At 61.7% G+C, this 57671-nt stretch carries 54 protein-coding genes (1 of these 54 running past the window's edge); 23 read left to right on the top strand and 31 right to left on the bottom strand.

The genetic code is table 11. The features are described from left to right. Together CH275_RS09540 and CH275_RS30260 are read right to left on the bottom strand one after the other, a co-directional pair. A protein-coding gene (locus CH275_RS09540) for a hypothetical protein (protein ID WP_218828764.1) crosses the window boundary here: on the bottom strand, window positions 1-615 show its start. The gene continues 1161 nt to the left of window position 1, outside the view; the window shows 615 of its 1776 coding nt (coding positions 1-615); its start codon is at window positions 613-615; the stop codon falls past the left edge of the window. An 11-nt stretch (window positions 616-626) separates the two neighbouring features. After that, window positions 627-851: an ammosamide/lymphostin RiPP family protein gene (locus CH275_RS30260; RefSeq protein WP_143546730.1), complete on the bottom strand. Its 225-nt coding sequence runs from the start codon at window positions 849-851 to the stop codon at window positions 627-629. Window positions 852-1760: 909 nt separating this feature from the next. Here CH275_RS30260 and CH275_RS09530 point away from each other — a divergent pair. The 5 genes from CH275_RS09530 to CH275_RS09510 all read left to right on the top strand — a co-directional run bounded on the left by CH275_RS09530 (window position 1761) and on the right by CH275_RS09510 (window position 7484). Next, window positions 1761-2096 (top strand): helix-turn-helix domain-containing protein, encoded by a 336-nt coding sequence (locus CH275_RS09530; protein WP_094677785.1) that lies wholly within the window; start codon window positions 1761-1763, stop codon window positions 2094-2096. A 170-nt stretch (window positions 2097-2266) separates the two neighbouring features. Then, a complete protein-coding gene (locus CH275_RS09525) occupies window positions 2267-2941 on the top strand; it encodes an ImmA/IrrE family metallo-endopeptidase (protein WP_306436945.1) in 675 nt (224 codons plus the stop codon). A 14-nt stretch (window positions 2942-2955) separates the two neighbouring features. Continuing rightward, on the top strand, window positions 2956-3552 hold the full coding sequence (locus CH275_RS09520) for a hypothetical protein (protein ID WP_256990940.1): 597 nt from the start codon (window positions 2956-2958) through the stop codon (window positions 3550-3552). 448 nt (window positions 3553-4000) lie between these two features. Continuing rightward, window positions 4001-6580, top strand: coding sequence for a DEAD/DEAH box helicase family protein (locus CH275_RS09515; protein ID WP_179276070.1), 2580 nt, complete (start codon window positions 4001-4003; stop codon window positions 6578-6580). Between the two features lie 532 nt (window positions 6581-7112). Then, a complete protein-coding gene (locus CH275_RS09510; protein ID WP_094677486.1) occupies window positions 7113-7484 on the top strand; it encodes a histone-like nucleoid-structuring protein Lsr2 in 372 nt (123 codons plus the stop codon). Window positions 7485-7841: 357 nt separating this feature from the next. Here the strand turns inward: CH275_RS09510 and CH275_RS09505 are convergent, their stop codons facing one another. After that, window positions 7842-8378: a TetR/AcrR family transcriptional regulator gene (locus CH275_RS09505; protein ID WP_094677484.1), complete on the bottom strand. Its 537-nt coding sequence runs from the start codon at window positions 8376-8378 to the stop codon at window positions 7842-7844. A gap of 460 nt (window positions 8379-8838) precedes the next feature. Here CH275_RS09505 and CH275_RS09500 point away from each other — a divergent pair, with 460 nt between their 5' ends. After that, window positions 8839-9360: a hypothetical protein gene (locus CH275_RS09500; protein WP_094677482.1), complete on the top strand. Its 522-nt coding sequence runs from the start codon at window positions 8839-8841 to the stop codon at window positions 9358-9360. An 80-nt stretch (window positions 9361-9440) separates the two neighbouring features. Here the strand turns inward: CH275_RS09500 and CH275_RS09495 are convergent, their stop codons facing one another. From CH275_RS09495 to CH275_RS09475, 5 genes are all read right to left on the bottom strand, one after another. Then, the gene (locus CH275_RS09495) at window positions 9441-10460 is read right to left on the bottom strand and encodes an ATP-binding protein (protein WP_094677480.1); all 1020 of its coding nucleotides are present in this window, start codon (window positions 10458-10460) and stop codon (window positions 9441-9443) included. Further along, window positions 10457-11527, bottom strand: coding sequence for a hypothetical protein (locus CH275_RS09490; protein ID WP_094677478.1), 1071 nt, complete (start codon window positions 11525-11527; stop codon window positions 10457-10459). The genes CH275_RS09495 and CH275_RS09490 overlap by 4 nt, the downstream gene beginning before the upstream one ends. Window positions 11528-11590: 63 nt before the next feature. Next, window positions 11591-12220, bottom strand: a complete 630-nt coding sequence (locus CH275_RS09485) for an RES family NAD+ phosphorylase (protein WP_094677476.1) — start codon at window positions 12218-12220, stop codon at window positions 11591-11593. Continuing rightward, entirely contained in the window at window positions 12217-12720 is a 504-nt protein-coding gene (locus tag CH275_RS09480; protein ID WP_094677781.1) for a hypothetical protein, read from the bottom strand. Before CH275_RS09480 ends, CH275_RS09485 begins: the two co-directional genes overlap by 4 nt. A gap of 197 nt (window positions 12721-12917) precedes the next feature. Further along, complete coding sequence (locus CH275_RS09475) at window positions 12918-13955, bottom strand: hypothetical protein (RefSeq protein ID WP_143546729.1); 1038 nt, start codon at window positions 13953-13955, stop codon at window positions 12918-12920. Window positions 13956-14257: 302 nt separating this feature from the next. Here CH275_RS09475 and CH275_RS09470 point away from each other — a divergent pair, with 302 nt between their 5' ends. After that, on the top strand, window positions 14258-15037 hold the full coding sequence (locus CH275_RS09470) for a DUF2510 domain-containing protein (protein ID WP_179276069.1): 780 nt from the start codon (window positions 14258-14260) through the stop codon (window positions 15035-15037). A 76-nt stretch (window positions 15038-15113) separates the two neighbouring features. On the opposite strand, the gene CH275_RS30340 is transcribed toward CH275_RS09470, so the two are convergent. From CH275_RS30340 to CH275_RS09445, 6 genes are all read right to left on the bottom strand, one after another. Continuing rightward, a complete protein-coding gene (locus tag CH275_RS30340; protein WP_094677470.1) occupies window positions 15114-15995 on the bottom strand; it encodes a DUF2510 domain-containing protein in 882 nt (293 codons plus the stop codon). A 129-nt stretch (window positions 15996-16124) separates the two neighbouring features. After that, on the bottom strand, window positions 16125-17129 hold the full coding sequence (locus tag CH275_RS09460) for an EcsC family protein (protein ID WP_143546727.1): 1005 nt from the start codon (window positions 17127-17129) through the stop codon (window positions 16125-16127). A 191-nt stretch (window positions 17130-17320) separates the two neighbouring features. Continuing rightward, window positions 17321-17863: a hypothetical protein gene (locus CH275_RS09455; RefSeq protein WP_094677466.1), complete on the bottom strand. Its 543-nt coding sequence runs from the start codon at window positions 17861-17863 to the stop codon at window positions 17321-17323. 179 nt (window positions 17864-18042) lie between these two features. Continuing rightward, the gene (locus tag CH275_RS09450; protein WP_179276099.1) at window positions 18043-19041 is read right to left on the bottom strand and encodes an NYN domain-containing protein; all 999 of its coding nucleotides are present in this window, start codon (window positions 19039-19041) and stop codon (window positions 18043-18045) included. A gap of 2 nt (window positions 19042-19043) precedes the next feature. Further along, entirely contained in the window at window positions 19044-19838 is a 795-nt protein-coding gene (locus CH275_RS29160) for a response regulator (protein ID WP_143546726.1), read from the bottom strand. Window positions 19839-19869: 31 nt separating this feature from the next. Beyond that, window positions 19870-21126 carry a hypothetical protein gene (locus tag CH275_RS09445; RefSeq protein WP_094677464.1) on the bottom strand — a complete coding sequence of 419 codons (1257 nt, stop codon included), beginning with the start codon at window positions 21124-21126 and terminating at the stop codon, window positions 19870-19872. Between the two features lie 250 nt (window positions 21127-21376). Here CH275_RS09445 and CH275_RS29155 point away from each other — a divergent pair, with 250 nt between their 5' ends. Next, the gene (locus CH275_RS29155) at window positions 21377-21826 is read left to right on the top strand and encodes a hypothetical protein (protein WP_143546725.1); all 450 of its coding nucleotides are present in this window, start codon (window positions 21377-21379) and stop codon (window positions 21824-21826) included. Here the strand turns inward: CH275_RS29155 and CH275_RS09440 are convergent. After that, complete coding sequence (locus tag CH275_RS09440; RefSeq protein ID WP_256990939.1) at window positions 21735-22481, bottom strand: FAD-dependent oxidoreductase; 747 nt, start codon at window positions 22479-22481, stop codon at window positions 21735-21737. The genes CH275_RS29155 and CH275_RS09440 overlap by 92 nt on opposite strands. A 48-nt stretch (window positions 22482-22529) precedes the next feature. Between CH275_RS09440 and CH275_RS29150 the strand changes: the two genes are divergently transcribed. Together CH275_RS29150 and CH275_RS09430 are read left to right on the top strand one after the other, a co-directional pair. Then, complete coding sequence (locus CH275_RS29150) at window positions 22530-23720, top strand: hypothetical protein (RefSeq protein ID WP_143546724.1); 1191 nt, start codon at window positions 22530-22532, stop codon at window positions 23718-23720. A 263-nt stretch (window positions 23721-23983) separates the two neighbouring features. After that, the gene (locus CH275_RS09430) at window positions 23984-24283 is read left to right on the top strand and encodes a hypothetical protein (RefSeq protein WP_094677460.1); all 300 of its coding nucleotides are present in this window, start codon (window positions 23984-23986) and stop codon (window positions 24281-24283) included. Between the two features lie 628 nt (window positions 24284-24911). Here the strand turns inward: CH275_RS09430 and CH275_RS09425 are convergent. The 14 genes from CH275_RS09425 to CH275_RS09365 form a co-directional block, all read right to left on the bottom strand. Beyond that, window positions 24912-25541, bottom strand: a complete 630-nt coding sequence (locus tag CH275_RS09425) for a hypothetical protein (RefSeq protein ID WP_143546723.1) — start codon at window positions 25539-25541, stop codon at window positions 24912-24914. 63 nt (window positions 25542-25604) lie between these two features. Next, complete coding sequence (locus CH275_RS09420; protein ID WP_094677456.1) at window positions 25605-27119, bottom strand: hypothetical protein; 1515 nt, start codon at window positions 27117-27119, stop codon at window positions 25605-25607. Window positions 27120-28181: 1062 nt separating this feature from the next. After that, the gene (locus CH275_RS09415) at window positions 28182-28760 is read right to left on the bottom strand and encodes a hypothetical protein (protein ID WP_094677454.1); all 579 of its coding nucleotides are present in this window, start codon (window positions 28758-28760) and stop codon (window positions 28182-28184) included. Between the two features lie 160 nt (window positions 28761-28920). Next, on the bottom strand, window positions 28921-32526 hold the full coding sequence (locus tag CH275_RS30255; RefSeq protein WP_094677452.1) for a LysM peptidoglycan-binding domain-containing protein: 3606 nt from the start codon (window positions 32524-32526) through the stop codon (window positions 28921-28923). Window positions 32527-32650: 124 nt separating this feature from the next. Further along, on the bottom strand, window positions 32651-33118 hold the full coding sequence (locus CH275_RS09405) for a pilus assembly protein TadG-related protein (RefSeq protein WP_094677450.1): 468 nt from the start codon (window positions 33116-33118) through the stop codon (window positions 32651-32653). Then, window positions 33115-33576: a TadE family protein gene (locus tag CH275_RS09400; protein WP_094677448.1), complete on the bottom strand. Its 462-nt coding sequence runs from the start codon at window positions 33574-33576 to the stop codon at window positions 33115-33117. Before CH275_RS09400 ends, CH275_RS09405 begins: the two co-directional genes overlap by 4 nt. Next, window positions 33573-33998, bottom strand: coding sequence for a type II secretion system protein (locus CH275_RS09395; protein ID WP_015586078.1), 426 nt, complete (start codon window positions 33996-33998; stop codon window positions 33573-33575). Before CH275_RS09395 ends, CH275_RS09400 begins: the two co-directional genes overlap by 4 nt. Window positions 33999-34036: 38 nt before the next feature. Continuing rightward, window positions 34037-34267 (bottom strand): hypothetical protein, encoded by a 231-nt coding sequence (locus CH275_RS09390; protein WP_015586077.1) that lies wholly within the window; start codon window positions 34265-34267, stop codon window positions 34037-34039. Between the two features lie 169 nt (window positions 34268-34436). Then, a complete protein-coding gene (locus tag CH275_RS09385) occupies window positions 34437-35360 on the bottom strand; it encodes a type II secretion system F family protein (RefSeq protein WP_094677446.1) in 924 nt (307 codons plus the stop codon). Further along, a complete protein-coding gene (locus tag CH275_RS09380; RefSeq protein ID WP_094677444.1) occupies window positions 35357-36235 on the bottom strand; it encodes a type II secretion system F family protein in 879 nt (292 codons plus the stop codon). The genes CH275_RS09385 and CH275_RS09380 overlap by 4 nt, the downstream gene beginning before the upstream one ends. Further along, the gene (locus CH275_RS09375; RefSeq protein WP_179276067.1) at window positions 36235-37863 is read right to left on the bottom strand and encodes a CpaF family protein; all 1629 of its coding nucleotides are present in this window, start codon (window positions 37861-37863) and stop codon (window positions 36235-36237) included. Before CH275_RS09375 ends, CH275_RS09380 begins: the two co-directional genes overlap by 1 nt. Window positions 37864-37895: 32 nt before the next feature. Next, window positions 37896-38720 carry a hypothetical protein gene (locus CH275_RS29435; RefSeq protein ID WP_179276066.1) on the bottom strand — a complete coding sequence of 275 codons (825 nt, stop codon included), beginning with the start codon at window positions 38718-38720 and terminating at the stop codon, window positions 37896-37898. A 3-nt stretch (window positions 38721-38723) separates the two neighbouring features. After that, the gene (locus CH275_RS09370; protein WP_094677440.1) at window positions 38724-39437 is read right to left on the bottom strand and encodes an SAF domain-containing protein; all 714 of its coding nucleotides are present in this window, start codon (window positions 39435-39437) and stop codon (window positions 38724-38726) included. 3 nt (window positions 39438-39440) lie between these two features. Further along, window positions 39441-39926 (bottom strand): hypothetical protein, encoded by a 486-nt coding sequence (locus CH275_RS09365; protein ID WP_143546722.1) that lies wholly within the window; start codon window positions 39924-39926, stop codon window positions 39441-39443. A 774-nt stretch (window positions 39927-40700) separates the two neighbouring features. Here CH275_RS09365 and CH275_RS09360 point away from each other — a divergent pair. From CH275_RS09360 to CH275_RS09320, 10 genes are all read left to right on the top strand, one after another. Beyond that, window positions 40701-41399, top strand: a complete 699-nt coding sequence (locus CH275_RS09360) for a hypothetical protein (protein WP_094677436.1) — start codon at window positions 40701-40703, stop codon at window positions 41397-41399. Window positions 41400-42278: 879 nt separating this feature from the next. Beyond that, on the top strand, window positions 42279-43193 hold the full coding sequence (locus tag CH275_RS09355; RefSeq protein WP_094677777.1) for a ParA family protein: 915 nt from the start codon (window positions 42279-42281) through the stop codon (window positions 43191-43193). Window positions 43194-43525: 332 nt separating this feature from the next. Then, the gene (locus tag CH275_RS29145; RefSeq protein WP_143546721.1) at window positions 43526-43921 is read left to right on the top strand and encodes a hypothetical protein; all 396 of its coding nucleotides are present in this window, start codon (window positions 43526-43528) and stop codon (window positions 43919-43921) included. A gap of 459 nt (window positions 43922-44380) precedes the next feature. Continuing rightward, window positions 44381-44551: a hypothetical protein gene (locus CH275_RS29430; protein WP_015586065.1), complete on the top strand. Its 171-nt coding sequence runs from the start codon at window positions 44381-44383 to the stop codon at window positions 44549-44551. A gap of 223 nt (window positions 44552-44774) precedes the next feature. Continuing rightward, complete coding sequence (locus tag CH275_RS09345) at window positions 44775-50135, top strand: telomere-binding protein (RefSeq protein ID WP_256990938.1); 5361 nt, start codon at window positions 44775-44777, stop codon at window positions 50133-50135. Window positions 50136-50138: 3 nt separating this feature from the next. Then, on the top strand, window positions 50139-50789 hold the full coding sequence (locus CH275_RS09340; protein ID WP_094677432.1) for a helix-turn-helix domain-containing protein: 651 nt from the start codon (window positions 50139-50141) through the stop codon (window positions 50787-50789). Window positions 50790-50820: 31 nt separating this feature from the next. Next, entirely contained in the window at window positions 50821-51018 is a 198-nt protein-coding gene (locus tag CH275_RS09335; RefSeq protein WP_143546720.1) for a hypothetical protein, read from the top strand. 6 nt (window positions 51019-51024) lie between these two features. After that, the gene (locus CH275_RS09330) at window positions 51025-51663 is read left to right on the top strand and encodes a hypothetical protein (RefSeq protein ID WP_094677428.1); all 639 of its coding nucleotides are present in this window, start codon (window positions 51025-51027) and stop codon (window positions 51661-51663) included. A 96-nt stretch (window positions 51664-51759) separates the two neighbouring features. Next, window positions 51760-52647 (top strand): CPBP family intramembrane glutamic endopeptidase, encoded by an 888-nt coding sequence (locus tag CH275_RS09325; protein WP_143546719.1) that lies wholly within the window; start codon window positions 51760-51762, stop codon window positions 52645-52647. After that, window positions 52644-53261, top strand: coding sequence for a DUF2637 domain-containing protein (locus tag CH275_RS09320; protein ID WP_094677424.1), 618 nt, complete (start codon window positions 52644-52646; stop codon window positions 53259-53261). Before CH275_RS09325 ends, CH275_RS09320 begins: the two co-directional genes overlap by 4 nt. Before the next feature lie 9 nt (window positions 53262-53270). Here the strand turns inward: CH275_RS09320 and CH275_RS09315 are convergent, their stop codons facing one another. Both CH275_RS09315 and CH275_RS09310 read right to left on the bottom strand, forming a co-directional pair. Then, window positions 53271-54272: a hypothetical protein gene (locus tag CH275_RS09315; protein ID WP_094677422.1), complete on the bottom strand. Its 1002-nt coding sequence runs from the start codon at window positions 54270-54272 to the stop codon at window positions 53271-53273. Window positions 54273-54312: 40 nt separating this feature from the next. Continuing rightward, on the bottom strand, window positions 54313-54840 hold the full coding sequence (locus CH275_RS09310; protein WP_094677420.1) for a hypothetical protein: 528 nt from the start codon (window positions 54838-54840) through the stop codon (window positions 54313-54315). A gap of 281 nt (window positions 54841-55121) precedes the next feature. Here CH275_RS09310 and CH275_RS09305 point away from each other — a divergent pair, with 281 nt between their 5' ends. The 3 genes from CH275_RS09305 (at window position 55122) to CH275_RS29425 (ending at window position 57608) form a co-directional block, all read left to right on the top strand. Beyond that, window positions 55122-56045 carry a DNA-processing protein DprA gene (locus CH275_RS09305; protein WP_143546717.1) on the top strand — a complete coding sequence of 308 codons (924 nt, stop codon included), beginning with the start codon at window positions 55122-55124 and terminating at the stop codon, window positions 56043-56045. A 218-nt stretch (window positions 56046-56263) separates the two neighbouring features. Then, window positions 56264-57259 carry a DUF4192 family protein gene (locus CH275_RS09300; RefSeq protein ID WP_094677416.1) on the top strand — a complete coding sequence of 332 codons (996 nt, stop codon included), beginning with the start codon at window positions 56264-56266 and terminating at the stop codon, window positions 57257-57259. A gap of 178 nt (window positions 57260-57437) precedes the next feature. Further along, the gene (locus tag CH275_RS29425; RefSeq protein ID WP_179276065.1) at window positions 57438-57608 is read left to right on the top strand and encodes a hypothetical protein; all 171 of its coding nucleotides are present in this window, start codon (window positions 57438-57440) and stop codon (window positions 57606-57608) included. Window positions 57609-57671 lie beyond the last annotated feature (63 nt).

The following is a 57671-nucleotide window of genomic DNA, read 5'->3' as shown; positions in this document are numbered from 1 at the left end:
AAGCCGATCGGTTAAGTTGCTCTGATTGCTGATCGCCGCCTCGAAAAGGCTGGCCTCTTGCCCGACGCCTGTCGTGGGCAACGTAGGGCTTGAGTCGATCACCCACTCCGATTCGGCCACCGATGCGTTCATTCGTGCGAGGCAACGGCGACGTTCCGCTCGAAAATCCGCCTCGATCCCCTCTGGCACACGTACCGAGCCGATGTCGTCGACGACGATCCGCGCCGAGGACTCCATCCGGGCGAACTCGAATGCCCTCATGAATCCCCGCAAGGAGCTGAGGTCGGTCTGGCCGAGCCCCCGGAGCACCAGCGGGCGATCGAGCTCGATCATCCCGGCGCACAGTGCTGCGGCCGCGACCGCGACTGTCCTGTACACCTGCTCGCTTTCTCGGTGCAGACGACGTTCGGAGGCGGCCAACGCAATGTCTTGCAGGGGACGCGCGGGTGTGACCTCGCCAGGGAAGAGGGTCGCCCATTCGGCGGCATAATCCGTCGGCAGAGAGCCGAACGATGCACCACTCGAACGCATATCGGAGATCGCTTGCCTAAGTCCTGCATAGGACGCGGCGGGTCCGGTCGCGACATCGGAGATGACCGCGCGATCGGCGGTCACAGATCCGACTGTCACGGATGCACCACCGATTCGGCCTCAGCGAGCGCGAGTGGTGCAATCTTGTTCTCGACTTCGTCTAGATCGAAGTCGACATCGTCCAGATCGTCTAGGTCCTCGAGCGTGTCATCGACAACGACTTTCGCGTCTACGCCTTCGTGGTCCGCCAGTGACCCAACAGCTTGGCCGTCTTCGTCATGGTCAACGGCTGTGACCTTCTTCTGCACTTCACTGCCCATCGTAAACTTCTCCACTCTTGTCGGAATTTCAGCAATCGAATGAATTGCGCACAGATCGGCAAGACGTGCCGATCTTGTCCCCTCCGAGCTTCCCAGCTTGCGTCATCAACGAAAGTTGTTACTGCTCTTCTTTATACCTGCCGTGTACACCGAATAGCATTGCTCTGCAGTACTTCTCAGAGAATTTGAGTCCGACTCAAGAAACCGAACCCCGATCAGTCCACATCGAACGAGGTCGAGCCTAAGAGCAACGTGGCATTAGTTCGCGTCTGACATGCTGAATGCAGTTGTCCCAGTGCGCAATTCCGATTGAAGTTGAACGGTCCACGTGAGCGGCGGTCGACTGAGAATTGAGTGTGCGCCTGAAAGCCGAGCCCCCTCGTGCGTAACTGAATTACAGAACACGCCAACATCCCGGTCGGATGGGCGCATATTCTGCTGCCAAACACAAACTATCGACACCCGCCCTCGCTGTCAATAACAGATACGTATTTGTAATACCGTACGGTGATACCGAACCGACTACCGTATGCTGAGCGTGTGTCGATACGGCTCTAACCGCAGGTAGAGCATGTCCCACGCGAAAAGCCTGCGGTATCTGCTCAGACCCGGCACCAATCTCAGCAGTGGTACCGACTTTGGGCTCAACGCAAGATCGCATGGCAGCACCAGCGCAAACCAACACAGCAGTTCGGAGAGCAAGCTGCTCGACGAGACCCGGTTCTGGAGCTGCTGACATCTCCGAATCACACGAGGCGGTGGCGCGTCTGCTGATGACAGGGTCATCACAGCTACACGCACCAAAGCTCTACCCGTCGATTCCGAGAGCGCGCATGAGGTGGCCCCCGCGGGCGACACCAGCTACACTGAATCAAGTTAGTAGAAGTGATTCAAAGGGAGGTGATTCGTATGCCAACGACGCATATGGGTGCGGCGATCGAGAGTGCTCGCGAGGCAGCTCAGCTGTCCCAGAGAGCACTCGAAGATCGAACCGGCATCTCGCAGTCGACGCTCAGTCGCATCCTGTCCGGCAAACGCGCAGCGAAGATGACCGAGATCATTCAGATCGCGGACGCCACCGGGTGCACCGTGGCCCAGCTGACCGGAACAGCGGCCGCAAGCCGAGTGTTGTGTGCCGCGCGAGCAACGAACGGCTCAGCCATGGATAAGATGCGCCAGCGACTGCTGCACTTCGTCGAGTTGGACGCCTATTTGGACGACCAAGCCATCGCCGCTCCCCGGTGACGATACGTAACACGACTCCGGAACAGCAGGGCAAGGAAGCAGCGAGCGCGTTCCGTCGTGAGCATGGCCTGGGAGTGCTCCCCCTCGGTGACCTCGCAGCGCTGATCGAACAGATTACCGGGCATGACGTTGCTGTTCTTGACGTCGGCCCCGACGAACACGGTCTTACAATGCGTGACCCCGTGCGCGATGTCGCGTTCATCGGGGTTGCGCGCACCCGCAACCCCATGCGGCAGCGCAGCACGCTCGCTCACGAACTCGCCCACGTCATTTTCGGTGATTGGACCGATGACGAAGATCTGGGCAGTGTTCGATCCCCCCTGGAGATAAGAGCGGACGCGTTTGCTCGACACCTCCTTGTACCCCTCGACGGTCTGACCGCCTTCCTCGGGCACCGTGAGAGCATCACGGCAGCTGAGCTATCCGCTGTGGTGCAATGGTTCCTTGCTTCCCCTGCCATCTCCTGCATTGCGCTCCATGACTGTGGATACATCGACACCGCGACCAAAGCTCAGTGGATGGCCCTTGGCACGCCCCGGCTCGCAACCCGCTTCGGCTGGAGCGATCAGTATCAGTCCCTTCAGAACGACTCTGACCGCACACGATCCCCACAACGATTACTCGCACGCGCAGTATCCGGCTACAGCGAAGGCGTCGTGACTGCACAAACCGTCGCCACTCTGAGAGGACTCACTGTCGACATAGTGGTCGAGGAACTCACCCAAGCCGGAATCATCCCGAGGGAACACCAACCGCAGTGGACCGCTGCGACGGATCTGCCCCCTGTCACCGTGGACCTCAGCGACCTACTAGACGACGAGACACCTGAGGGTTCATACGAATGAACCAACGTCCAATCATGGATGCAGGACCCGGACTGAACTTTCTCTCTGTCAACAAGCAACGCCTGCTTTTCAGCACCTTGGGCGCGCTGAGTGTGCCAGAAGCGGTAAAAGCAGAGATTCTTCGCAAATCCGGTCATGACAAGCGGTTTGAAGTTGCAGGCCGCGTCTGGGCGAAGTTGCCGGAGCGACTCATGGAGATACTGTCAGACGATGTAACCGATGAACTGTCGGCAGCTGTTCACCGCATCAGCGGTGTCCCTATAAACCAGCGGACGCGTTCCGGAAAAGACCTCGGTGAGACCATGGTCATTGCTCACGCCACTGTGGCCGCCGAAGCCGGGGAACATGTCATCGTCCTCATCGACGATGGCGGAGGGTGCAAGGCCGCAGCAACCGAGGCCCGCCGGCTGCAACGGCTCAACACACTCGGTGCCGAAGTCGGCAGCATTCGCCTCATCAATACCGTGACTGTGCTCGAACGCGCAGCAGGTGGCGAACACATTCCTGACAAGAACGCCATGCGAGACCTTTACAGCCGACTCCGAGGTCTGGATGACGGATCCCCACCGCTGGATACCACCAACCTCATGAACCTGCACTGCTGGCTGTAGGCGACTCGCTCCAAATTGGCAGCGGATTCCTGGTACCGAAATGGCTTACGATGCCCTTCCGATTCGGCGAGATCTGTGCTCCGCAACACTGCCACGGGTCGGCCCCATCGCACGCTCACACCAACGCATTCCGCTTTGCAATCGAAACCGAACAATGATCGGGCGTCCGGTTGCTCGCACTGGTCAAGGCTTGTCCGCTGCCAGACCTCAGTCACGGTGATAGCAAGCTGACCGCCATCAAGCACCACCGCATCGTCGTCGGAATGACCCGCAGCACACTTGGCAGAACCAGCATCGACCTGCGATAGCGCCCGTAGCGATCGACCTGCGATAGCGCCCGTAGCGTCGGCAGCTACCGCTCCAACCCAGCGACTCAGAAACCCTGAAACAACATAGGAGTTCGCAGGTACAGTCGAAAGCCGCTGGCCTCGACGAAGGGTATGTGACGTTGACGATCGATGGCACCGTGCCGGACTTCGCAAACCGCCTGACTGCGTTGAGATCTGCACGTTTCACCGAGTTGCGCCCCGGCCAGAGCCAAGTGCTCAGCGCATACGCCGCAGAGCACCTGGCCACACCGGATCTGGCAATCGAAATGGCCACCGGCGAGGGTAAGACCCTACTTGCGCTGCTCATTGCCGACTACGCGCTTGATCAAGGCCGGACGGTCGCCTATCTGGCCGGAACACGGCAACTCGCGGAACGTGTGAAAGCAGAGGCGGAGGAGCTCGGGTTAGAGGTGGCTCTTTTCTCGAGCAAATCCTACGGCGCGACCACGCTCGACGACTACCACCAAGGCCAGGTCGTCGGAGTGATGAACTACTGGGTCTACTTCAACTCCAGCCCTGTTCCAAAACCCGCCGACCTCGTCATCTTCGACGACGCCCACCTCGCCGAGCAACCGCTGAGCTCTATGCGCACGTTCCGGATACCAGACAAGGCCGGTGAAGCCAGGACGCTCTATCGAACGATTTGCGGCTTCGTGATCGCACACACGGCGTCGTACCCCGGTCTTCACGCAATGCAGGACGGGACAGCTCGACCTGGTACGCCACCGGAACTACTGTCCTTCAAGGACTGGAAAACCCTTGAAGAACGCATACGCAACGCCATCGAAGCATCGCCCTACGTCACGGATAAAGAAGCCAAATATGTGTGGCCCATCATCCGGGACCACCTCGGGTATTGCGGGGTACTGATTGGCCCGTCCGGTATCGAGATCCGCCCCTATCATCCGCCGACAACCCTCGACAAATGGTACGCAAGCGCCAAGCAGCGAATCTACTTGTCAGCAACCCTCGGCACCATGGACGACCTGCAGCGACGAGTGGGTGGCCGTCAGATTGTGGCCCTGTCGACCGCCGACCCGTTGAATGCAGCATCAACAGGCGAGCGTCTGTTCATACTAAACCCCAGCCCAGAAGAAGCTCTCGGCCCCAACACACTTGCGTGGGCGCTCGACCAGTCGACGAAAGCAGGCGGCAGAACCGCCTGGCTGTGCTCGAGCCACGCCGAAGCCGACGCCCTACAGGCCAAATTAGTGGCGAAAAGCCTCACGGTATTCAGACTCAAGCCCAGTGACGACTCCATGTTCGACAGTTGGACTCATGCTGCCGCTGGCCATCTCATCGCGGCAGGACGCTACGACGGGCTCGATCTCGCTGGTGACCTCTGCAAGCTCGTCATCATCACATCCGTACCTCAAGCAAGCAGCGAATTCGAGCGATTCGTAGTCGCCTATCTCGGCGACGCCAGTTTCATGCGCCACCGCGTCGGCCAACGCGTGACACAGGCTCTCGGACGCGCGAACCGCGAACCCTCGGACCGGTCGATGTATCTGGGCTTGGACCCGCTGTTTGCTCGGGTCCTGGCCGATCCGGTTGTCCGACAATCAATCCCCACAGGCACTCAAGCCACCGTCCAAGGGGCACTGCAAATTCACGATACCGACTGGGCCGGGACGCGGGACACCTGCGATTCATTCTGGGCCGCAGGGTCACCAACTGCATCACCGCCCGTGGCCACGTACACGCCGCCTCGCCGGCGACGACCCGGGAAAAAGACGGGCGGCAGCAGCACCGTGTCGAGCGCGGATCTCGAGGTAACCGCTGTCGCCGACATGTGGATCAGCGACCACACTGCGGCAGCACAACACGCACGGGAGGCATCGGACATGCTCGCCGCCGCAGGCGAAACCGAGCACGCCGCGTTCTGGCGGTACGTCGAAGCCCACGCGCACTTCACCGGAGGGACATCCAAAGACATCACAGCGGCTCGCAACGCGTTGGAGGATGCCACCCGTGATGGACCGCGGACCACCTGGTTCAAACGACTCCGTCGCACGATTTCGGACCTCGACGGCTACGCGGATCCCGCCGATGACACGGACCAACTGTTCCTCCTGTGGGATGAGTGGCGTCGGGAGGCCGGCTCCCGGCTGGCGAAGGAGCTATCGGCCGGACGAGTCTTGCTTGCAGGGAGCCACGACGAGCAATGTGCGGGCCTGCTCGTGCTGGCGCGTCTTGCTGGTGCCAGCGGTGAACGACCACCGGACAAGGAACAAAGCGCCACAGACTGTCGATGGACCTGGTCGACCACCAAACGGTCCGAACGCCGTGCCTGGGAGGTCAAGACAGTGCCGGACGGTGACCCACCCCCCTTGATTCGCGGAGACGTCAATCAATTGCTCGGGCAGATACAGGTCGAGAAGACACGCGCACCCAACACCCGTGTCTACGGCTGTCTGCTCACTCCCGCTACGGAGGTGAAGAGGGATGCGCAGGAAGCGTCACACGACATCATCGCGCTGATCAACCACACGGCCGCGCTGCATCTGTACGACCTTCTTGCCGAACGAATTCAGCAGTATGACGCGCTCTGTGGAGACGACAGCGCGTCGTCTCGCGGGAAAGCCCGCACCAAGGTGGAGGATCGACTACCGGGCGGGCGCTGGCTCGGCGCACTCCTGAGCCCGACGCATGGAAAACTGCTCACGAAGGCCGATCTAAACGATCTCTTCCCGAACTAGAGGTCCATGAGGTGCCGAAGGACACGAGTCAAAGTCTGGATCACACGTCTTCAGGATGCGCTTGCTGCATAAAACGCGGCCAACCGGATCGAACCAAGAAGTGTGGGCCAAACTGCTTCCCTACATCGAGCGCAACATATAACGGCGTCGAGAGCGAAATGACCAGAAACGCCAGCACTCTTGCGAACAAGTTGGCTAAATGGGGTGGCTGGAAGCCTTCTTAGTGGATCCAAAATATTGACGCGACACGCCTTTGGGGAATGGCCCAAAAAATCGCCAGAACGAAGACTCGACAGCCGCCGAGACCACTCGAATCATGCACTAGATGCGAGTAGATCTCATGCGCGAGATACGAAGAATGGCCCCTATCAATCAAGCCGCACGCGAAAGTACGGAACCATCTCATTTCTCATACCCTCACAATTGCCGAATGCGCAGCTGACTTCATCCACAGGGTTGTCGTGAGTAGGTCGGCCTGTTATATACTGACCTTCCAATCTTTCAAACTTTTCTACGAGAGGTTTTCTTCGCTGTGGCTAAACAGGTATCCATCCAGCTGGTCGACGATATCGATGGATCTGTCATCGACGAGAATGCGGGCGAGACAATCGAATTCTCGGTCAGCGGTGTCGAGTACGTAATTGATTTGAAAACGAAGAACGCCAACGAGTTTCACCGGAAATTGAACTACTACATCGATCATGGCACCCGCGTAGGTGGGCGCAAACGCAAGCCCTCCCCCGCAGCCACTCCAACTCCGGCTGCCTCTATAGGCTCACCGGCCAAGCGTGATGCTGCGCAAACCCGAGCAATCCGCAAGTGGGCGATCGACAAGGGGTATCAGGTCAGTCAGCGCGGACGTATACCCGCCGATGTCGAAGAGGCGTACAACGCCGCGCACTGACAGCCCAGGGCATGTTGTCAGGCTCGAGCCAGACCGCCGACACGCTCCGAACGAGCTCGGTCGAAGGCTCGATCACCCGGGGAGGGCGATTCGGAACTGTGCGCGATCGGCTCCGCGATCACCGGGTACACAGAGACAACCAGTCTGCCGCCGACTGACGAGACGAGCCCAACCCGAAGACAGCGTCCGGCGTCCGAGCAACCCACACCGTGACCAGCCTTGAAGGGCTCACACATATTCTGTCGCACACCGACACCGACGCCCCACGAAAGCGTGAGCTGGCCTGGTTCGTCGACGACAGCAGGCCGCGGATAGCCGGCAGAGATCAGGCCTCCCGAAGTTTTGCACCGCCGCTGTTCATTCCGCGGCTGCACCAACGGTGGCCGCGAGCACAGGCCTTGTCAACCGCAGAACGGTGTCGAGATCGCCTCCGTCATCGAAGCCGCCCGGACCGGCGGTGGTTGTCACACCGCAAAGGATTGCCATGACGGCATCGGTAGCGTCGACCGATTCCGGCCGGATCCCGTTACCGGTGATAATCGCCAAGACTGCGGCCCTGAGAGGGTCGTACGTCGCAGATCGTGCCGCGGCTTCGTAGTGGAGATCGGTCCACAAAACTGCTGTAGCCCGCAAGGACCAATACCGCCTCGCATGGGTGAAGTAGCCGCCGAGCAAACCCTGAACATCGGCCACTGCGTCTCCCGTCGACGAGCGGGGAGCTCGGAGGAAATCGCATCGTCGGGCGGCCTCGTCGATCACGGCATGAACAACAGCGTCCTTCGATGGAATGTGGAAATACATGCCCCCCTTGGTTACCCCTGCAGCCTGGACCACGTCGTTGACTGTGACACCGCTTCCCTCGCAAGCGATGATGCGAGCCGCACCCGCAATCACAGCGCCGCGCGGGTCCGTTGCGCACGCTTCTGCGGAGGGCGCGCGCGCTGCTCGACATCCGCATGCTCCGAAACCTGTCGGTCGACAACCGTCATGTCACACACTCCATCGCTCCATCGCTCCATCGCTCCATCGCTCCATCGCTCCATCGCTCCATCGCTGCATCGCTGCATCGCTGCATGGACTGCTTCTGCACTCCGGTCGCACCTGCACGGATCCGGGTATTCCGTCGACGACCGATTGATCACGGTGCCGGGCTAGGAAGTTCGCCATTGCACAAAGTTGCTCGGCTCCATCAGGCCATGATTATGGCTTCGGAGGTGGACACTTCGAGCACCGGCAAAATACACGAAGTCAGGAACGTCCGCTCCCGCAATAGGTACGGGAGGCGAAATTACCATTTCCACCGCTCACGTTGCGTCGAGCGACGCTCTGTTCTGGACCCGAATAGCCTTACCAAATGGATATCAGTGGTGTTGCTTCGATTATCGGCGCTCTCGGTATCGGATCCTTTGCAGGCCAGTATCTGATCGGCAGCCAGCAACGCCGTCAACTGCGCAGTGAGGTTCTCCGGCACTTGGCGAACACCGAGCGCACCCGGTGGGCAGGGGCGTTGTCCTCTGATCCATCGTTTCAGCAGTTCAAAGACAGTATCCGCGAGCTCGAAACAGCCGCGATCATCGCAAGGGTCCCTCGACGACCACTGAGGTTGTACATCCAACTGGCCACTGCAGCACGCCTGATGAGCGACGACGACGTAGAAGAAAAAGACGGGCAGGAAGAAGCCGGGGGAATCAGCACTGCGTTGAGTCGATGCGTGCGCTCGTCAGCGGCACAGCTCAGTCGGCTGATGTGGTCACCATGGCTCGCCAGAGCATGCATGAAGCGACGAACAAACGAAATCGAACGTGAAGCGCAAGGCCTCGACGAGGCGGTGGTCTCGGCAGTGGACAGGGCCAAGAAGTTCCACACCTACTACTGAAAGATGCCGCCGATCGCGAACTGGAATACAAAGCTCGGGCGATCACACCGCCGCCGCCTCCGCCGCCGCTGTTCGTGTACTTAACCTGCAGCAATCGCCGCGACGACGTGAGCGGCCTCGATGGTCTCGCTGGTCACGGAACATGCTCGTACCAACGCATCCTGCAATACGACCAGCTCCCGGCGGACACTGCGGCCGGCCACGTAGTGGTCGAAGAGATGCTGGAGGGCGTCATCGTCGATGACGTCGATCGCGCGAAGATTTGGATTTTCGACGGCCCGGCGAGCCCGCATGCCGATGATCGACCCCAATGCAGCTGAATTGGCCAAGGCAGGCAACGTGATTCGAGTGTTCAGATACTCGCGGGCCTGTTCGTAGTGGGGACTGCTGAGGTAATCGTTATGGACGGCGACAACGCATGCGGCCGGAAGTCGCTCGGCGATCATCCTCAGAGTCGAGCCGAAGAACATCGCGATCCGCGGCTCCGGATCGACCCCGATACCTGGACGACGTATCCACTGGTCCGTGTCATCGAGCACGAGCGTCGGAATCAAGCCACTGCGCGAAATCAGTTCCAGGACCCTGATCGCCTGATCCACGACATCCTCACCTTGCGATGGTTCGTTCACCACGCTGCCGAGCTCGATCGCGAGATTGCCAGCCAACCATGGGAGACCAACCGAGAATTTGACCGGTCGATGTGCGGAACCTCCGCGCATTTCCCGAGCAATCTTCTGGACTGCCCGGTTCTCGTCGAGCTGTTTGGCTATGGTGTTGACCAACAGACGCGGGAATTCAGCCGGATCGGAGACGAGGGAGTCGTTCTGAATCCCCATCCTGATCCTCAGTGCTGCAACGTTTTCGGAGTGAAGAGCGTCCATCACGTACTCGGTGATCGAGGACTTACCCGAGCCACTGGCACCGATCAGAGCCACACGCTCACGACGCCGAACAGCATCCATGAAGCGCTGCTCGTAGTCACCACTCACGGGGCCAGTGAGTACGTCGAACGGCACATGGACCTGCCACATACGATCCGGATCCGGCGACGGGTCGAAGGCCTTCGAGTCCCGCAATTGACGAAGTAGGTCGCCGCTCATTTCTGATCCTCCGGATCAGCTTGTTCGGCCCGCAGCCATTCCGCCGGCGGAGTCAACTCGTACACACGCCGCGGCCGCCCCGGACCCGACGAGACTTCGCTGCTTCGGACCAGCCCCTTCTCGTAGAGCTGCTTGAAGACCTGTACTGCACGAGGACGCGTCCACCCCAACGCGGCCAGCAAGTCATCATCCGATGCGCTGACCGGACCCCGCACCTTCATTTCGGCCGCCAGCATCGACGCTGGGCGACCCAAAGCCCAGAGCGCATCGTCTCTATCGGCGAGGGCCAGGTAGTTGTCCTCGTACGACCCGGGGTCCTGCAGGAATCCCCGCAGAGCACTTACCAGATCTCGGGGGTTTCGCCCTACCGCATCAGCAAGGGTGCTGGCTTGCGGTTCCATGTCGATTCCGGCGCGGCGAGTGATCAACTCGATGCTTTCCACTCTCGAGAGCGGGGGCACGTCGACGATCTTCTCGAAGAATGCATCTGCAGGCGGAGTCAGGAGACCTTGACGGTCACTCTCACGCACCGACACCGCCCACAGGTATCCCGTCGCCCACACCTCATCGCGGTACCGCCCGAACAGTGCGTGCCCGGCCGAGGCGGTGACGTCGTCGACGATGATCACCGGATACAGCCGCGTCCCAAGCGGAGCTGTGCCGTCGTCGCTTTCTGCTGCCCATCGCCGAAGCGTGTCGTCGATGAACTGCAGGCGAAAGTCACTCAATCGCCGCAGCAAGACGTCGGGCCCGTCACTGTCGACTGCCGGTTCGCCGGTGACCTGTTCTACGACGCGGGCGAGCATGTCACGGCCGTCCGAGATCCCCTCGACCCGAACGAAGCTCATCGGGAAGTCGCCTTCTCGGCGGGCACCGGTGAACGGCGATCGGCTGTCGAGCTGCAGCCGTCGAAGGAGCGACGTTCGGCCTGTGCCTCGGTCCCCCGTCACCAGAACGTTGAGCTCAGCGTTCAATCCGTCCCAGATCGCGGCGAGTTCGTCTCGCCGGCCGACGAACAGTTCGGCGGCGACGGAATTGTCGAGCAGAGGACGTGCGCTGATCTTCATGAGACTTACAGTACTTACTGTAAGTTCCGTTAGCAATGCCCTGCGGGCTCTTGACCACGATCGCTACAGCAGATCCGGAACATCCAAGATCGTGACACCGGTTTCTTCACGCCACCGCTCCAGCAGATCCGCTCGCTCGGACAGGGTGACCGTGGCCTGGACGGTATGACGATGCTCCTTGCCAGCCACCCCCGCTTGCCCGAACAGTGCAATGCACCGCCGGGCATGTTCGAGGTCGTGGCGGGCCCAGTACCGCAGACCCTCGAACCCGGCCATCCGTAACGCGGCCGCCCACCGCTGCGTCAACGGATAGTCAGCGGTCGAGAAGATCTCCGCCGTCACCCCGAACGCAACACCGGTGTTCGCAGTCAGATCGGCGAGCCTGATATCAGCATCCAACGTGATCGTCGACGCTGCACGCGCATCGACCTCGTATCTCGGCACGATCTGTTGGCCACCGAAAATCTCCAGAAGAGTGACCACTTCGTCTTCCGCCAGGTAGCAAGTCCCATCAGGGGCTTCGAGGTCGAACCTGCCGCCGCCATTCGATGAGTACCACCACGGTCCCAGACTGGCCTGATGCGATCGAAACAGCTCGGTCCCAGCCGGGTAGACGCACGACGGAAATCGCTCCGCCAATTCACCGACGGGCTTGGGCTCGAACAGATGAACGACGGCACGTTCAGCGCTCACGCCGCAAGCCGACTGACCGCAGCCCGGGCGGCGCGAGCCACGGTAGGCACGTCCCCGTCGAGAAGGGCTTGCCGCGGCGTGCGGCCGTCGAGCTCTGGCTGAGGGGTAGTCAGCCACGCGACCGTCGACCATCCACGCGGGTCCTGCCCCGCCCACACGCGGAGGACCTCTTGGATGCCGAGAATTGGCTTCGCGGGCTGGGCATCGGTGAAGCCCGCGGCGGCGTACCCGTATTTGCCGTTGCTGCCGGTCAACCGAAGAACGCGGTTCTCTTTCACAGCCTTGCTCAAGGCAGCACGCGTCCAACCCGCAACGTCGAGGGCCTGACTCGGGGTCAATATTTCCCCTACGTGCTCACTCCACGCGCGACGCGCCTTCAGGCCGTTGACGATGCCATCGAGGCCCGCTATCGCATACGCCAGATCACGCTCATCCGGTGCGCCACTGGCCTCGACCAGCCGGTGCGCCATGACCTCGAAATCCTTCTCGACAGTGGACATACCCCGATCATCCCCGGCCGCCCCTGCCATGTCAACCATGTCAACCATCACAGGCGGCGAGGGGTGGCTCACCCCCGCTGGCCACTTCTGAGACAGATCAGTAAGTGGGGCCGAAACGCCGACAATGGACCTAAAGCACAGCAGGCATAGAACGTGTGGGCCTCCTGAGCCGAAAGGCTCTGTCCGACTGCACCTTCTCAGAAGAATCGATAGCTCGAGGAGTTGATGGTGAAGCCGTGTCCGGTTTCATCGTGGCGGCAGCTCGCACCACCGTTGAGGCCGTCGAACTCGCAGGTCATTCCGTACGCCGTCATGCTGCTGCCGTACTGGAAGGTGGTATTCCGCATCGATTGCCGGTCTTCCAGGTGTGAGTTGCCACCCGAATCCGCCAGGAAGCCCGTCTCACCGTCCGAGCCCACCTTGATCAGGCGATCGTCAATTCCGGAGGTCAGGGGTTCGCCCAACGGTGGTGAACAGAACGCGCCCGTCCGCGAGATCGTGCAGTAGTAGTTGCCGCTGGGCGCGGAGAGTTCGCAGATACCGCCGTCGGCGCAGACACCTGGGTCAACCGGCGTCCCACCGAACATGTCACCGGATTCGGACTCGTCGGATTCGTTGAGTTTCTGGCCTGCCGGTGGCACCGCGGCTGCTGCGGACGGAACTACGGATGTCGGGGCTGAGGGTGCGGCTGTGGAGGTGTTGCACTGCTGCACTTGAGGAAAGCTCAGATCGTCATTGGGATTCCCGCTGGGATAACCGAATTCGACGGGCATGACCTGAACGTTCGGCGTCATCGCCCACCCTTCGGACAGCTGCGGGAAGTCGCGCAAGTCGGCGATGAACGAGATGGTCTCACCGACGGCCTCGGAATCCACCGCTCTCGGAGGAACACTGATCATGCCGTCGAGGTCGTTGGTGTTCCCCTCGACCGTCCACTGCTTACCTCCGGAGCCGTACACATTGCGGCTGAAACTCAGGGTGTATCCGCCCTCTTCTTCGACAACGTCGTCGAAGAAGAGGGCAGCGGAAAAGTTGAGGCTCCCCGGGACCGGGTGGTAGTCGTCGTACCCGGGAATCGAGAGCAATTCGGGGATGGGAGGCGGCGGGCCGGCCATCGTCAATTCGATTCTGAGGCGATCTCCTCCTGCATGTTCCAACAGAGCGGTCTGAGCGCGGATCGCGTCGGGTGCCGGTCGATCGACGAACGGACCTTCCGACTCGGCTGGCTGTGGCACGGACGCGCAGGAGAGGGTTAGCGGAAGCGCGGACCAGTCGATACCTGAAGCTCTTCCCTGATCGGATGCACGGACAAAGGCCACGACCGTAGCAACTGCGATCACCAGAACGCTAACGACCACAGCGGCCATGATCAGTGGTCGACGACTGCGCGGCATCGCGTCCGGCTGACCAGCAGAGAATGCACTCATGGTCCTCAGAGTGCCACGGCAGTACGACCCAACGAAACGACTGGTCCTGTTTTCGCCGACCGGATACGAACGGCGGGTTGCGTCTCGGCGCTAGTGGGAACATCGAGGTGATGGACACTCCTAGAAGCGGCCCAGATAGCAGCGACAACCCAGCACCTGGTTGGTATCCGGACCCCCATTCACCGTCGCTGCGCTGGTGGGACGGCAACAACTGGTCCGATACCGTCGTGGCGATACCGCAGTCTCAGCCACCGCCGCCCAGCGACAATCCGGTGCCATGGAGTCGCCCGCGTCAGAGCTCGCCGGCAGCGTCGGCCGAACCCTCACGTGCTGCACAGTTGTTCCGTCGACATCGGAAGCGGCTGCTGCTCGACGCCGTCCTCCTCCTCGTCGCGTCTCTGCTGCTCTTATCGGTGTTCCGGAATCTGGGCACGATAGTCGGCGGATCCCCCGAGACCGCCGACTACGTGCGAGTGGCGATCCTGCCGATACCAGCGGCCGGGGCCGCATTCTGGTTGTGGCGGCGATCGCAGTTCTACGTGGACCGCCAGCCTGAAGGCGAGGCCGCCGGCACGCGATTGCGCGATGCTCTGATGGCTGTGTGGTTCGTCGGAACCGTGGTGCTCTCTGTGCTCGTCGCAGTCCAAGCAGCTGACGGCGAGCCGTCGTTGAGTGGCACCGAGTTGCAGTCGATGTTGCGCTCCAATCTCGGCGCTGCCGAGGGCTCCCCCGCTCGAACAAACACTATTGCCTGCCCAACCAACCGGGACTTCGTCGACGGAGATGTTGCGCGCTGCACCGTCGAAACCTACGCAGACACCACCGAGGTTCTCGTTGTCACAGTCTTTCGGGAGGGCGATGATTGGCGACTCGGCATCGACATCGGCTGAGCAGCCCTCTACGAGGTGCGATGCGCCCGCACGCCTACGTCACCCCGATCTGACCTACGTCGCGTCAATTCGAGCACTACCGCGGAATGATGGGTCTCGCTGCGTCGTAGCACCCGTCGACGAAGTCTTCGCGGTCGATATCATCCTTCTCCACGAATTGATCGCCAACCCGCCGACCGGACGTGGCAGCAAGGGTTCCGCAATCCGTACGAAGCGAATCGTCGGACCAACTGTCCGACGACAACGCGGTGAAGCTGGTCGCGTACGTCGTACCGGTCTCTTGACCCGCACGGTAGGAGAGCTCATCACGACTGTGGCTGTTCACTTGCCAGACCCCCACCGCGAGCACAGCGATGGCGACGGCGCACACGACGACAACCTTCCGCCGGGGCGACCCACCGGCGCTATGCATGAGCGTGTTCCCCGTGTGCGCAGATCGGGGCTGTGACGGGCCGTTGTCCAGTCGTTCGACGTTCACGATCGTCGTGACGTCGGGCCGTTCAGCTCTGAGCTCCGCGAGAATGTGTTCCGATGTCGCGGATTGGTCCACCTGCATGTCCCATACTTGCTGCAATCCCGAATGAGCCACATATGTCACCCTCACCAAGGACTGTCGGCTCGATGCGGTGGCGCTCGACGCCAAACCCGATCCAGAAGACTGCTCGGCGGTGGTGGCTGCGCCTCCGGCCGGAACGCCGGGTGTCGAGCTTTTCCACAAGTGCTGGAAATTGGTCGACGACACCGCCTGTTGGCCATCATTGGATGGCGACCCAGATCCCTGGGGTGCGGCTGTAGGTCGAGACGAGCGCAGCGCAGCAGATGCACCAGGTACAGGCGCGAACTCGTTGGTCCAGCTTTGTCCGTCCCACCACCGCAACGACGGCGATTGGGGATCTGGATACCAACCAGGAGCCGGGTTGCGGCTACTACCTGTCGGTCCGTTACTGGGAGGAGTCATCTTTCAGAGTTTCGCAAAGACCGGCGGCCAATGACTCCAAACACCGAAAAGAAGCCCTCCTGCGACTCCCTCGCCGTGTGCAAAAACGCCGAGATCTGCGGGCGGGTGGTGGACCGAAGCTCTTCCACCTCAGTCCTTTTCAGCCTCGACGCCATCCATACCGCGGCGGAGATTGGAAGGTAGTTCTAGGCAATGCTTCTCGGCAAGGAGCACCGTCGCTCCGTAGTGGCGGGCTTGCTTCACCGTGTCCCCTAAGACGTGTTGGTTGGTGGCAGCGCCGGCGAGGACCGCAATGAGGGGCATCCCCATGCGTGCGTTCTTGATTGGGACTCGCTGCCCGTCACTCGCCTGCTTCAGGAGTTTCTCCACTGCGGCCATGAGCCGATGGTCCTCCCTCAGCTTCTGGCTCCAGTTGACCCGCCCCTTCGCCGCGTCGAAGGCACTGGCCGCGTTCTTCACCGAGCGCACCTTTACCGCCTGGTTCTTGTAGGCACGCCCCACCATGCGGTCGATGACGTACTTCATAGCGGGGTCTTTGGCGTTCAAACCGTAGGAGTAGCAAATGCGAGTGGCGATGGCACCCGTGAGCGCTTGCATGGCAATCATGTCGAGGCCGATGGCCGCTGCGCTTCCAAGGACAGGGACTGGGATCATCGCGAGCGAGCCGAGTAGTGCCCCCTCTCCGGCTCCGATGGTTCTCCACCGCAGCGACATGCGATCGGTGAGTTCCTCCAGGTGTTCCAAGTCCAGTTTTCGGAGGTCCGCGAGCGACTCCACTTCGCGACCCTTCTCCCGGTGATATCGGAGCACCGTCTCCGGATTGGTCAGTTCGACCACCCAGTCGTTGAGAAGTTCGAGCATCTGCACAACGTTGTGAACCGCGGGGACAAGCGCCGCGCCTACTGCTATGCCAGCTGCATCCTTCACCTTCTCGGGCGTACGGTGAGCCACAGCCTTGCCGACGTGCGATGCCTTGTCCTTCGTAGCCTGCACTGTGGTGTCCAGCGCTGCACGGGCCTTGAGCGGTAGAAGCGCCTTCCGCCCCTCAGCTTTCTTCTCCCAATGCTCCTGGAGCTCCTTCCACCTCTTCTGCTCATAGAGGGACATCTGAGTGGGCACAGCAACCTCGTCCATGCCCGGAAGGCTAGGGGAGGACACCGTCACCAGCCGCAGCCGGACCACTGCCACTTACCAATCAAGCGGCCCCCGCGACAGAGGACCACGAACCAATAACACTCACCACCGCCGTAGCCACAGGCACGGTTTTTTGCTGCGCCGCGGTACCACCTCCTCCGTCACGTTCGGGCTTGCCCGGGCCGTCAGGCCTAGGGCGCGTCGTCGAACGGTCCGAACGATGCTTCGTCCCAATGCCGTTCGAGCGCGGCATTCCATTCGTCGATGTCCGAGGCAGAGAACAGGTGCATGTTGTGTTCGGTGAGTAAGAATCCGGTGTCGCGCCATGCTTGGAGGTACGCGGGGTTCTCCCCTGCTTCCATGGCCTTGTCGATCAGCGAGTCCACGTCGGCCAACAGGGTCTCCTCGCTGATTTCCTGCGGCGTGTCGGCATCTGGGTCGAAGAACAACGGATCGTTGGGCCCGAGGTCTCGGCCGAACTTGTCCCGGAACGCCTGTTGCTGCTCTTCGAGAGAGTCGTTGAGCTCCGCACCACCCACCGTGTCATTGCTCCACGACAGGGTGCGCCCACCGTCGGCGTTGGTGCGCCGTTGCACGAACGAGGGATCGCCGCTGCGCTCGAGCACCAGCGCAGCATGCTGCTCACGTGAGACGCCTTGCTGTGCGAGTCGCTTTCGACGTTGCTGGACCTTGCGGGCGCGTTTGTCGCCGGCGGCGGTGCGTTTCGGTGTCATACCTTCACCGTCTCAGAGATTGTCCGGAACGTCCGGTGTTCGGCCGAGACTGCGATCTACCGTTGCCACTTCTCGCGGAGTCGACGCAGAGTGCCGGACAGGGACTCATAGTCGATTTGTCGATGCCACTCAGTAGGTCGCGCAGCTCCCCAAGCCCCGGAAGACCGACGCCCACAGCTTCATGCCGACGGCGATCCGTCGTACTTGCGCCAGAAGCACGCGCGGAGGCGGTGCCGGATGTTCGCGTCGAGGTCGTCGACGCCCAGCGCATCGGACGCGTCGCGCAGTAGCGCGCGGTCGATGTCCGGCGGGATGGACGGACGTGCGCGTTCGAGTTCGCGCACATCGTCTGGGGTGTTGCTGTTCAGGACCGAGTCCAGGACGTTGACCACCACCTTTTCGATGAGGTCGTCCTGCGCAGTTTGCTCCTCGTAACTGGGTGCAATCCACGACGGTTGCCCGGTCGATCCGCTGTACGCGGGAACCGGCACGTGCGGCGACGGAGCGGGCCGAGGTGCGGCGGTGCTGCGCCTCGAACTGGTCACTATGTCGAGCGGAGTGGGACGAGCACGAGAGGAGCGAGCATTCGAGGGTGTCAGTGCCGGGATTGCGGGCTCTGGCGGTGATCGTCGCTCGATCTTGGTCACGGCAGCATCGACGATGTCACCGTCGATTGTGTCGAGTTCGTCTGCAGCTCGCAGGAGATGCCGACTCACCGCGTGGGGTGCCCCCACTGTGGTGGGCACCGCCAGCAGAACGACCTGCACACCGTGTGCCTGTGCTTCCTCTACGGCTTCGGTGAGGTCGTCGTCCCCCGAGACGAGGAAGAACACGTCCGACGCGTCGTTTCGAGCATGTGCGACGAGATCGAGACCGATGCGCAGATCGACACCCTTCTGCTCCCCGTTCACACCGAACCGCCCGAGTCGGAGTTTGACCTTCGACAGTTCACCGATGCGCTCCTGCTGGGCGTCGGGCACGCCGTGGCGGGCCGAGTCGTACCAGTGCACTCGGAGGGCCGGTAGCCCTGATCGGGCTTCGGCAATGCCGATGAGCGACGCGACCAGGGCTGCGTAGTCGACGTGGATTCCACTGCGCAGCGAGGTACCGGTGACGCGTTTTGCCGCTGACGCCAGTAGGTAGCCGGTATCGACGTAGAGCGCACAGGTCGAGCGCACGATCAGCTCCGCCCAGTGCCTGCCGGGGCGGGTGCAGGAGAGTCCCACGGTTTGACTCTGGTGAGGGTTGTCTGCAGGTCGGGGGCGAAGAAGAATTCCGAGTTCTCCTGGACGAACGAGAGAGTGACGCCCTTGTTGTCGTTTCGGCCGCCCCCAGTTGGCGCACCCGGGCGACGATTTTGGCCGTACAGCACCTTCACCTTGTCGCGAATACCCAGGACTGCGGCATAGGCGTTCGCGCTGAACGCCTCGACCTGGTTCTTGTTGAAGTGCCCGAAAGCAGTCGCGATGACTCGCGCCGCTCCGCGGTGCTCGGTCCATACTCTCCACAGGGCCAGAGCGTTTGCTTCCGGGAACAGTTGATCGATCCGCCAGGACTCCTCGCGCAGAAGTTTCGCGATGAGCTCGGAAGTCGGGTTACGACCGTCGTCGCGGATCGCGATGAGGATCTCGTCTGTACATCCGCGCTTTTCCCGAACCGCCCACGCTCCGAACCAATGGTGCGCCGCCATGGCGAACAGCGGGCGCGAATTTTCGGTCAGGGCGGTAAAACCGATTATTTTGGTTTGCGGACTATGGGCACGCAGGTATTCCAACACGGAGAAGCCGGTCGCGGCAGTTCCATCTTCACCGGGTCCGAGTTCGAAGTCGACGAAAGCATAGTCCCAACCGGACATATTTGATTCCGACAGGCTTTCGTAGTTCTCGAATTTGTCGACAGTTCCGGTCTCACCGAATATGTCATTGAATTGACGATCGAATGCTATGTGATCCTCTACGAGCAGAACTCGAACCATGGTGACGCCCCCTTGCTAGTTTTCCGATTGATCAGTCTCTCGACGACTGCCAGTGACCCGTTACCTCTTTCCACCCGTCGTCGAGAGTCCGGTAGGAAATTCGTCCGCCGCGCTCCCTCAGTCTGGCATCGAGTCGCACGAGCCCGCCGCCCTCCCGCATCCACGCATCCGCGTTGATCGGGTCGCCGTTGTCGATCGAAGTGGCCGTGTACACCATCGTGTTCGCGTCGAATCCCAAGGACACAGTGCACGCAGTGGCGTTGGCCTTCACCGCATTTTGAGCGAAGTCGGCGAGCACCAGCGTCGCTGTGTAGCGGTCCCACCGAGAAAGCGGGTCCTCCGGATGCGTGAAGGTCATGTCGATGCCCCGCGAACCCAGGAGTTGCTGCAACTGACCCGCCAGGACACCGGGCCACTCGATGTCTAGATCGGCTTCGCTGTCCTGTTCGAGCACTTCCCGATAGCCACCCACCAGCAGCCGATATTGATCGTGCAGATCTGGATCGGCATCTTTGTTACGGGTGATGTACCGCGCGAGTGCGTCGAGTGGTGCACCGACCCTCGAGTGCAGTGACGCCGTGATCGCTTGACGGCCGACGATCTGCTCGTTGTCCGAAAATGCTCGTGCGAGAACGAATGCCCGGTCCGTCTCCCGGAGACGGATCTGGACCGCGATAAGTGCGGCGCACAGTGCTAGGGCAACCCACCTCGCATCCGAGCTCCAGGGCGCGGGAAGGATGACGGCGGCAGCTATGCCGGCACTCAGCAGCCCGACGGACGCCCGCACACCCTCGATGAAGGTCGGCATCCTGACGTCAGGGTTGTAGAACGCGGGATCACCGAACACCGCGCCGAGGCAGCTCCCGATGTAGACCAACGAGGCCGCGACACACACCAGCCGGACAGCGGGGGGCTGGTCGGCGAGGAGCCAGGGGCCGAGTATGCCGAGCGGAACGTAGCTCAATGCTTCGAGGATGCCGGGGATATTGGGGCGATTGAGCCCGAGGGTCCGGTTCGAGTACGCCAGGCTCTTGGCAGCGATCGGATTGATCGGGGTGACGCTCTCGGGCTTGTCGGTGTAGTAGTTGTCACTGACCGACAGATACGTCGAGAACAGCGCAAATGCGAGAATCAGCCAGACGAACCACGGCGGACTGCTGAACCCTAAGGTCACCGTAAGGACGACCAGTGCTCCCAGTCGCGTCATAGCGGCTCGGAACCCATAGTCGCCGACCCTCTGAAGTGCGACCTGGTAGGCGATCCTGCTGCGACGCTCGGATTGGTTCATAGCGAATAGGTATATACCGTTCTGTCGTTGCTCGCCAGAGTCGCGAGCCGACATTCTGAAAGAATCAGGCAAGTGCCCTGAATTTTGAAAAGGTGCAACTGCCTACTATTTTAAAATTTGGGCACTTGCCCGACATTAACGACTATCTGTTGCGCGTCTATTCGTGGCCCGTTCATAGTTATTCCACGGGCTGACACCAGGTCGGACCGGGCGTGATTCGCCGATTCTCTCGACGAAAGGACACCCCATCATGAATACCAATCGAGCAGCCAAGGGTCTGGTCGGACTGGCACTTGCAGGAACCGTAGTCGTCTGTGGCCCAGCCACGGCGAACGCGGAGCCTTACACCGGCCCCGGCGCGGAGTTCGGTCAGACGGACATGCTTCTGAACGGTGAGGAAACCGCGCGAGCGGCGAGCGGTGATGTGTGGGCCGCATTCTCGTACTGCGGACCGATCATCGAGAAGTACGGCACGACGTGGGGGGCCATCGGTGGTGGGGCCGGTGCTGCGCTGGCTTTGGCCACCTTGGGCGTTGGACCTTTCGCCGGCGCAGCTGCCGGTGGAGCCGCCGGTGTAAGCGGCGCTGCGGTCGGCTGCACCGGCATGGTCATCGACGCCGCGAAAGCCGCCAAAGCCCAGGGCAAGTGGGCCGGTCTGACGTTCGCCCCGCCCGGTGGCGGGTGGACGTGGACGTACTGATCGACCGCACGGTATAACTGCCCCAGACGCCAGCAACTGGGCATTGCGTCGGCCCGAAGACCCGATCACCACCAGGTGATCGGGTCTTCGTGGTTTCGGCGTCGAGGTTAATCACCATTGTGCTGAGCTGGATGTCGACGCCCGTCTTCGTCAGGCGCTTCGCGGCGGCCTGACCAAAGGAGTCGGCGAACGGCGGCAGGACTTTCGGTGCGGCGTCGAGCAGGATGACCTTCACGCTGCGGCTCTCGATGTGGCGGTAAGCACCGTGGAGTGTTGTGTTCGCGATCTGCCCTGCCATCTCGACATTGGTGGGGCCTGCTCCGACGACGACGACGACGACGACGAGCAGACGTTCGATCTCGGGCCGGATCGGTTGCGAGTTCGGCTTGGTCGATGCGCCGATGATGCGGCCGCGGAGTTTGAGGGCGTCATCGATGGTCTTCATGCCGGGTACATGTTTGGCGAAGTGGTCGTTGCCGAAGTACGACTGACCGGCACCGGCAGCGACGATGAGGCTGTCGTAGCCGGTCTCGGTGATGCGCTCGAGAAACTGTGAGGTGACGATGCGGCTCTCGAGGTCGATCGAGGTGACGGCGCGCCGAGGATCACCGATGCGTTGTGTTGGTCCTTGAAGATCATGCGGGTCAGGATCCATAGACACATCTGCGACGCATCCCGTGTCCGCCCTCCTATAGTGCGACAGGTGACATACCTGCACGCGGGCACGGCCGCATTGATTGCTCCCGCCCTAGAAGATGTCCGGCCGTTCCCCGGAGATAGACCAGCGAGCGACGTATGGGGCAAGGCAGCCGACACCCTCACCTCGCTAGCCGAGCTGGCTGATGCTTCAGGAACCGATGTAGACAACGCGGTGGCCGACGATGTCGCGGGCCGCGCCGCTGGCACTGGTGAGCGATTACGAGGCTATGAGATCGCAGCGATTGGCCGTCTATCCCATGGTCTACTTTCGTTCTTGTTCACCCAAGCGGAACCTATGGTGACAAACGAAGGGTCCACAACACGTCACGCATATCCGGTCCAGTTCGTGAATCGTGCACTACTCGACGAACTCAGCACCTACCTCACACCTCCGGTAGCAGTTGCCGGCCAGGACACCGCCACGACATGGAATCAACCGTCGGCTCCGAGCTATCTCAAAAACTGGCTATCCGAAGTATCAATGAAGCTGCGGTTCGAGACAACCGTGTGGGATGAGACTCAGCTTGGTTTGTATGTGAAATACCCAGATAACTCTCCGAGCGTCAAAACAGCGTTTGAAACCTGGCAAAGAGCACTTCGCAGCATCGAACGAGACTTCAGCGATCAGCTCGCTGTCGGCCCCGAGCTCGAGGCAGCGCGGGGCTCTGCGAAGAGAGCTGAAAAAGCAGCCGACGCGGCAGAAAAAACGGCTGGACGCACCGGAACAATCACTCTGGCAACTTACTTCGACACTCTCGCGGCGAAAGAAGCCACCAGCGCCGGTAGCTGGTCGAAATTGGCGGTGGGCAGTCTCTTAGGTATCGTGACGGTCGCGTTCGTCGTCCTGCTGGTAGGCGCTACACACAGCCAGGACTGGACTCGGCAGTTACTTCACCTCGCATTGACCCTCCCGGTAGCAGCCTTGTCTGCCTATGCGTCAAGTGTCGCTAGTCGACATCGCCATCAGGCCTGGTGGGCTCACACCACCGCAGCACAATTGCAGACCATCAGTGCTTACGTTCAGCCGCTGGCTGACGACGCGCGCGGCCACGTGCTCGAACAATTCGGCCTCAGGATATTTGCCCAACCCGCATTCAATACAACGAGCCAGGAGCCTGAAACGGCATCTATGACTGCGATGCTGGAAGCAGTCCTTAGTCGAACCAGCGGCAAAAACGATACCGCTACGCAATAGTGACGAACGAGAGACAATACTTCCCGGCGGGCAGTTACGACCGCACGCCGCCGAAAAGCGCAGCCAGAATCGGCGGTACGGTCAATGTCTGTGACTTTTGGAACCGTCGCGGACCATCAAAATTGGCATGTGTTCGACTGTCGATGTAGGTTACGGCGACTACCGGATCTGCATGGGTCGATACCGCGCAATCATCTACACAGCCCGGGACATAGAGATTCTCCAGAACATCCGGTGTTCGGCCAATTGCTAACCTTCACGATATGAGCGTAATTAATCCGAGGGTGGCGTTCGCCGTACCGATGTTTCTCGAAGCGCTGACCCTGATCGAGTTGGGCCAGCCTCAGCCCGCTGAGGTCCTGGAACATCCGAAGATGATGGCCACCACGGTGCTTTCTCTGCTCAGTGGTGGCGATGACGCTCTCTTGGGTCTGGGGGATCTTGCGCTCGGCTCGCTTGCCAGAGCTGCGATCGCGCTCTGCGATGCTCCGACTGAATCGGGTGCTGTGGCGGCCTACCGACACGCGTTAGAAGCGTGGGATGAGATCAATACGAACCCATGACTAGCTATGTAACGGCCGCGTCGCTTCGAAGGTTTCTGCACCCGCGGCGAAAACTCCCTGACACAGATCCGGCCGGCAGGATCCTCGCGAATGATAAGCGCGGTGTATGCCAATTGAACGTCGTGTTCGACGGCGACGCCTCAGACACCTTGCAGATCGTCGATCTCAACGAAAGCGTCTCTCACTCGTCTACGAGCCGGATTCTGGATCATCTACGACGCAACGCAGGGGCGAGGTCAACGCTCGCGTCGCACGGCGGACCGCGCATCTTGACGTGCGGCACCCGCTGTGATGCTGCGAATAGCTCTCTCGTTGGGTGCTGCCCGAACAATGGTGCGATCACCCGCAGCCGATGTCGGCACCACCACCACAGGGCGCGCGCTGGCACGTGGAGCCGACCCTGATGGTGGGTTCTGATCTTTCGAGGCCGTCACGCCGACGCCCCCTGCCGCTTCTCGATTTGACGTCGCACTTCGTCGATCGTGCGGGAACTGCCCTCGTAGTTGCCCACCAGCCGAGGATTGGGACGCAAAACCACCCTCCGACGCCGCGACGACGACGGCAGACTCGCCGAGCCCACCGGTCGATCAGGTTTCTGCTGCTCGTTTACCGTAGCCATGATGTCCTCCTACATCCGAATGATAGCCGCCACGAGCAACACCAGCACAGATCCAGCCAACAGACCCGTCGTGATCCGCAACCGCGTCAGTTTGCTCCGCAGCCGCTTCTCGGTCACCTGATAGATCGACACCAGTGTTGACGCGATCTCGAACCGGCCCGTCGTCTCATCGACGGTCGAATACTCCTCCAACACCACTTCCGGGTTCAGTCCCGACGCGGTGTTGGGCGCAATCACAAACGCCGCCATGATTGCCGCCGCACCGGCCAGCCCAGCACCGGCAACCTCCCACACACCGATCCCCGCGGGATTGCGTAACACGATTCCCACCAGAATGCCCGCAAAACCCAGCAACACACCCCCACGCTGATCGATGCTCGTCACTCGGCGTTCCTGAGAATCCAGCGTCCGCTCGATGCTCGCGTGCACCATCTCGATTGCCGCTGAATTCAGCTCGACACCTACCGGATCGAGATCGGACGCCACCTCTTCGTCAGCAGCGGAGTCGGGCAAAGCATTCTCGCGCCCACCCCGGCCGTTCGCATCCGTTGCTAGCGGCCCCTCGTCGACACCTTTGTCGACCGCACCGAACCTCGTCGGCCACACCGAACCCATCACCCGCCGCACCGCGCCGCTCACCACAACATTCTCTCATCGCACCACCACGGAGTAGGTGAACACGGTCATCGTAATCCGCGCCTTTCACTGCGTCGTAGTTCGTCTAGTGGATCGGCGGAGCAGACGACGTCTCAGGTCTTCAGGATCGGACATGATGTGCATGAGATACAGCAGCGGCAGGTACATCAGTGTCGCCGGCAGCCGGCCGTTGTGTTGCGCGAAGAGTCGGTCACGGACGGGATCAGGTTTGTCGAACCCGTGTGTAGTGTTCCTGCGCAAACGCATGAACTGACTCACTGCGTCATCGAGCGAAAGGGATTTCTCTGCTCCACCGGGCAGCTTCAGAATTACCTTCTCCGACCTACGGTAACTCTTGATGAAGAACCCGTCCCCCACTTCGGTCAACGCCTCCACACCAAAAACCGCGTACGGAAGCAGGACGGACTGAACATCAGCAGGCATACGTTCTCGAACTTGCTGCAGCGCTTTCGCGGCAACCGAGGGCTTGCACAGTGCCGTGAGATCCCATGAAAGCCAGGTCGCCTCGATCAGGTCCATTGCTGACCACATCAGAACTCCGGCTGCGTAGTCGTCATGCAGCGATAGCAGCGTCGAGGTAACTCGTTGCAGAAGATCCGCAAATTCCATCAACCGGTTCTGCTGCGCATAGGGGAGGTAGTCACCGTCAGCATCTGCGAACAGGCATGGGTTCAGGAGGTGCCCGAGAACCGAGTTCATCTGAGCAACCCACCAAGCGACGGCTGCACCCCACGCCTCCGGTGCCGGCGGCTCCTGCCGCTGGGGAAGGCGACCCACTGGTGATCGGGGAAGCACCTGATGCGCTTCGTACGGAACAGGAGACCTCCCGACAATATCTGTGCCAAGAGTGAAAATCACCGCACCCGACACCCTGTTCGCTTGAAACGCCCATACCCATGGAGACCGTGCGGCCAACAACGGACCGAGATGGCTCGCGGGAATCAAGACACTGCTCAGGATCGACGATCCCGACGCGAAAATGGTCTCGTCGACGTCGATCGGCCCGCGTCGTATGTCGTCGAGAAGTTCGGGGTCCTGATTCAGACGTAACACGAAACCAGGAAACCGCATCCGACGGTGCGTGGCGTTGCCATAGCGAACAACGTGGACAGCATGCCGCTCAAACGGATGCTCGTCATCGTCGTCCGAAGTTCCGGCCAACTCCCTACTCGCGTCCTGTACTGCCGCGGACAAGGCTCGATCGCTGGCGGTGATGACGGGTAGCTGGAGTCCGTACAGGAACGATCCCACCGCACCCGCGCTCATCTGTCTGATCGCGCGAAGGCGTTCCTCGGCGATTCGCTCATGGTCCAGCCTGGAGGCGTAAGGGTCTTGCGGGAGGTCGACGAGCTCGTCATCGACGTCCGCTTCCGAACCCGACAGGGTGCGGACCGTCATGAAATCCACCCGGTCCATGCCGCTAGCCGGCTCCGTCAACGCCCACACGTCCGGTGCGCACGTGTGGGCGACCTCGTACCCCAGCTCTTCCAGGTAGGCCTGCACTTGCCCCCCAGCCAACTCCGGTGGCATCGTGACGTTGACAGTCAACCGTTCAGGCATTCCACCAGCCTACAAACCGGTAAGCCTTAAGTGACTCAATTTCGCACCCGCGGAGCGGGGGCGCACGGCTCTAATTTGTGACCAGGACCTGCAGTTCGCCAATCCGAACTTCAGTACGCGAAGTCAGCGGCGTGGGTATGACTCCACCGACCGTCCCGTTGGGTGTCGTCGCTGTCCACGTGACGAGCCAATTCGATGTCGCGGAGACCTTGAATGTCCCACTGGGCTCGGTAGTGGACGTCTTGTGATAAACGATATTGCCGCACGTCGGACTTGGAAGCCCTTGTGCAACATCGGTATACGGCGTGAAGGGTAGAAGCGCTCCTGGGCACACCGACGGTACGGATCCGTCGCCCCAATTGACGATTACGGATGTATTGACCGCCGTGGCGTTGACGAGAACGCCGGGTCCAGCCGCAGTTCTGGTCACGGGGCCGACTGTGGATTCCCGTGGGTCAGCGACCCAGAACCAGCCAGCCAGACCAACCAGGCCGACAGCACCTGTGCTGGCGGGGTTCGGGGTAATACCTATTCCAGGCGGGTCCAACTGCATTGCGGTAACCGCTTGGCCGACAACGGTCATAACGTCGACCACAGGGGGTGTCGCTGGAAGCCCAACATCCGGAATTTGAACACACGGACCGGCCGCTTCGCAAGACCATGTTGTGCCGTCATCGTTGACGACGTTGACTGCCATCGGGGCACCACTATCAGCATTGCGAACAAGCGTCATATTGGCGGCGTCAGTCGACGGAACGAACTCGAGCGGCGGCCCGGCCGGTGCGGCGCTCCCGCCACCTCCCCCGCCCACAGCAGCTGGCGCGGATCCAGTCGTTCCACCCCCTGTCGGCACACTCGTGTACGTACCCGTCACAACCACTGATTGCCCACCACCGCCACCGCCGTAAATGCCAGCCCCACCACCGCCAATACCAGGCTGCGCGTTAGCAATTCCGCTGACAGCTGGCAGAATCGAGCAGACCGAAGTAATTACGAAGACTGCCAGCCCCCGCGGCACTCCTCTACTTCGTATTGCGCTCTTGCTGCGCGAATGTTCGCTAATCATGTTGCATCGCATGGCGTTCCACCCGCAGTCACGGAGTCAGAGACGACTCGCCAACCGGACGAGTCCGGCCACAACGGGTTCTCCAAAGTCGGCTTACCGAGCTCTTGCTGAATTCTCGCAGGATCCAAGGTGCTGGTCCCATCTGGACGAACAGTGTCGTAGTTGGAATTGTCAACGCAAACTCTCATGCTTGCTGACGCTTTGCCGGGTATGGGATTCCCGTCCTCGTCCTTGGGGGCCTGAAGCTGAGTAACCTCCGCATTCACAACCTGCAACGCACCCTTCGCGACAATGCCCTGCGACCGGCGAAAGTTAATGTTTGCCTTCAACTGGTCAAGAACCGTTCCGCTGGCAACCGTGTCGAGCGTATTGACATCAACGAGCGGATCACCTTCGACTTTCGCCAGGACCGCGAAAAACTCTGCATTCTTAGCTGTCGCCTGCTCGGTCGCCTGTTGTTCGGGTGACTTTTCGACGCCCTCTGGGCCCGTGAGGACCGGCTGCGTGGTGGTCGTTACGGGAGTCGCTCCAGTGTCTCCGCTCCCGCATGCGACGCTAATGCTGGCAGCGGCCACTACTGCGAGGATTGCCGCGCCTGTGCGACGTCGTGTGCTGATCATCGTGGACCCCCTACGTTGTTCTGTGCGTTGTACTGCGGTAACGGTAGTGGTGCGGCTGTGCCGACCGTAACGTGCTTACCGGACACTTCAGACACCTCGATTGACGCGCTTGCTATCAACTGGCTATTGCTCCGATCCGGTAGAGGGCGTTGCCGCCATTGTGAAATTGCGCGAGGGCGCGCAAGAGTTCGTCGGTTTCGGGTTCTGGGTCGACATCGATGTCGGCGAGGTTCGCGAGCAGTTGGTCGATCAGCTCCTGGGTCTTGCTGATCTCGTCGCTCCCGTGGGTAGCGATGATCGCCAGTCGCCAGAGACCTTCTCGGAACGGTTCGACGGTGACACCGCGGTTTGCGGTGGTGAGCGCGGCGGAGAGATCTCCGGTCTTGATTTGTCGGGTGGCGAGCTCTTCGAGGGCATCCGCGAGGGTCGAGATCATGTGCTGCTGCAGGTTTCGTGCCCACCCGTAACGGTCTGCCCGCGTCCCGGCGAACGGTTGATCGTTTACCAGTTCTGCAGCCGTCCACAATTCCGCATCGGTGGCGGCGGCCGGAGTGGTATCGATCAGTTGTTGCCAGTAGTCCCAGTCCGATCGGACATCGGGGTGTAGCCGGTAGCCGGTGCGGCCGGTGCGGTCGCCGTGCTTCGGAAACGCCTGCTCGCCGTTCTCTGTCTCTCCCAACCAATTTCGCAGTCTCGAAAGGTAGTTCTGGCGTCGTGTCGCCTTCTTCTTCGGCTGATGCTCGAGAGGGAGTTTGTCGAAATTGTCTGCAGGCCAGATCTTTTTGTCGATGGAGTCGTGTTTGATTCCCGGGTGGATGGAGAGAAGAGCGGCGATCTCGGTCAGGAGTACTTCACGGCCGTCCTTGGGCGGCTCCCCGGTTAGGGTTGTGACTGCTGGTTTCCCGAGAAGATGGAGCCAGAGATGTCCCGAGGCAGGTACGTCACCAGCGACAGAAGCGATGGCTGGGGCCTGGTCGTCGAACCTGATCGCTTCTGGGGATGTCCACTGCGCGGCGTCCGGGCTGTAGGTCGGAACGTCTGTGACGTCGGCGGCGGTCTCCGATGCGGTAGTTCCGTTCAGCAGCAGATGGTCGGTGGGGTCGACCGCGGTGACGGAGTCGAGGAAGGTCTCAGCGCTTTCGGCGTCGGTGAGGTGTGCGTCGATTTCGGCTGCAGCCCAGGGGTCGTGAATGGACGACTCTGTGGGGATCGCTGGCTGTGTGGCGGTCGCGAGGTAGGCGGTAATGCCTTCATATTGGTCCGGCTCAAGAAATGCTGGCTGGAATGCGAAGCCGCCGTCGGTGTCTCGTTTGACAAGGCTTGCGGTGTTGCGGTCGACGATGTCGAGTGTCCACGCGGCCTGGGTGTTCTCGCTGGCGGTGCTGGCGGCAGCGAACGCTACGCGTGGTGTGGCTGCCAGGATCTGGTCGAGTGATTGCTGTTGGTCGGCCGTCAACTGACTCGCGATGAGAACTACTTCGGGAGCGGTCATTTCGCTTGTGTCGTAGATCGAGCGGGCCGCTGCAATGCTGTCGATGTGTTGTTCGACGAGGGTGTCTTGGTCACGTTCGGCTTGTCGGGCGAGTCTGGCCAGCACTTCGTCTGGTTGGTCGGTGTGCTCGATTCGACCGTTGCCGAACAGTTCGGGGAGCTCCTGTCCGAAACCGATCAGCGTCAGGTGCAGATTGTCGGCGAGCGGGGATTCGACGAGTTCGAGGGCCAAGGCCTGGAGAGTGCCGCGGGCGTGCTCTAGTGAAGCTGAGACGCCGAGGTAGCCGAGTTCTTCCAGGTTGAGAAGAACTTGGGTTCGGTCGTCTGTGGAACCGAGTGTCACGAGCGTGGGGTACGGGCTGATTGTGGTGGGTGCTGGGGCGATCCGGACGTCGGCGGGGAGGGTCCAGGCGCCGGTCTCTGATCTGAGCCACGGGTCCGGCAGTACGGAGTCATCAAGGATTACCAGCTCCACCGCATCGGGACCGATGAATGCGCCGAGTAATGCCGGCAGTGCGTTGCCCTGTGTCCGAGCGTGTTCGGCGATAGTCCTCAGTGCTTCGTCGAGCCGCGTGAGGACGTTGTTGTCCGCTGCAGAATGAATCTGTTCTTCCACAACTGCTGCAGCGCCCCAGGTTTCGGGGAGGGTCTCGCCTCTGCGGCGATCGTGCTGTTGACGGTGCCGGCGCAGCCCGAAGGCCCCAGCCAGTCCGATGGCCGCTAGGACTGAGATACCGAGCCACAATGTGCTGTTCTGATTCTCGGAGACATCACTTGGCTGCGCAGTGGCGGCGATATGTACCGGGTCTGGCGTGGGTGTATTCAGTGGGATCTGGGTGGCTGGCTGAGTCGGGGCGGGAGCTGCAGCAGGACTGGGTGACGACGCTTGCGCTGGGGCAGGCATTTGAGCGGGTGCCGGCCCGGGTGCCACAACATCTGCGCCTGCGGACTCAGCAGCAGGATCGGAGGCTGCCACCGGGGCGGGGGCCTCTGCTGGCTCAGGAGCCGCCACCGGAGCAGGCGCTGGCTCAGGGACCGCCGCCGGGGCGGGGGCCTCTGCTGGCTCAGGAGCCGCCACCGGAGCAGGCGTTGGCTCAGGAGCCGCCGCTGTCGGAGCAGGTAGCTGTGACGAAGCGCTGTTGAGTTCGATGCCGAAAATCTTCGCAGCGACGGCGGCAGCGGCCTGCGCTTCTGCCTGGGCCTGTTCATCACCGCCCGGAACCATCTCCGCTTGTTCCGGAACGTCGGTGCCACCCAGGAGAGGTGCAGCTGAGGACGGTTCAGGCGCTGCTGCGGGGGCCGGTTTAGGAGCGGCAGCCGGAGCCGGTTCAGGAGCGACGGTCGGGTCGGGCACAGCAGCAGGTACAGGAGCGGCAGCGACCGGAGCCGGTTCGGGCGTGCCGGTCTCGGCGGTTTGATCGTTGACGGTGAGCTGCTGGCCGACGTGGATGATCGTCGATGGTCCAGTTCCGTCGGCGTTGATGATTTCTTTGTAGCGGTGTCCGTCACCCAGATGTTGCTCGGCGATGCTCCAGAGACTGTCGCCTTCTCGAACTGTGTAGGCCCCGTCGACGGTTGTGGGTGCGGCGGCGGGGAGCTGAAGTTTCCATCCTGGTTGCAACCATCCGTCGTCGGTCAGGACGTCGGCATTGAGTTGCTTGATCTCGGTGTATCGAAAGCCATCGCCAAGGTGGCGTTCTGCGAGTTTCCATAGGCTGTCGCCCTGCTGCACCGTGATGGTTTCCCCGTTGATGGGGCGGGCGGGGGCTTCTGCTGGGTGCGGTTGGCTTTGTTGCGTTACTTGGATCGGTGCCGAGTGGGCGGGGGCGTCGAAGAGCGGTAGTGCTGTGGCGGTGAGGGGTTGGGCTGTAGCGGTGCCCGCTGTTACCAGCATGAGCGCTCCGCCTATGAGAACGGAGGCGCTTCGCTGCTGGAAGCCGAGGCCTCGGAGTTGAGGTGCTTTGATGCCCCGTAGTGCTGCGACGAGTTCGATGACGGTGCTGAAGGTGAAGGTGGCCCAGGCGAGCCAGCCGATCCAGGTCACGAATCCGAGGAAGAGTGATCCGTCGTCTTGGGTGGTCAGAGCTGTTTTGATCTGGTTGAGATCGGGCAGCGTCGTCGGTATGGGGTTGCCGCGGAATGTCCACAGTGCGAACGGAAGTCCGACGACGAGGACGAGTAGGACGATTAGGTAGAGCAAACCAGTCAAGCGCCGTCGGATGGTGGTCATGCGGGTGTCCTTTCCGATGGCTGCAGGGTGGCCGGGGTCGCGCAGCGTTGCGCCGCGAGCTGTCGAATCACGTCCTTCGTCTTCTCGTGGAGTTCTGCGGCTCGTCTGCTCTGCGGTGGATTGGTCATGGTGTGCCGGGGATTCCGAGGTTGGTGCGGTTCAGGTTGACGGTGGCTGTTCCGATGATCTGCTGTGGCCCGACGCCGATCAAACCGAGGACACGGGGTTGATAGGTCGTTGTGGTGGTGATCAGCAGTGTTGTCGGTCCGGTCTGCACGACGACGCCGGGGATTTCAGCTGCGGCAAGGTATTTAGTGGCTTTGGCTTGGGCTGTCAGTGGATTGACGACGACGTTGGTACCGCGGACTGCGAGTGGTTCGATGATGGCTTGTCCTGCCCCGCGGGCTGCTTCTTCAGCGACTTGCTCGGCGCGCTGCTTGGCGTAAACTTTGCCGCCGCCGTCGACGACGAGACCCATCATGATCAGCAACGCCATAGCTGTGATGACGCTCCACATGGCGATGGTTCCAGCGTCGTTGTGCGCGTCTCGGCGTGTGCAGACGGCCACGGCCCGGCGTAGTGCTTCGGTCATCGGGTGCGCTCCCGGTAGGTGTCGACGGGTGAAGTCGCGGTTGCTGTGATGGTCCGTGAGCCCATGACTTGCGGGAATCCGAGTGCGTCGAGGGAGATGACGCACGTGACGGTGGCCGAGACGGAAGCCGTAACGCCAGGGCGAGTTCTGAATCCGCCGAGGTCGGTGTTGACGTTGAGAGCGGAACAGGTGAGCCCTCGTGCTGCCAGGTCGTTTCGGGCGGCTGCTTGCGCATCCGGGGCTGCGGAGAACGCCGTTCGCGCGATCGAGGCGGTACGCGCGGCCTCGTTCGCGGCGTGGACTACTTTCTGGTGCGCTTGCGCGAGAACGCCGAAGGTGACGATCAGTGCGATCAGGAACAGTGTGGCGGGGGCGACGATGACAGTCTGCAGGGCCGATCCTCGGTCGTCGGCTCTGGCTGCGGCTGCCAGCTGGCGCAGTTGGTTCGCGGTGTTCATCTGGTTCCTGGGGCAGTGACTCGTTCAACGGGAAGCGTCTCGCTGACATTGATGTCGAGGGAGAAGAAGGGGATGAGGCGGATGGGTTGCCCGGTGATCTGGACAGTTGCTTCTCGCAAGCCTCGGTTGACGACGATCACGGGTGCTCGAAGGGTTGTCGGGCCGGCGGTGGATGCGAAGGCGTAGCCCGCCGCTGTTCCGGCCGCAGCGCTGCCGAATTGCGATCGCGCTTGTCGTAGGGCTTCTTCACCGGTCGAAATCGCTACGGTCCGTGCGTGAGCGTAGAGAGCTGCCTGGATTGCGATGAGGAAGAGCAGTAGGACGACGCCGAAGACCACGACTGTTTCGAGGGCTGCGCCGCGGTCGTCTCGACGTATGCGGGTGAGCCATTCGCGTAGTGGTACATGTGTGTCGGTGAGCAACGCTGGTCCTCCCCTGTCTCGTTGGGCGAGTGGTGGGGTTACTGGATTCGGTTGAGGTAGCGCTGTGCAACCACGGTGATTCCGGCGACGATAGCGATGGCGAGGATGACAAGGCCGGCGGTGATGACGACGGTCTCCATGCTGTAGCCCTTGTCGCTTTTGCGTCCGCCGGCGCGCTCGGTCATCCGGGTGTAGGAGAACAGTGCCAGTGCGAACAGTGTTGCGGTGGTCGCTGCGATCCGGTTTGCGATGGTGCGCGATGCTGCCATGTGACGTTTCCCTTCGATATGTAAAAGCCCTGGTTATGACGGTTCTGGATGCCGGTCAGACTATCGCCAAGACCGGACACTTCGAGCAGGTGAAGTGCACGGATCGGTGTTTGCACAGCTCAAACTTGGTAGTTGATCGTTGAATGACAACGCATTCGGGTTGTTCGGTCTAGACGCCGCCCATGATGTTCACTCCGGCCGGCACGATCAGCATGATCATGAACAGCACGGCCAAGGTGCCGAGAGGTGCGTCCATTTTCTTCGTTTTGGCTCCTGCTTCGCCTTGTTCTTTCGAGAGCAGGGCGCTGCGGAGCGCTCCGGCCCGGGCGGCAAGAGTGTCGGCCACGCTCGCTCCCTGGTCGCCGGTATAGGTCATGATGTCCGCGAGATCTCCCAGCTCCGGCAGCGCCAGTTCGGCTGCAAGATTGGACAGAGCAGCCCATGGTGCCTGTCCGGCGAGGGACGCCTTCTGAAGCTCGGCATCCAGGCGTAGGAACACCCAGCTATCGCCCACTGCGGCAGCGCGTTCGAGACTTTGGAATGCAGCGACGCCGCCGCTGCGGTTCAACGAGACGAAGTCGATGAACGCCGCCAATGCTCGGGTGAATTCGAGTCGGGCACTCGCGGCGCGAGTCTTGACGTCGGCGTCGGGCGCGAAAAAGCCCACCAGCGCCAGGACGAGGGAACCGGCTACGGGAAAAGTCAGGGGCACTGCAATGCCGAACAGCGCCAGGAGTGCGAGCGAGATCGGCGCGATGATCAGACCTATTGCAGCGGTGAGGATTTTGTCTCCGATGAACTTTTGTGGAGTTTCTCGGAGGATCGCCAGGTCCGCGGTCGGGATCCTGAACCATGCCTGCGATCGCAGCCGCGGGTAGAAGCGGGCACCGACTTTGTAGGACAGGGCATCCGAACCGGTGAGGTCGTCACCGCCGCGGGTGTCGACGGTGTACGGGTCCGGGGCTGCACCGGACAGTCGTTCCATAGCATCGCCGAGTGCTGGGTCGGCCGGCAGTATGCGGAGAACGAGGAGGATCAGGCCGAGAGCGGCGAGAGCGGCAAGGGCGATTGCCCAGAGCTCGAAGTTGTTCATACTGCGCTCCTCTCACGTGCGGTGTTTGCTGCGTCGCGGTCCTTGGTGCCGATGAACCTGGGGTATTTCACTGGCAAGGTGTATCGCTTCATCCACCCGAGCACCAGGCCGAAACCGATGAATTCGAGGAACAGAACGGGCTGGAGGAGGGGCTGTTTGTACGGGTCCATGTAGTTGGTGAACAGGAACAACCCAACGATGACAACGACGGTGATGACGGTGACCCCGCGAGCGGTCGTGCGGGGCCCTTGCCGTTCCGCTTCGGCCGTTCTGCGGTTGCGCACGTTCTCTGCCACCGATTCCGAAAGTCGCTTCAAGGCTGCGGTGAGCCCGGAGCCGCGCAGGCGAGCTGCCTGCCGCAGTGCACCGACCACGTAGTCGCCGGTGGAATCGTCGAGATCGTCTGCGAACCGAAGCAACGCTTCGTCGATCGACACATTGCCACGCAGGCGCGTGATGAGGCTGGTGATTTCCGGACGCAATGCTTGAGGCATTCCCCTGTGCGTTGCGATGATGGCCTGTTCGAGGCCGGATCCTGCTGCGAGCACTCCGGTCAGGTTGCGCACCCATTCTTCGAGGGCATTGAGGCGTTCGATGTCGTCGGCGGCGGCGGATGACCCGAGTAGGTAGGGGACGCCTACTGCTGCGATCGGAATGATGGGGAAGAGTACGAACCATCCGCTGAGGAGCCATGCAGCAAGGCCGGCGGCAGTTCCGATGGCGAGGAGTAATTTTGTCCGCCGGGGAATTCGCGCACGTGAGGTGCGGTGGCGTGTCGGCGCAGTCGGGTCGCGGCGATCGCGAATTCCGTTGGCAAAGAACCATATCCCGGCGGCAAAGACAAGGACGATACCGACGGCCGTGAACGTGTACATCAGAGCCCACCACCTGTGATCGTGTTGATGGGGATTTGGTTCGGGCTGAAACCGCCTGCGTAGAGCTTGCGGAGCAAAGCTGGGGGCAGAGTTCCGTATTCGCCAGTGCCGCCCGGCTTTCCTTCGTAAATTTTGGTTACTGCGGGCATGGCGTTTTCGCCGGCCTCGATATGGATGACCTCGCTGACGAATCGGACCTGACGCCTCTCGCCGGTGTCGGTGAATTCGTAGTCCGTCTGCAGCTGAATGATCAGATTGATGTGGTGTGCCACTTGGCGGTAGGCGTACTCGACCGGCACTCCTGCTTCGAGGGCGCAGGTGACGAGTCGGTCGATCGCGCCGGCGGCATGTTCGGCGTGCGTGGTACTCAGGGAGCCTTTGGCCATCTGCATTGCTTTGAACATGTCGATGATCTCGCCGCCGGCGACCTCTCCGACGATGACACGGTCGAGCTGCATTCGCACGAACTGGTAAAGGATGTCGGACAGCGTCGTCGCGCCGCGTAGCGCTCCGGTCAGCTCGTTTCGTTCGCCGCCGCCGGTGATTGCCTCGGCTGCAACGACATACGGTCTGCGACCGTCGAGTTTGTCGAGGAACAGTTCGTACTCTGTCTCTGCTGTGCCGATCCGTGTTTGCAGGGGAAGGCAGTTGGCGAGCGCACGAAGGTTGGTTGTTTTGCCTGATCCCATGGGCCCGGAGATCACGATGGAGGCACCACCGATGACTGCGGCGCTGAGGATCTCGGACAACAGTTGGGGCATAACACCCATTTCGACCATCTTGTCGATGGTCACATCCTTGTGGCGGTGCATGCGGATGGCGATACTGGGATGGCGGACCGAGTAGCCCATCGCGGACAAGCGGATGTCGCCGGGCAGATTGAGGCGGAGGTTGGGGTTGACCTGCGAGAACGGTCGTCCACCACCGGGTGCGCGCTGCGCGAGGTTGGTGAGCCAGTCGTAGAGCTCTTCGTCGCTGTCCGCGATCGGCGGTCGTGTCTGCAGACTCCCGTCGGGGTACATCACAATGACGCTGTCGCCGTTGATGAGGATATTCTCGACGTTCGGGTCGTCGACGAGCGGCTGAAGTGGGCCGAGTCCGAACAGCGTGTCGAAGACCGCTTTGACCAGCGTCTGTTCCTCTTGGACGCTCAGCTGTTCGTGACCGGTGTCGATCGCGGACTGCACTTCTTTGCTGACGAGATCTATGACGATCTGCCTGCCCGACTCACGCTCCTCGTCCGGGGTCATGGCAGTGACGCCCAGCTCAGGGTTGAGGGCCTGATCTGCTCGTTGGGTCTTACGGAGAGAGAGGATTTCGGATGCTTCTTTGGTCAGCTGCTTGACCAATTGGTGGTTGGTCCTCGCGACGTCCGACCGCTCAGCTGGAAATGGTGATGGCGATGTGAACGGGACCGTCTCGAGTCGCTCGGGTTCCGGGTGGGAGTGGCGACCGTCCTTGCCGGCCGCGGCGAGCAGACCTGCAGATGAGGAGCCGTATTGCCCGCTCCTGTAACGAGTTATCTCGTTGTCGCCATCGTCGAGGATGATCGGATCGGCGGCAAACATCGGTAGGTCGGGTAGGGCTGGTCGCTCGTCGTAGTCGAAGTCGGGGGCGTTGTTGGTCATGCGGGTGTTCTCCCTTTGGCCTTGTCGGCTCGTTACGCGGGCTGTGAGCTGTATGGCGAGTTGGCGATCCATACGGGCTGGTGCGTTTCGTGGAAGCGCTCGATCTTTTGCCAGGTTCCGTCGATTGCGCGTAGATAGCTTGATCGACGTCGCCGCCATTTACTGAGCGAGGCACCTTCGGAAAAAACTTGCGCGTGTACCGGTGATTCGGGAAGGACTGCGATGACGTCGAGACCGGTCGCCGCGGCGGTTTCGGCTGCGCTGTAGGGCTCGGTACCCCTGACAATGAGGCCGATGCTGGCCGGTGACTTCGTATTCTCCAGATGCTGCTGTAGTGGGCCCAAGCCAGCACGAACCGCTGCCACTGCGGTCCTGGTCGGTCTGAGCATTATGGCGATAACGTCACTGTGACGGATCAGGTCTTGATGTCCGGACCGTAGATTGAGGCGACCGGCGTCGACGAGCAGGTCACCGCCGCCCTGTTTCGACAACAACGCCAGATGTGCCCCCAACGGGCCCCACGTCGACTTCATCGATTCCGTTTGAGCTGCATTGACCAGGCCAGGGACGAACCATCCTTGCGCCTTGGTCGGCTCCTCTGGATCGAACGGCCCGATTCTAACTATTTGGTGCTGGAAGGCTGGGCCGATTCGGCCGTGCCTGTTCGGCTCGACCAGTTGGATGATCGATCGGTCGTGCCGGCGGCGCGCGTGAAAGTACCCGGCCAGCGTCGGGGACGATCCGATCGGATCGACCTCGATGTACAGCAGCTTGCGGGAGTCTGCGGTGAGAGCGATGCCCAGGCCGGTCGTCGAGACGCCTGGCGAGCCGGAGATCGAGGTCAGGGTGACGAGCATGGCTCAGCGCTCCCGGGAGTCGAGGACGATGGCGACGCGGTTGGTGGCGGCTCGGGCAGCGATCCAGCTGGCCTCGTCCTTCTTGACCAGAACGTCCACTGTCGTCTGTCCGGTCTCGGGGATGTCCTTCACGGCAACGACCTGTGCGTTCGCGGTGACCGGACCCTGCACCGGGGAATCGTCTTGATCTCGGGGAGTGTCGACGATCCGGACGTTGTCGCCTGCGAACAGTGGCTCTGCGGGAAGTTTGCCGATTGCGACGGTGATGCCGACCAAAGTGTTGTCCCCGCTGGGGATTACGGCGTTGGTGACCGACGATGGGTTCAGTGCCGATCCGCTCAGGAGCGGAATTGCTGCGCTCTGTCCCACGACCGATGCTTTGTCTGTGGCAGGAACGGTCGCGATTGTCACATCGCTGTTGACCTCTGCGGTTTTGAGGTCGTCGGTGGTGATCGTCTCCCCCTGTGGCACGTCGCGAGCGAGCACCAGAATTGTCGTAGTGGCGCGCATGGCGTTTACCAGGAAAACCGCTCCCACGATTGCGACGGCCATCAATGCGAGTCCCGCGATCCAGTACGACCGTCGACGGCGCACTTTGGTGGTGGATACGACTTCGGTGAAGTCATGGCCCGGCTTAGGAGATGCCTCTTTTGCGCTGCGCGGCTCCCCCACTGGGGCGGTCGATGTCTTGTCTTTGAGATTGCCGAACATGGGCATAGCTCAGTCACTTTCCGTTTGTGTCGTGGCGTCGAGGCCGAGATGTGCTTTGAGGGCAGTTCCGATGAGGTGACTGCGGGACCGGGCCTTGAACTGGTCTTTCAGTTGATCGATGATGACCCAGTCATCGGCGTACAACCCGACCGTGACCCCCTTCTTCTCCGCCTTACCCTCAGACGGCTTCCCACCCACTCCCCTGGCGCGGAACAGACTTCCGCCGATCTTGCCTCCCGGAAACAGAAGGCTTTCGAGATCGCTGTGGACATCCTCGATAGCAGTGATGACCACCTCGCCGTGGGTTCTCCCTGTCCGTTTGCTCTCCTGCGCCAGACCGTGTGCAACCCCGACAGCAAGATGAACTGTCGACGGCACAATCGTGTCGTCGTGCCCCAATTCAGCTGCACCAGAGGATTTCTCCTCCCCGTTGGAACTCAACTGCACCACCTCCGCTGACATAGCACTCATCGATCCGGCCGGCGGCAGTGGCATGAAGGCCGCCCCGAGCGACTGTCGCGCAGGCGGAGATGTCGGCACGTTCGCACCCTCAGCGCTGTCGGTCCTCACTCACGATCCTTCCGATATCCCCGTATACCTGGGTCGCAGTCTTGAGTGCGACGTACGAGATATACCGGGTCTCACGGACACCGCGAACAGCGTCGATCCAATCCGAACCTTGCAAAACGAACCCCGTGCTCGTCCGCAAGAGGACCCCATCCCCTCCCCACCAGGACAAAGACTATCTCCACCTCAACAACAGTGGTGATCAACACCCGGTACATAACAGTTCGGTAACAAGGCCGTCGATCTCGCACTCGTCCAGTTCCGATGCGTTCTCGATGTAGCACCGATCCCTCCTGGACCGTGCTGCACGCGATGGTCTCCGCAACTTCTGTTGGTAGTCGTTTGACCCTCAACCCAACTGCACTCGACGCTGTCTCTTTCCTCCCACACACATTGCATTGAAGCCAGGCTGGACATTATGCAAATATCGTGTAGGCATCAGCGAATTATCATGTGCCCTTGATTTGGGTTTGATGTGGCGCTGATTGCCTTCTGATACTTGGTAGATGAGAGGTCGACACGACCCCGTCTGCAACTTCATGGGCCGACAATGAGGGGTTGCTAGACGATGAGTATGAACTGAACACCATTGAGACTGCGCTCGAACGACCACCGCGTTTTCCTCTTCGGTCGTGGGCACAGTCATAGAACTGATGCCAGAGGGATGGTGACACGCCACCGTTTACCTGCAACCATGGAACGATGAGCCTCCCCGACACCGCCACCGCGCCAGGCAGCGGGGTCGCGGCCCGAGCGCTCGACGACCTACGATGGCACCGCCAGTTCCATCGTCAGTCCCAGTTTCGTTGGTGGGACACCGAGGCCGCGCTCGTTGCCACCGAATTCACTCGTGGGCAGGACCAGTTCCACACTGTGCAAGATCTGGCACAGCTGGAGCATTATCGGCTAGCCCTTGCCGACTACACCGCCACCTGTCAGCGAGCCCTGGGCCGCGCACTCAAGCAATCGCTACGCGTTCTCGACACGAGGAGCTGGTCTTTCGCGACAGACAGCCTCATGCTGTTGCCGCGAACGTGCGAGCAGAGCAGCTACCTTGCGACCTGGGCTGACCCGTACGACCCAACAGCACTGAGCAACCCTCAAGTCCGGCGCATTCAGCGTTCGTGCGAGCGCATGATGTTCGGGAATCCCCTCATTCTCAGCTGGGAATTGAGCCACCTATGGGGCCTCTACCGAGCCGCCGAGACACTGCTCGAAGACACCCTTGTGGATCTGACCGTTGAGCTCTCGGAATCGGTCTCTGACTCCGCCCTGTTGTGGGCCACCCAGATGGCGTCGAAGATCGGTCTGAAAGAACGGATAGCCGAGCAGCGAACGACCCGCGGAGAGCCTGGCGATCCCCGCCGGCGTCCGCGTCAAAGCTATTCTGATCTTCGCTGATTGGAACGGGAACAGTGCTCGTGACCTGCGGTTTTGTGTGAAACCCCTTCTGTCCTCGCATCCGATTACGCAGCACTCCTCGCACTCCCCTACCGACATCTCTACCGGCCTTGCATCGCTTGAGTCCTCGCAAGGCCAGGAAGGAGCTTGCAGATGGGGAACTGCGGCCATCATCTCTGCTTGAATCGCACCGCGATTCGCATATATCTTCGCTCTGATAGACCGGGACTGCTACCCATGGTCGATCCCGTGATTCACCCCTGTGAACTACTCCCCTATCATCGTTAGCATCTACCGACCAACCTTCCCGTCATAATGGGCGCAGTACTCCGTAGACCTATTCGCATCGCCACCCGTTCCTGTCGTCGCGTTGCAATCCGCGTATTAAGTGGCGGCTGGCTACGCTCGTCTGTACGTTTGTTGACACGCGTCAAAACTCGCCCGTTAGTACGGACGGCAATGCGCAGAGCAACACGCGTGTTGATTCCCCCATTGCAACGTGCATTAATATGCGTATTGCAGTGCGTGTAAACCAGTGCTCTAAGTCGCGATCATCAGGGCGTATGTACACGCATTTCTTTGTGCGCAGTACAACGCGTGTTAGCACCGTGTTCTAATCGCGTACATGTGCGCACTTTGCTACCCGTGTTGCTACGCGACTTGTACCGTGTTGACTTACGCGCGGGTTTGGGCGTACTCTCGCGCACACAACCACGCACGACGAACCGCGCATCCACCCGTGCAAGAGCGTGCGGGACAATTCGGGCCACTCGCCACGTATCGATCCGGCCCCTGTGAACGCTCCCGGTCCCGATCCTCCACGGCAGCGCTCTAGTGGGTGCCCGCGGATCCAGGACTCTGGAAGAAAGGTTCCATTCGATGGCAATATCAAATTCCCTCGCAGTGACCCAAGGCAAGGGGGGAGTGGGCAAGACGACGGTTGTTGCCAACCTCGCAGGCCTGTTCGCCGCAGCCGGCTACCGCGTTCTCGTCGGTGAGTTCGACCCTCAGGGCAACCTGGCCCGCGATTTCGGTTATGAAAAGCAGTCCGGTGAAGCACTTCTGATGTCTTTGATGTCAGGCACACAACCCCCGATCATCAAAGACGTCCGACCCGGTCTCGACGTCATTCCTGCCGGTCCTGCGCTCGTCGACGTCGCCGGCATGATGCTCTCCAGACTCAGCCGCGGGGGCGAATCGTTGGGACAGATCCTCCATAAGGTCCTTGCCCCGATCGTTCCCAACTATGACATTGTTCTTTTCGATACCCCGCCGGGCGACGTCATCATCGGCGATGCGGTGCTGTACTGCACGTCGTCCGTTCTCATCCCTACTCGCGCTGACGATGGCAGCCTCGACGGTCTCGACCGCGTCGCCGAGCGTTTCGCGCGTGCCCGGGAGCACAATCCGCAACTGCGATTGGCGGGCATGCTCTTGTTTGCAGTGGGCAGTAGGTCACAACGGCTCCAAGACCAGGTGCGGGAGAGTATTACGCAAGCAATTCCCGACACAATCGCACCCATTTTCGACACGACAATCCGCTACATGGAGAGCGCCGCTGCAGACGCTCGGCGGCACGGCCTCCTAGCTCACGAACTCGAAGGCGCTACTGCAAGCGCAAAGAAGGCGCGGTTGAAAGCCCTGCGGGACAAGGTGAAACCACCCAGCCTTCTGCTCTCTCGGGATGCAACCGGATTAGCAGATGACTACGAAGCCCTTGCAGCTGAGGTTCTGCAACGCTTGGCCGAGCTTGCTGCCGAAGCCGATCGCGCAGAAGAGGTGGCACCCGCATGAGCACCACTGATCGCAAGAAGCGGCCCAGCCTGGCAGACCAATTCAACAAGCCCGCACCCCGTGGTTCTGGCCTCGCTAACATTTTCCCTCGCAATGGAACCGGTTCCCTCACCAGGCCTGCCGCAGTGGAACCTCTCTCGACCGACGTGGCTGCCGAAAAGACCGTCGACGCGCCGCGCACAGAGGCTCCGGCAGAGGCTACGGCTGCGACATCCGCACCAGAGGCTCCCACGGCACCCGCACCAGAGCCCCCGACCGAGGTTGCTACACCGGACTCGCCCCGCGGTGTCAGCACTGCCGCAACCGAGGACGTAGCCACCACACCCGAAACCGTGGCCGACACGGCTACAGCGGACCCGTTGGCTGCGATTATCGGCGATGAAGATGTGCGCCCGATCGCGGTCTACGTTCCCGCGACGGTGAAAGAGGCTTGGAAAACGCGATCCCAACGGGAGAAGAAGTCCTACGGCGAGATCGTCGAGGATGCCTTCGCCGAGCACACGCCGGAAACCTTGGTTCGTCTCTTCGCCCCTCGCCCCGTCGAATCACCACGCGGAGGCATGCCGCGTCTGGCCCGCCCGAAGGTCGCGAGCGGGGGAGTGGAGGTGCGTCCGCATCTGTGGGTCGCCCAGACCCGATGGATAGACGAGCAGGTAGAAGCAAGCCCGCTCATCCCCTCACGAAGCGCATTGATTGCTGCGGTCGTTGAGAGCTATTTGATCTCTTGATCGACCCGCCGGAGCGTCTTGCTCCTGGCTCCCCACCATGCTCCCCACCATGCTCCCCACTCCGGTGGGGAGCATTTTTTCGTCCTTGAGCTGGCTTTACGTTCATGCTCCCCATGCTCCCCACTCACTTGACCCAAGGTCACGCGTATAGGGAAGAAGTGGGCTTGCGCCGCGAGTTGGTCCGACAAGTTGGGATGTTCGTCGTGTCCGGTGCCGCAGAGACAATGTCGAGAGATTTCGCCACTTCTGTCACAGAGGTAGATCGAGACGGATCTACCTCTCATGTGAGGCACGACGGCGGTACGGACTACGGGGATAGGGCACTGTGAACATGACACGACAGGCAGGCGACACACCGGGTGTCGCGCCCTCCCTGTTTCTGTTACCGAATCCGTTTAATGTGATGGCATGGCTGGAAGCAAACCTGGGAGAGAGTCGAAGGGCCCTCGCATACCCGCAATGGTGCGCACGCCCGACACGCAGTATGCGCATTACAAAAATGAGGCAGATGCCCTTGGCCTCGACCTCAGCGACTACTACGTCTATGTCATGGCGCTACACCATGATCTACCCATGCCGCACTACATCCAAGATCGAATCGATCCCGCACAGTACAAGCTGGGCGCGTGATGACCGACCCCTAGACAGTGAAAAACCCCCCTCGTGCTTGGCGGCGAGAAGGGGGGTCTTCCGGATTCACAAGTGAGCGAATCGCTCCGCTCCAACCACCCACCGGGAACAACCACGAACACGACAGGAGGTGTATTGACATCATAGCTCAGTACCCCTGCCTCGCCGTGATTTGCGCTCCGAACCCGGCGCGCGTCGTACATCCACTTGTCGGCGGTGCGTCGTGACCTCACCGACGCCCAACCGTGGCCATATGTGGTCGATGGACAACATCCGTCCACGCCTCGAGCAGCTCGGCGGCTTCAAAGCCACATCGAGCACTCAGTTTCAGGCTCGTTGCCCTGTTCACGACGACCGTCACGCGTCGTTGTCTGTCACCTGGACTCCGGGCCACCACGGTTCTGGAATGGTGCTGCTGCGGTGCCATGGCTGCTCGGCGACGGCCGCGGAAATCGCAGAGCGTCTCGATATCGGTGTGTCCGATCTGTTCGACGAGCCGTTGCCGAGCCGGGATCCGAGCGCACCGCGTGTGGGCCGATCCCCGCAGCAACGTGCAGCTGGCAAACGACGTGGACGTCTGGGACGTCTGCCTGCCCGGATAGCCGGTCCGGCACCGGAACCCGAAGTCGAGCACTCTTGGTCGGAGGTCGCGCGCTATCCCTACACCGATGCCGACGGCGTATTGGTTCAGGAAGTCATCCGCGAAGAGTGCACCTCGTGCGGCGTCAAACACAAACGATTCCGACAGTTGTTCGTCGGTCCGAATCGCACCTACGTCAAACGCAAACCTGCGGTGTTCACCCCAGTCCTGTTCGCGATGCCGCAGCTGCGAGCGGCCCTATCTGCCGGCCAGCCGGTTTGGCTGCTCGAGGGCGAGAAGGATGTCGAGACCGCCATGCGTCTCGGCCTGTGCGCGACCACGAATGCCCAAGGTGGCCTGAACTTTCCGCCACAGCTCGCCGACGTGTTCACCGGTGCTGCCGTGCGTGTTGTTCTCGATCGCGACGCTGCCGGATACGACCGCGGCATTGAATTGGCGTCGCTGCTCGGCGCGGTCGATGCCGAGGTACAGCTACTGCTACCCGGCACCACAGACGACAAATCAGACTTCACAGATCATGTCGAGGCCCAGCTGTGGGAACCAGACGATGCATGGAACGGGTTGATCCCCGTCCATGTCGGTGAGGTTGCGGCACATGCTGCTCTGGCCAAGCTTCGCGGCAAGGCCGCCGAGGTCGAGAAGGCGGCGCAGGAAGCGTCCGCGCGTGCCGAACGCGGGCGAGTATCAGGTCACCAGGATGAGTGCGCCGACGAGTTACGCCTTGCTCAGCGGTGGGCCGTCGAGGCGGAGCGCCTGTTCGAGCCGTTGAGCGAAGCCGTCGATGCGGTGCGGAGTTTCGCTGCCGCCGAAGGCACGAAGTGGTCGCAAGAGTCGGTCGACGCCGCTACCGCAGTGTGGCGCACAGCCCGCACTGCTGCCCGTGCCGCACACGATATTTCCCGCACTCCGATTCCACCGCTGCTGCACGACGAGGACGACCACGACGCGACGCCGCCGTCGACTGGATCCGGCCACGTCGATGCCGATGAATCGAGCCCTCCGCTCTCCGAAGGACCGCAACTGCACGTTGTCGGGGCGGCCACTCGCGGCGCTCAGATATCGGCACCGACGTATCGGGTTGTCGAAGGAAGCCTCGTCGAAATCGTCACCAACCGAGATGGCGAGCAGACCGCCAAAATGGTGCTCAGCATCGATGCTCGGATTGTGGAGATGGAATACCTCGAGTCGCAGGATGACGGCCTCGACGTCGACGCGCCGACGCTGCTCGGACGCGAAGACATCGCCGGGCAACGGGAAGCCAATCCGCCGTCGCCCGAACAACTTTCCGCTGTCGTCATCGGCTACACCCATCCTGATACGGGCGAGTTCATGCGTATGAGGGTGGACGCACAGGACTATCGGGACTGCACGTGGGTGGATTCTCTTCCCGGCCCGCCGACGTACGACTCCAAACCCTCTGGGATCGCCAAACTTCGCGACGCCCTGAAAGTGGCCGGCGGGGTGACGATCGCCCGGACGGTCCGATTCCGTTCCACCGGTTGGCGTAAGGACCGAAACGACGAGTGGTTCTACGTGCACGCAGGTGGCGCTATCAGTGCTGCCGGTGCCCGTGTTGCACCGGTTCTACTCAGTGGGCCGCTCTCGCGTTACGACCTGCCGTGCCCGATCGCCGATGCACCTAGATTGCGTGATGCTTTCATGGTCGATTCGGGATCGATGCTGACGCGCCTGCCGGTGCGAATCGCTGCACCGTTGCTCGGGCACGTCTTTCGTGCGGCTTTGGGGCCGAACCCATGGGTCCTGTCGCTCATCGGTTCGCCTGGGTCCTACAAGACCTCGATTGCCTCGATCGCGATGCATCACTTCGGTGAGCTCTGGGATCGCCGGCGGCCGGCATCGTCGATGTCCGGCAACGGTGACACCCTCAATGCGCTTCGGATCAAACTGAATTCGTCGAAAGATGCGCTGTACTGGGCCGACGACGTCGCGCCCACACGAGACTGGGGAGCTGCACAGAAAGCGCTCGAGGAGTTCGCGCGCATGGTCCACAACGGCGAACAGCGGAGCCGTTCCAGTCGCGATGGATTGAGCATCCTCGACGGCACCGCCCCTCGCTCGTCCGCGATGGTGACCTCGGAGGTCATGCCTCGACCGGGATCCGGTGCGCAGCGCATGTTGGTGGTGCCGTTGCAGTCCGACGAGATCGAACTCGACGAGCTGATTCGACTCGACAGTGAGCAGTCTCGACATGGACGCGCACTGCTGATGGCCTCGTTCCTGCAGTGGTTGTGCCCCCGCCTCGAGGAGCTGCGGGAGAAGGTCTTCAACGAGGGTGCGCACTACGCCGAGGGCCTGCGTGAGCAGGGTGAGACCGTGCGCCAGGCCGAAGCTGTCGGTGCCGTGTGGGCAGGGTGGCAGGCGTTCACGGCCTTTCTGCTCGATGTCGGCGCACTCGATGCCGATGAAGTCGAGCAGGTTCTCGACGTCGTCGACGGCGGGTTGCACGACGCGGTCGTCGCTGCGGCCGATCCTGATCTTCCCTCACGTACCGGAGCTCGGGTGCGCGAGCTCCTTGCGCACGCTCTCCGTACCGGCTTGGCCTATGTCGACGACGTGCGGACCGGTGAAGCACCCGACCGCCCGCTGGCCGGCCGTTTGGGGTGGCGGCGGACGTTGGTCTCGGACTATCAGGAGATCAAGAAGTACCGCGAAGATGCTCGCGGGATTCGGTTGGGGTACGTGCTCACCGACCCCGGTCCACGCGACGGCGAAGCGCAGCTGTTGATCGAATCGACTGCCCTCGAACAGGTTCTGAAAGCGGCGGCCTCCACGATGTCCGATGCTCCACAGATCGATCGAGGCACGGCGCTGCGGGCCCTCTACGACGAGGGAGTTCTGATTGCCGAGGAACGCGCAGGCAAGACGCCCCGTTACACCGTCCAACGCACCATTCATTGCGAGGAACGGCGGCAGCGGATGACCGCGTTACGTCTGTGGGCGATCCTCGGCGATGGTCCCGACGACGGTCAGATCGGCATCTTCGACGCTGATGGCGGGCCCGACGATTCTCCTGACGGTTCGACACCGTGCGACGGTCCGGGTTCGACCTCCGCAGTGGCCGGACTTGCGACGTTGTTCTCGGTATCGAACAACGACACCTCATCGACGACGGACAGCTCTCGTGCCGACGACGCCGAAGCTACGTCTGACAACTCCGGACAGGAGGACATTCCAGTGGGAAGCTACCCCGACGCCGAGGGTCATATCGCTGTTGCAGAACATATTTCGCCGAGCGTCCCGTGTGTGAAGTGCGGGGTGAACTCGGGCCTTCGCTTCGATGGCCACGTTCTGCACGCGCCGTGCTGGTTCGGAAGCACCGCGGCTTCCCGCGCTGCACTGGTTGCCGATACCGCAGCCGCAGCGAAGCCGCCTGCGCCCGCTGTTGGCCCGCGGCCGTCGACCGAGCCTGCCCGTCGACCGGCCTCCGAGTCGAGTACTCCTGCAGTCGAGCAACCCAGTGCGCCGCTCGAGACCACGCAGCCTCGGCGTTCAGCTCCCGCGAAGACCGCGGTCAACCCGTTCGCCGCCCCTGCCGCCGTCCTCGACGTCGACGGTATTTGGATGCCCGATGGCAGTCGGATCGATTTGCCACAGAACATGTCTCACGTCGGACACGTGGCAGAGCTGGTGCAGGAACTGCGTCTGGGCACTCAGACCTCGTCGTGGCAGACCGAACCCGGGCAGATCTGGGTGACCGCGGCGATGACCGAGAAGTTCGAGGTGGATCTGAGCACGCTGAGCGACGATCCGTCACAGCGACGCAAAGACGTCGGCGAGGCCACTGCCGGCACGGCGTTCGTCACCGATGCGATCGCCGATGGCTGGACCTTGGGTAAGCCCGGTGACCGGCTCGGCGCATGGACCCGGGTGTGGCGAACCCAGGGCGAGCACCGCGGTGTGTGGGTCGTTCTGGCTGCCGGCATGAACGCCGATCCGCGCGATATCCCCATTCTCGGAGACAGACCGTCACCGAGCACACTCGCGCGTCGACTGTCGCTGTTCGCCAGTGCGCTGAAGATGCCGTGGGTAATCACCCCGCAGTCCACAGGTTTCGACCTGATGATCTCGACTCGATTCAAGGACCGCGAGCGGATGTTCGGGGCACAGACCCCCGTCGGCCCGGCCACCATCAGCTCTCTCGAGGACGATTACGCGTGGTCCAGAAAGCCGACCAGCGACGAGACATCGATGACCTACGTGCACGCGTACGACCGTGGCGGCTCGCACGCTGCGGGAATCGCTGGCTTGGAGATGCCGATCGGATCGGCCACTCATCATCCGGACGGTCGTGCGTTCGACAAGAAACTGCCGGGCTATTGGCGGGTGGAGGTTCCCGAGGCAGGGGACTGGCGCATCCCCCATCCGTTGATGCCTCTCGGCGGCCGTCCGGGGCTGCTGTGGGTGACCACACCGAGTCTGCAGGTCGCCGAAGAACTCGGCTACGAGCTCGAACCCATCGAGGCCTACGTGTGGAACGAACATGGCCGAGTACTCGATCCGTGGTACGAGCGAATCCGTGACGCACGAACAGCTTTGGACGTCGATGACGTTGATGCTCAGTTGGCCAGGGATCTTCTCAAGGGCGTCTACACCCGCACGATCGGACAGATGGGGTCCTCGGTCCACATGACCGGCCGAGCCGGTTTCTCGCCGGAGCGACGCCATCACATCATCGCCAAAGCGCGCGCGAACATCACTCGCCGCATCGTCAAGATCGGCACCGTCTCCGACCGGTGGCCGGTGGCCATCACGAACGACACGGTGCTCTACTCCAGCGACGACCCGGATCCGATCGCGTCCTGGCCCGGCGAAGACAAGCAGCTCGGTCGCGGGTTCGGCCAGTACAAGTGGGAGGGCTCCGCTCGACTCGAAGATCACCTCGAGTTCCTCGTCGGTGGCCGCTACAAGGGCAAGGAAGCGTTGACGATGAACTGGGATGCCACGACAGGTAAGGGGGAATAGCCGATGGCCGGTCGCAAACATGCTGGCTTCAAAGAGAACCTGGAAGCAGACGAACGCCGACGCAGCTCACTGTTCCAGGGCCTGACGGGTCGGCGTGGTGCCGATGTCTCCGGAAAGGCCGGCACCGCCCCCGACCTGCGTGGGATGCTCCTCGCCGCGTACGGCCCGGGTGCGCGGGGCGGGGTGAACACTGCCGCAGCTGCGCGGGATCTCGGGGTCTCGCGTCGTACGGTGGAACGGTGGGTTGCCGCCGAGGGACGCCAGCGGATCTCGAAGCCGAAGGCCGGGACTCTGAGCAAGCTCACCACGAAGTCGCGGCAGGCGGCGACGACGCAACAGGGCCGGCGCACCGCCATCAAAGCTGTCCGAGAGAGCAAACAGGGTAAGTCGATCGCCAAATATGGTGCGCGCGTGCAGATCAAGGGCCGACAAGGGGTCGCCGGTGGGGGAGGGTTCTACATTCGCAATCGTTCCATCCAGATCCCTCCGGATCAGAGTGGTATGTCGCCGTCCGATGTCGAGTCGATGTGGTCGGCGTACGAACGCGGCGGCGACAAAGAGCTCTCGAAGTGGCTCAGCGGCTACGCCAGCGATCGGTACGTCGATGGGTGGACCTTCGAGAGTATCGACAACATCTCCGTCGACCCGGTCTGACCTTAAGAGTCGGCGAGTTCGGGTGTTCGGAGTGTCCGGTGCAACCGCTACGGTATCGGTGGAATCGCGCACGGCGGCGCTCTGCAGGAGGGATCAGGAAGAGATGTTCGAGACCAAGTCTCAGCAGTGGAAGACCCGGGTCATTGGTGCGGTGGTGGGTCTGATTCTCGTCGGCACGGTTGTGCAGGCCAAAACGGGATACGGCTTCTTTCTCGGTCCTCTCAATTAGGGCGACATGAACCCGAAGCGGCCGCGGTGGACCAAACGACAGCTCGAAGTCGCGTTCACCGCGTGTTACGGATCATCGGTCAACGGTGGTGTCGATATCGATTATGTCGCAGCAGTGTTCGGGGTTACTCGCCGTACCGTTCAGCGTTGGCTGCAGGGCTCACCTCGCGGTCGAGCGGCCATTCCCGTCCGCCGGTTGCAGCAACTTCAATTTCCCCTTCCTGAGATCCGACGAGTTGAACAGCAGACCCTCGCGAATGCGCGAACTGTCCTGACCGGGCTCGACCTTCCCCGGGGCCGCGGTGTCCGTAAGGAATGGCGAGAGCGACGCTGGATGGACCCCCATGTCGTGGCGGTCCTCCGCCCCCATGGATCTCCTGACCTCCGGCAGGCGGCGATTGCCAGAGGTGCCCCCCGCCCTGTCGCGGCACTGCACAAGCGGGGACCGCTCGATGACTTCGTTACCGTTCCCACTCGATTTCACGCCGACGTCCTCGTCGGGGAGCTGCTCGACCGCGTCGGGCCGTGGCGGCTCTATCCGGACGATCGCGTCGTCGAGCTCGGCCGAACCCGCGTGTGGGCCGCGTGGGCACCACCGATCGACCTACCCACTATCGCCCGCGGTGCAGGCCTGCTCGACAACTGAGCCTGGCCCGCCCGACGCCCCCAATTGCTCAGATCCGCAGCCTTGCCCGTCCGTGTCGCCACGAGACGAGACGAGTCAAAGAAAGAGTGAACCACGTTGAATCGCAACAATATCCGAGATCTAGGCCTGTACATGGCCGCCTCTCCATTAGCGCTCGCGGCCATCTACATCATCGCGTATTGGCCTGTTGAGGCAACAGCCTCGGTCCAGATGCATATCGGTGCCGGATCCGAGGTCATCACAGAGTCGACCCCACCGACAATGCCCGGCGCTCGAACTGGCTTCCTGCTTCTCTTCTTCGCCGCAGTTGCCGGCCTCGCTCTCGTCGCGGCGGTGCGCCGATTCATCGAACCGAACGAGACCGAACCGAACACCATCCCTGGTACGTGGCGCACACGGACCCTGATCAGTACCGGATTGTTCACCACCGGCCTGGCGATGTCTACCTTACTGTCCCCCGAAGATGCCGAAAACATCTCGCGCACAAGCGATTACAGCAACGATGGGCAATGGTGGCGCAGTGCGCACCTTCTCGTCGCCGGCTCGGCTGAGGAACCGTTCTTCAGTGCGCTTCCCGTCTTGTTGCTCTTCGGGGTCGTCGGACTGGTCTGGCGCGTCCGGCCATGGATGCTCGGCACCGTCATCGCGAGCTCAGCCCTGTTTCGAGCTTCCATCCATCTGTACCAGGGAACGGGGCAGGCTCTGTCGGCGTTCGTATGGGGCGCAGTGGCCGTCTACGTCTACTATCGACTCCGCAGTCTCACAGGACTCGTTCTGGCCCATACAGCGTGGAATGCACTCGTCATTGCGAACAACGGTGACTACACCGTGGCTCAGGTAATTATCGGCGGGTGTATCGCGCTCACCGCTCTGTGGTCGATCTATCGACTGTCGAACACTCCCACCCCCGATCACTCCGATCGAGCATGTCCGACGGCAGCAGCCGGCCACACCTCGATCGCCACCAGCGAAGGACACCGATGACCAATCTGACGACCATCAAACGTTGCGCTGTAATAGGCAATGCGCTGATCGGTATCAGCGCATTCACCAAAAGCGGAATGTCGTTGTGGCAGCTGGCGACTGCCAGTGGGTACCCGACAGCACTGGGATGGGTACTGCCACTGGTGCTCGACGGAATGGTCATCCTCGCAACACTCATGCTCGTCGTCGACGCCTCGCACCGCTGGTTCGCGTGGACCTTACTGATCCTCGGATCGGTCGCATCGACAGCCGGCAACATCGTGCACGTCTCGATGGCGGACTACAGCTCGAACTTCACCGTGGCCGCTCTGACCGCTGCTGCGCCGCCGCTGGTATTGCTGGTCACCACACACCTGATGATCCAGCTCGTCCGCCTCGAAGCACCGGCAGCAGACGACACCAGCGAGCGTCAGGTGGCCCTGAAAAGCCCGACAGAGGCCGAAACAGCCGTCCTGTGCGTTCACGTCCTGAAGCTGGCCAGCGAAGGCCATGAGCTCGCTGCAGTGGCCACCAGGACCGGGCTGTCTGTCGAGGTCGTCGACGCGGTGATCGCGGCCGCGGAGGACGAGCTCCAGGTCGCCCCCGAGGAGGATCGATACCTCGCTCCGGCATGAGTGCCCGGTCTACTTCATTCGCGAGCTCAGTTCGTCGAAGAATGCTGCAAGCATCGACGGTGCATCGGGGCTCTCGAACTCTTTGCCCCCGAACCGATAGACCTCGTATCCCGATAGCCGGAGACGTCGGTCTTCGGTGACCATCTCGGCGTACAGCTGCGTGTTGGCGCGGCCGTCTTCGTTTGCGTAGTGCTGGCGTCCGTCGACCTCGATGACGACGCGTTTTCTTGCGCTGAAGAGCAGCAAGAAGTCCATGCGTTGGCGTTTGAGGGGACTGTTGCCTTTACGTTGATATCTGGTGTACGGGTCGTAGTGGAGGTAGACCTGTGGGATCAGAGCGGGGATGCCGAAGCCGTGCTCTTTGTATCGTCGTGAGTAGACGTCCAAGACCATCTGCTCGGGTTCGTTCTTACCGAGGCTCGCTCGCAGCCGTTGGTGCAGTGACAGCCCGACATCGCGATCGTCCTTGTCTGTCATTGCTTCGCGCTCACGCCACCACTGAATCAGCTCCTGAAAGGACAGGCCGGCCTCGGTGATCGGTCTGTCGTAGACAAGGCAGAACTCGGCGTTCTTGGTGATCAGGATGTCGTTGCTGACCGCATCGCGCAGCACCATCTCCGGCTTCGGACCCGTGGCCGCAAAGATCAGGTTCTTTGCGGGGGAATCGACACCGCTGGAGTCCTTTTCGTACTCTGCGATCAGCACCGCGAGCCCGTGGTCCGCGACGTCGCATTCTGCGAGCACGCGACGCGCCAGTGCGACGAGCTGGGGGATCTCGAATCCTACGAGGTACCCATCGATCAGGGACCGCTTGGTTTCGGCCTCAACGGGGGTACCCGTACCTGCCCACGTCAGGTTGAGTTCGTCGGGTAGGACCACTTCGAGGGCGGCTCGCGTGAACCCATAGATCAAGGTGTCCTCGATCGCCAACCTGAGCGTTCTGGTCGACACGATCACCCGTCGCGGCGGCTCCTCCGAGAGGCCGGGCGCAAATGAATCCCAGAAGCTCATCGGTCAGAGGCTCCGCGGGCGGCCATGTTGAGCGGAGCGCTTACCGGCGTCGATGGCCTGGATCCAAACGAACTTCGGCGAGAATCGCCCAGAGCTTGGCGTCGTCGCCGTCGTCTCGGTGATCGGCGATGGCCTGCACGAGGGTGTTGATGACCTCACGAGAGCGTGGATTGAATCCGGCAGCTCGCGCACCGGCCCAGGCCAGGGGGTCGTCGACCACCTTGTCGAGCCTGTCGAGAGCGTGGATACACAGATCGTGAAACTTGCCGGCACGCTTGTATTGAGCGTCGTCGAGCTCGCCGGTATCGAGCGCTGCTGCTGCTTGCTCGACGTAGACATCGATGATCGCGTTTGCCCGATCGTTGAGCTGCGGATCGAAAGTGAGGGTATTCCAGAATGCGCGCCAATCGGCGGTATCGCCGGCTGCGTTCGAGCGAGGTAGGAGGTTGTCACGAATGATCGCAGCCAGCTCCGGGTCCGTCAGTTTGCTGGTCGCTCGGGCGTCAGCGGGACTCGGGGGGAGCGGGGCCGGCGTCTTGCTTCGACGCCATGGCTCGGGCTCGGTCATGTGTGCAGCTTCCCTCTCGAACGTCGCGGTCGTCTTTCGTTGGTGGCCCGTGACGTTTGCTCGGTATTTGTATCACTCGAACAGGACACTTCGGTCTGCTCTTTTGGCCGCTTCGTGAACTTACCGCCCGGCGCACCCGCTGTCCCCGGCACCGGGTGCGCCGGGGACATTTCCGCTTGTCAGGTGCTGTTTTTGTCGGTGTGTCGGGGTAGGTTCGAGTTGTTCTGTTGATCGGGCGGACTGACCATCTGCCCCTTGTGTGAGCCCTGGGAGGGTTTGTCGTGAGCGGTGTTTCGAGTGAGAACGCGGTGTCGGGTAGCGAGATGGTGTGGCGTGAGCGTGTGGCGTGGGCGTATCTCGCTCACGTGGCGCGGGGGCAGGGCGCGTTGGTTCATCTGGCGGTGTCCTTATCGGGTGTGGAGGCTGCAGCCGAGGCTGTGCGGCATCGGGAGGTGTCGGAGGACTTGTTGCGTGCGACGGCTCGCTCGTGGGAGTACTCGGGGGCCGAGGCAGACCTCGAGACGGCGGCAACGTTGGGAGCACGATTGGTCACTCCTGCGGACGCTGAGTGGCCGCAGCGGCTGCGGATGGCCGGATGGCTGGAGGGATCGACTCCGGTCGCTCTGTGGGTTCGTGGGCAGGGCGTGCTGCCTGGTGCTGATTCGGCGGCGGTGGCGTTTACCGGCACCCGGGTCTCGACCGCTTACGGCGATCATGTCGCGTCGGAGTTTGCCGGGGATTTGGCGATGCGCGGGGTGTCGGTCCTGTCGGGCAGCGGGTTCGGGATCGAGGGAGCGGTGTTGCGGGCAGCGTTGGGGGTCGGTGGGGGACCGGTCGCTGTGATGCCGTGCGGTTTGGATCGGGCGTATCCGTCCGGTCATGCTCGGTTGCTCGAGCGCGTCGCGGAGCAGGGTGTGGTGTTGAGCGAGTACTCGTTCGGTGCAGAGCCTCGTCGAGAACGATTCAACGGGAGTGGTGTTCTGCTGGCTGCTCTCTCCGATGCGGTAGTGGTGCCCGAGGCCGGGGCGCGCGGACGTGCACTGTCTGTGGCGAGGGAAGCGCACAGGCTCGGACGTGCGGTGTACGCGATACCGGGGCCGGTGACCTCAGCAGCGTCGGCAGGATGCCATGCGTTGATCTACGAGGGGATCGGACGTATTGCACAGTCCCCGGCCAATATCGAAGTGACGCAAATAAAGTCGTGACTCACTGTCCTGCGGAACCGCCTCTTTGCGGCTGCGCGGGGCCCGTCCTGGCGTCGGATCTCTCTGTACTCGGTGCCGGTCCCCGGCACCGAGTGCGCCGGGGACGAATTCCGTTGCGCGTGAACCGTTCTTGTCGGTGGTCTCGGCTAGATTATGGGTGTTCTGTTGATCGGGCGGACTGACCATCTGCCCCCTGTGCCCTGAAAGGGGTTTGTCCCATGTCCTCTGTCTTTCGTATCTCCACCCCCGCCGATGCCGTTGCTGCAGCCGTGTTGCTCGTCCGCTACGTTCCCGAGAACGAAATGGTGGTGTTCACCCCGAACGCGCCGGTCATGGCCGTGATGGTCTACCCCATGGGAGAAGATGCCCCGATCGGCGGTGTGCCCTTGATGGTGCCCAGTGGTCACCCCGTGCGTGATCTGGCCGGGCCGCGTGTAGTGGTGGTGTTCGGTAGTGACGCACACGCCGATGCGGCGACGATGGCCGTTCTGCACGAGTTTTCGGACGATGACGTGGCCGTGTTCCAGTTCCACGAAGGCCGTGCACGCTGCTACCTGATGAACGGGGTGCTGGCGGGACCGGACGTGGTCGGCGAGGCGGTCGATCTCACCACTCACCCGTACGTGGTGGAAGCTCTACTCGAGGGGCAGATCCGCCTGGCCTCACGCGCTCAAATTCGCGCTGGCTTTGCTGCTGAGCAGTTCGGCACCGAACGCGCCACGAGTGTTGTGGACATGATGCGGGCCGCACGCGGGGCCTTCCCGGCCGTAGGACCGATCTCCGCAGCGGAGACCATCCACCGCGAAGTGCTCGCCGGGTATCTCGATTCGGACAACCGTGGAATCGAGATATCGGACTATCACGCTGCGATGCTCGCAGCCGCTGCCTCGGACGTGCGCGTGCGCGATGTGCTGTTTGTTCATTTCACCGAAGCCAACGCCGCGGTCCTCGGCGAATTGTGGCGGCAGGTCGGCGCAGTGCTGCCCACCAGCGAAGCCGGCCCTGCGTTCGTCCTCGCTTCTCTGAGCTACTGGATCGGACGGGAAGCGGTTCCGGCGCGTGAGGCGATGAACGTTGCCCGCGAGCTTGCCCCCGATCACTCGTTGGGGCAGCTTCTCGAACGCGCATACAACGCGGGAATCAACCCCTCACTGTGGGAGCAGATCCGGCCCGCTGCACGCGATGCGGAATCCGATCGATTGCGCACGGACTGATCGAAACCCTCACCCTCCTGGAATCCGGCTGCGTAACTCGACTCGGCCGGATCCCAGGGGCCGGGGGAGACCCGGTGCCCCGACCTTCTTTTCCCTGATTGTCAGACCTACGAGAGAGACTCTGATCCATGGACCCACGCACTTTCGCTGACCGGACCGGATTCGAAGACTGCCCGAGGTGCAGCGCTCCAATTCCGTTGCCGCTGGGCAATTTTTGTTCGCACTTGCCGGTTTCCGTTGCGCCTCGATTCCGAAAAGCGTGCTGCGAGAATCCAGTTTCGACGCGCGTTGCGGTTTTGGTAACAAAACCTCCGACCGCGAACACGCGCAGCGTGATCACGCTATCTGAATCTCTCGGAACGGCTTGCCGTTTCGCCTGCAGCGGCGGGCGCGCAGCGCCCAGCCCCAGCCC

Origin of the sequence: Rhodococcus sp. 06-235-1A, from assembly GCF_002258785.1 — a bacterium.
Taxonomy (GTDB): Bacteria; Actinomycetota; Actinomycetes; order Mycobacteriales; family Mycobacteriaceae; genus Rhodococcoides.
This window is presented reverse-complemented; position numbering and strand designations above follow the sequence as displayed.

Bases quoted from the DNA above. Each gene is read 5' to 3' on its own strand.
- CH275_RS29155 (WP_143546725.1), top strand. From the start codon at position 21,377: ATGAATACCAATCGAGCAGCCAAGGGTCTGGTCGGACTGGCACTTGCA.
- CH275_RS09400 (WP_094677448.1), bottom strand. From the start codon at position 33,576: ATGAACACCGCGAACCAACTGCGCCAGCTGGCAGCCGCAGCCAGAGCC.
- CH275_RS09445 (WP_094677464.1), bottom strand. From the start codon at position 21,126: ATGAACCAATCCGAGCGTCGCAGCAGGATCGCCTACCAGGTCGCACTT.
- CH275_RS09455 (WP_094677466.1), bottom strand. From the start codon at position 17,863: ATGACACCGAAACGCACCGCCGCCGGCGACAAACGCGCCCGCAAGGTC.
- CH275_RS09315 (WP_094677422.1), bottom strand. From the start codon at position 54,272: ATGAGCTTCTGGGATTCATTTGCGCCCGGCCTCTCGGAGGAGCCGCCG.
- CH275_RS09385 (WP_094677446.1), bottom strand. From the start codon at position 35,360: ATGAACAACTTCGAGCTCTGGGCAATCGCCCTTGCCGCTCTCGCCGCT.
- CH275_RS09530 (WP_094677785.1), top strand. From the start codon at position 1,761: ATGCCAACGACGCATATGGGTGCGGCGATCGAGAGTGCTCGCGAGGCA.
- CH275_RS09495 (WP_094677480.1), bottom strand. From the start codon at position 10,460: ATGAGCGGCGACCTACTTCGTCAATTGCGGGACTCGAAGGCCTTCGAC.
- CH275_RS09460 (WP_143546727.1), bottom strand. From the start codon at position 17,129: ATGGACGAGGTTGCTGTGCCCACTCAGATGTCCCTCTATGAGCAGAAG.
- CH275_RS30260 (WP_143546730.1), bottom strand. From the start codon at position 851: ATGGGCAGTGAAGTGCAGAAGAAGGTCACAGCCGTTGACCATGACGAA.
- CH275_RS09520 (WP_256990940.1), top strand. From the start codon at position 2,956: ATGGATGCAGGACCCGGACTGAACTTTCTCTCTGTCAACAAGCAACGC.
- CH275_RS30340 (WP_094677470.1), bottom strand. From the start codon at position 15,995: ATGACTCCTCCCAGTAACGGACCGACAGGTAGTAGCCGCAACCCGGCT.
- CH275_RS09300 (WP_094677416.1), top strand. From the start codon at position 56,264: ATGTCCTCTGTCTTTCGTATCTCCACCCCCGCCGATGCCGTTGCTGCA.
- CH275_RS09340 (WP_094677432.1), top strand. From the start codon at position 50,139: ATGGCCGGTCGCAAACATGCTGGCTTCAAAGAGAACCTGGAAGCAGAC.
- CH275_RS30255 (WP_094677452.1), bottom strand. From the start codon at position 32,526: ATGACCACCATCCGACGGCGCTTGACTGGTTTGCTCTACCTAATCGTC.
- CH275_RS09430 (WP_094677460.1), top strand. From the start codon at position 23,984: ATGAGCGTAATTAATCCGAGGGTGGCGTTCGCCGTACCGATGTTTCTC.
- CH275_RS29430 (WP_015586065.1), top strand. From the start codon at position 44,381: ATGGTGCGCACGCCCGACACGCAGTATGCGCATTACAAAAATGAGGCA.
- CH275_RS09330 (WP_094677428.1), top strand. From the start codon at position 51,025: ATGAACCCGAAGCGGCCGCGGTGGACCAAACGACAGCTCGAAGTCGCG.
- CH275_RS09490 (WP_094677478.1), bottom strand. From the start codon at position 11,527: ATGAAGATCAGCGCACGTCCTCTGCTCGACAATTCCGTCGCCGCCGAA.
- CH275_RS09525 (WP_306436945.1), top strand. From the start codon at position 2,267: ATGCGTGACCCCGTGCGCGATGTCGCGTTCATCGGGGTTGCGCGCACC.
- CH275_RS29435 (WP_179276066.1), bottom strand. From the start codon at position 38,720: ATGCTCGTCACCCTGACCTCGATCTCCGGCTCGCCAGGCGTCTCGACG.
- CH275_RS09310 (WP_094677420.1), bottom strand. From the start codon at position 54,840: ATGACCGAGCCCGAGCCATGGCGTCGAAGCAAGACGCCGGCCCCGCTC.
- CH275_RS09365 (WP_143546722.1), bottom strand. From the start codon at position 39,926: ATGCCACTGCCGCCGGCCGGATCGATGAGTGCTATGTCAGCGGAGGTG.
- CH275_RS09440 (WP_256990939.1), bottom strand. From the start codon at position 22,481: ATGGATCCTGACCCGCATGATCTTCAAGGACCAACACAACGCATCGGT.
- CH275_RS09390 (WP_015586077.1), bottom strand. From the start codon at position 34,267: ATGGCAGCATCGCGCACCATCGCAAACCGGATCGCAGCGACCACCGCA.
- CH275_RS29160 (WP_143546726.1), bottom strand. From the start codon at position 19,838: ATGGTTCGAGTTCTGCTCGTAGAGGATCACATAGCATTCGATCGTCAA.
- CH275_RS09320 (WP_094677424.1), top strand. From the start codon at position 52,644: ATGACCAATCTGACGACCATCAAACGTTGCGCTGTAATAGGCAATGCG.
- CH275_RS09375 (WP_179276067.1), bottom strand. From the start codon at position 37,863: ATGACCAACAACGCCCCCGACTTCGACTACGACGAGCGACCAGCCCTA.
- CH275_RS09405 (WP_094677450.1), bottom strand. From the start codon at position 33,118: ATGACCGAAGCACTACGCCGGGCCGTGGCCGTCTGCACACGCCGAGAC.
- CH275_RS09380 (WP_094677444.1), bottom strand. From the start codon at position 36,235: ATGTACACGTTCACGGCCGTCGGTATCGTCCTTGTCTTTGCCGCCGGG.
- CH275_RS09360 (WP_094677436.1), top strand. From the start codon at position 40,701: ATGAGCCTCCCCGACACCGCCACCGCGCCAGGCAGCGGGGTCGCGGCC.
- CH275_RS09420 (WP_094677456.1), bottom strand. From the start codon at position 27,119: ATGCCTGAACGGTTGACTGTCAACGTCACGATGCCACCGGAGTTGGCT.
- CH275_RS09500 (WP_094677482.1), top strand. From the start codon at position 8,839: ATGGATATCAGTGGTGTTGCTTCGATTATCGGCGCTCTCGGTATCGGA.
- CH275_RS09355 (WP_094677777.1), top strand. From the start codon at position 42,279: ATGGCAATATCAAATTCCCTCGCAGTGACCCAAGGCAAGGGGGGAGTG.
- CH275_RS09470 (WP_179276069.1), top strand. From the start codon at position 14,258: ATGGACACTCCTAGAAGCGGCCCAGATAGCAGCGACAACCCAGCACCT.
- CH275_RS09480 (WP_094677781.1), bottom strand. From the start codon at position 12,720: ATGTCCACTGTCGAGAAGGATTTCGAGGTCATGGCGCACCGGCTGGTC.
- CH275_RS09370 (WP_094677440.1), bottom strand. From the start codon at position 39,437: ATGCCCATGTTCGGCAATCTCAAAGACAAGACATCGACCGCCCCAGTG.